Source organism: Photobacterium chitinilyticum (genome assembly GCF_004104355.1).
GTDB lineage: Bacteria > Pseudomonadota > Gammaproteobacteria > Enterobacterales > Vibrionaceae > Photobacterium > Photobacterium chitinilyticum.
Genome location: NZ_RJLM01000020.1, coordinates 1 through 52,735, shown reverse-complemented (window position 1 = coordinate 52,735; position 52,735 = coordinate 1). Strand labels below are relative to the sequence as shown.

At 48.2% G+C, this 52,735-nt stretch carries 49 protein-coding genes and 2 tRNA genes; 39 read left to right on the top strand and 12 right to left on the bottom strand.

Annotation, left to right across the window (positions count from 1 at the left end; genetic code table 11):
• Positions 1–21: 21 nt before the first annotated feature.
• Positions 22–97, top strand: a tRNA-Gly gene (locus EDI28_RS24080).
• A 70-nt stretch (positions 98–167) separates the two neighbouring features.
• Positions 168–244 (top strand) — tRNA-Met (locus tag EDI28_RS24075).
• Positions 245–1,164: 920 nt separating this feature from the next.
• Here EDI28_RS24075 and queG read toward each other — a convergent pair.
• Positions 1,165–2,298, bottom strand: coding sequence for a tRNA epoxyqueuosine(34) reductase QueG (gene queG, locus EDI28_RS24070; RefSeq protein ID WP_128786426.1), 1,134 nt, complete (start codon positions 2,296–2,298; stop codon positions 1,165–1,167).
• A 230-nt stretch (positions 2,299–2,528) separates the two neighbouring features.
• On the opposite strand from queG, the gene EDI28_RS24065 reads away from it, so the two are divergent.
• From EDI28_RS24065 to rplI, 19 genes are all read left to right on the top strand, one after another.
• Positions 2,529–4,016: an NAD(P)H-hydrate dehydratase gene (locus EDI28_RS24065; protein WP_128786424.1), complete on the top strand. Its 1,488-nt coding sequence runs from the start codon at positions 2,529–2,531 to the stop codon at positions 4,014–4,016.
• A gap of 8 nt (positions 4,017–4,024) precedes the next feature.
• Positions 4,025–4,489, top strand: coding sequence for a tRNA (adenosine(37)-N6)-threonylcarbamoyltransferase complex ATPase subunit type 1 TsaE (gene tsaE, locus EDI28_RS24060; protein ID WP_128786423.1), 465 nt, complete (start codon positions 4,025–4,027; stop codon positions 4,487–4,489).
• A gap of 50 nt (positions 4,490–4,539) precedes the next feature.
• Positions 4,540–6,210: an N-acetylmuramoyl-L-alanine amidase gene (locus EDI28_RS24055; RefSeq protein ID WP_128786422.1), complete on the top strand. Its 1,671-nt coding sequence runs from the start codon at positions 4,540–4,542 to the stop codon at positions 6,208–6,210.
• A 19-nt stretch (positions 6,211–6,229) separates the two neighbouring features.
• Positions 6,230–8,272: a DNA mismatch repair endonuclease MutL gene (gene mutL / locus EDI28_RS24050; RefSeq protein ID WP_128786421.1), complete on the top strand. Its 2,043-nt coding sequence runs from the start codon at positions 6,230–6,232 to the stop codon at positions 8,270–8,272.
• Complete coding sequence (gene miaA / locus EDI28_RS24045) at positions 8,269–9,204, top strand: tRNA (adenosine(37)-N6)-dimethylallyltransferase MiaA (protein ID WP_128786420.1); 936 nt, start codon at positions 8,269–8,271, stop codon at positions 9,202–9,204. Before mutL ends, miaA begins: the two co-directional genes overlap by 4 nt.
• Before the next feature lie 85 nt (positions 9,205–9,289).
• On the top strand, positions 9,290–9,550 hold the full coding sequence (hfq, locus tag EDI28_RS24040) for an RNA chaperone Hfq (RefSeq protein WP_128786419.1): 261 nt from the start codon (positions 9,290–9,292) through the stop codon (positions 9,548–9,550).
• Between the two features lie 28 nt (positions 9,551–9,578).
• Positions 9,579–10,868: a ribosome rescue GTPase HflX gene (hflX, locus tag EDI28_RS24035; RefSeq protein ID WP_128786418.1), complete on the top strand. Its 1,290-nt coding sequence runs from the start codon at positions 9,579–9,581 to the stop codon at positions 10,866–10,868.
• Between the two features lie 57 nt (positions 10,869–10,925).
• On the top strand, positions 10,926–12,086 hold the full coding sequence (hflK, locus tag EDI28_RS24030; RefSeq protein ID WP_128786417.1) for an FtsH protease activity modulator HflK: 1,161 nt from the start codon (positions 10,926–10,928) through the stop codon (positions 12,084–12,086).
• Positions 12,087–12,088: 2 nt separating this feature from the next.
• On the top strand, positions 12,089–13,075 hold the full coding sequence (hflC, locus tag EDI28_RS24025) for a protease modulator HflC (protein WP_128786416.1): 987 nt from the start codon (positions 12,089–12,091) through the stop codon (positions 13,073–13,075).
• Between the two features lie 87 nt (positions 13,076–13,162).
• Entirely contained in the window at positions 13,163–13,357 is a 195-nt protein-coding gene (locus EDI28_RS24020; protein ID WP_128786415.1) for a DUF2065 domain-containing protein, read from the top strand.
• A 122-nt stretch (positions 13,358–13,479) separates the two neighbouring features.
• A complete protein-coding gene (locus tag EDI28_RS24015; protein ID WP_128786414.1) occupies positions 13,480–14,796 on the top strand; it encodes an adenylosuccinate synthase in 1,317 nt (438 codons plus the stop codon).
• 260 nt (positions 14,797–15,056) lie between these two features.
• A complete protein-coding gene (gene motX / locus EDI28_RS24010) occupies positions 15,057–15,683 on the top strand; it encodes a flagellar protein MotX (protein WP_128786413.1) in 627 nt (208 codons plus the stop codon).
• A gap of 173 nt (positions 15,684–15,856) precedes the next feature.
• On the top strand, positions 15,857–16,288 hold the full coding sequence (gene nsrR, locus EDI28_RS24005; protein WP_128786412.1) for a nitric oxide-sensing transcriptional repressor NsrR: 432 nt from the start codon (positions 15,857–15,859) through the stop codon (positions 16,286–16,288).
• 124 nt (positions 16,289–16,412) lie between these two features.
• A complete protein-coding gene (rnr, locus tag EDI28_RS24000; protein ID WP_128786411.1) occupies positions 16,413–18,950 on the top strand; it encodes a ribonuclease R in 2,538 nt (845 codons plus the stop codon).
• 3 nt (positions 18,951–18,953) lie between these two features.
• Positions 18,954–19,694 (top strand): 23S rRNA (guanosine(2251)-2'-O)-methyltransferase RlmB, encoded by a 741-nt coding sequence (rlmB, locus tag EDI28_RS23995; protein ID WP_128786410.1) that lies wholly within the window; start codon positions 18,954–18,956, stop codon positions 19,692–19,694.
• Positions 19,695–19,987: 293 nt separating this feature from the next.
• A complete protein-coding gene (rpsF, locus tag EDI28_RS23990; RefSeq protein ID WP_128786409.1) occupies positions 19,988–20,389 on the top strand; it encodes a 30S ribosomal protein S6 in 402 nt (133 codons plus the stop codon).
• A gap of 7 nt (positions 20,390–20,396) precedes the next feature.
• Positions 20,397–20,699, top strand: a complete 303-nt coding sequence (gene priB, locus EDI28_RS23985) for a primosomal replication protein N (protein ID WP_128786408.1) — start codon at positions 20,397–20,399, stop codon at positions 20,697–20,699.
• A 16-nt stretch (positions 20,700–20,715) separates the two neighbouring features.
• Positions 20,716–20,943 carry a 30S ribosomal protein S18 gene (rpsR, locus tag EDI28_RS23980; RefSeq protein ID WP_002539422.1) on the top strand — a complete coding sequence of 76 codons (228 nt, stop codon included), beginning with the start codon at positions 20,716–20,718 and terminating at the stop codon, positions 20,941–20,943.
• A gap of 37 nt (positions 20,944–20,980) precedes the next feature.
• Positions 20,981–21,433, top strand: a complete 453-nt coding sequence (gene rplI, locus EDI28_RS23975) for a 50S ribosomal protein L9 (RefSeq protein ID WP_128786407.1) — start codon at positions 20,981–20,983, stop codon at positions 21,431–21,433.
• A gap of 110 nt (positions 21,434–21,543) precedes the next feature.
• On the opposite strand, the gene EDI28_RS23970 is transcribed toward rplI, so the two are convergent.
• Positions 21,544–22,293: a DUF481 domain-containing protein gene (locus EDI28_RS23970; protein ID WP_128786406.1), complete on the bottom strand. Its 750-nt coding sequence runs from the start codon at positions 22,291–22,293 to the stop codon at positions 21,544–21,546.
• 244 nt (positions 22,294–22,537) lie between these two features.
• Between EDI28_RS23970 and EDI28_RS23965 the strand changes: the two genes are divergently transcribed.
• From EDI28_RS23965 to EDI28_RS23955, 3 genes are all read left to right on the top strand, one after another.
• Positions 22,538–23,935 carry a replicative DNA helicase gene (locus EDI28_RS23965; RefSeq protein WP_128786405.1) on the top strand — a complete coding sequence of 466 codons (1,398 nt, stop codon included), beginning with the start codon at positions 22,538–22,540 and terminating at the stop codon, positions 23,933–23,935.
• A 72-nt stretch (positions 23,936–24,007) separates the two neighbouring features.
• Complete coding sequence (alr, locus tag EDI28_RS23960; RefSeq protein WP_128786404.1) at positions 24,008–25,087, top strand: alanine racemase; 1,080 nt, start codon at positions 24,008–24,010, stop codon at positions 25,085–25,087.
• Positions 25,088–25,111: 24 nt separating this feature from the next.
• The gene (locus tag EDI28_RS23955; protein WP_128786425.1) at positions 25,112–26,359 is read left to right on the top strand and encodes a BamA/TamA family outer membrane protein; all 1,248 of its coding nucleotides are present in this window, start codon (positions 25,112–25,114) and stop codon (positions 26,357–26,359) included.
• Positions 26,360–26,409: 50 nt separating this feature from the next.
• Here the strand turns inward: EDI28_RS23955 and EDI28_RS23950 are convergent, their stop codons facing one another.
• A complete protein-coding gene (locus EDI28_RS23950; protein ID WP_128786403.1) occupies positions 26,410–26,829 on the bottom strand; it encodes a secondary thiamine-phosphate synthase enzyme YjbQ in 420 nt (139 codons plus the stop codon).
• 282 nt (positions 26,830–27,111) lie between these two features.
• On the opposite strand from EDI28_RS23950, the gene pgi reads away from it, so the two are divergent.
• Positions 27,112–28,764, top strand: coding sequence for a glucose-6-phosphate isomerase (gene pgi, locus EDI28_RS23945; RefSeq protein ID WP_128786402.1), 1,653 nt, complete (start codon positions 27,112–27,114; stop codon positions 28,762–28,764).
• 78 nt (positions 28,765–28,842) lie between these two features.
• Here pgi and EDI28_RS23940 read toward each other — a convergent pair whose 3' ends face one another.
• From EDI28_RS23940 to zur, 3 genes are all read right to left on the bottom strand, one after another.
• Complete coding sequence (locus EDI28_RS23940; protein ID WP_128786401.1) at positions 28,843–29,052, bottom strand: cold-shock protein; 210 nt, start codon at positions 29,050–29,052, stop codon at positions 28,843–28,845.
• Between the two features lie 271 nt (positions 29,053–29,323).
• Entirely contained in the window at positions 29,324–29,788 is a 465-nt protein-coding gene (locus tag EDI28_RS23935; RefSeq protein ID WP_075767875.1) for a chemotaxis protein CheX, read from the bottom strand.
• 34 nt (positions 29,789–29,822) lie between these two features.
• Positions 29,823–30,272: a zinc uptake transcriptional repressor Zur gene (gene zur / locus EDI28_RS23930; RefSeq protein WP_128786400.1), complete on the bottom strand. Its 450-nt coding sequence runs from the start codon at positions 30,270–30,272 to the stop codon at positions 29,823–29,825.
• 958 nt (positions 30,273–31,230) lie between these two features.
• On the opposite strand from zur, the gene dusA reads away from it, so the two are divergent.
• The 7 genes from dusA (at position 31,231) to EDI28_RS23895 (ending at position 38,241) form a co-directional block, all read left to right on the top strand.
• Positions 31,231–32,271: a tRNA dihydrouridine(20/20a) synthase DusA gene (dusA, locus tag EDI28_RS23925; RefSeq protein WP_128786399.1), complete on the top strand. Its 1,041-nt coding sequence runs from the start codon at positions 31,231–31,233 to the stop codon at positions 32,269–32,271.
• A gap of 178 nt (positions 32,272–32,449) precedes the next feature.
• Positions 32,450–32,683: an envelope stress response protein PspG gene (gene pspG / locus EDI28_RS23920; RefSeq protein WP_128786398.1), complete on the top strand. Its 234-nt coding sequence runs from the start codon at positions 32,450–32,452 to the stop codon at positions 32,681–32,683.
• 154 nt (positions 32,684–32,837) lie between these two features.
• Positions 32,838–33,476, top strand: coding sequence for a TIGR04219 family outer membrane beta-barrel protein (locus EDI28_RS23915; protein ID WP_128786397.1), 639 nt, complete (start codon positions 32,838–32,840; stop codon positions 33,474–33,476).
• 113 nt (positions 33,477–33,589) lie between these two features.
• A complete protein-coding gene (locus EDI28_RS23910; protein WP_075767902.1) occupies positions 33,590–33,823 on the top strand; it encodes a thymidylate kinase in 234 nt (77 codons plus the stop codon).
• Positions 33,824–33,978: 155 nt separating this feature from the next.
• Positions 33,979–35,796, top strand: coding sequence for an assimilatory sulfite reductase (NADPH) flavoprotein subunit (locus EDI28_RS23905; RefSeq protein WP_128786396.1), 1,818 nt, complete (start codon positions 33,979–33,981; stop codon positions 35,794–35,796).
• Positions 35,796–37,487, top strand: a complete 1,692-nt coding sequence (gene cysI / locus EDI28_RS23900) for an assimilatory sulfite reductase (NADPH) hemoprotein subunit (protein ID WP_128786395.1) — start codon at positions 35,796–35,798, stop codon at positions 37,485–37,487. Before EDI28_RS23905 ends, cysI begins: the two co-directional genes overlap by 1 nt.
• Entirely contained in the window at positions 37,480–38,241 is a 762-nt protein-coding gene (locus tag EDI28_RS23895) for a phosphoadenylyl-sulfate reductase (RefSeq protein ID WP_128786394.1), read from the top strand. The genes cysI and EDI28_RS23895 overlap by 8 nt, the downstream gene beginning before the upstream one ends.
• 197 nt (positions 38,242–38,438) lie before the next feature.
• Here the strand turns inward: EDI28_RS23895 and EDI28_RS23890 are convergent, their stop codons facing one another.
• A complete protein-coding gene (locus tag EDI28_RS23890; protein ID WP_128786393.1) occupies positions 38,439–38,933 on the bottom strand; it encodes a DUF2780 domain-containing protein in 495 nt (164 codons plus the stop codon).
• A gap of 169 nt (positions 38,934–39,102) precedes the next feature.
• Positions 39,103–39,723: a BamJ family beta-barrel-assembly machinery protein gene (bamJ, locus tag EDI28_RS23885; RefSeq protein ID WP_128786392.1), complete on the bottom strand. Its 621-nt coding sequence runs from the start codon at positions 39,721–39,723 to the stop codon at positions 39,103–39,105.
• Between the two features lie 123 nt (positions 39,724–39,846).
• On the opposite strand from bamJ, the gene EDI28_RS23880 reads away from it, so the two are divergent.
• Positions 39,847–40,515 (top strand): LysM-like peptidoglycan-binding domain-containing protein, encoded by a 669-nt coding sequence (locus tag EDI28_RS23880; RefSeq protein WP_128786391.1) that lies wholly within the window; start codon positions 39,847–39,849, stop codon positions 40,513–40,515.
• Positions 40,516–40,569: 54 nt separating this feature from the next.
• On the opposite strand, the gene EDI28_RS23875 is transcribed toward EDI28_RS23880, so the two are convergent.
• From EDI28_RS23875 to EDI28_RS23860, 4 genes are all read right to left on the bottom strand, one after another.
• Positions 40,570–41,445: a DMT family transporter gene (locus EDI28_RS23875; protein WP_128786390.1), complete on the bottom strand. Its 876-nt coding sequence runs from the start codon at positions 41,443–41,445 to the stop codon at positions 40,570–40,572.
• On the bottom strand, positions 41,438–41,902 hold the full coding sequence (locus EDI28_RS23870; RefSeq protein ID WP_128786389.1) for a GNAT family N-acetyltransferase: 465 nt from the start codon (positions 41,900–41,902) through the stop codon (positions 41,438–41,440). The genes EDI28_RS23875 and EDI28_RS23870 overlap by 8 nt, the downstream gene beginning before the upstream one ends.
• Positions 41,903–41,978: 76 nt before the next feature.
• Positions 41,979–42,548, bottom strand: coding sequence for a Crp/Fnr family transcriptional regulator (locus EDI28_RS23865; RefSeq protein ID WP_128786388.1), 570 nt, complete (start codon positions 42,546–42,548; stop codon positions 41,979–41,981).
• 96 nt (positions 42,549–42,644) lie between these two features.
• Positions 42,645–44,606 carry a bifunctional 2',3'-cyclic-nucleotide 2'-phosphodiesterase/3'-nucleotidase gene (locus EDI28_RS23860; RefSeq protein WP_128786387.1) on the bottom strand — a complete coding sequence of 654 codons (1,962 nt, stop codon included), beginning with the start codon at positions 44,604–44,606 and terminating at the stop codon, positions 42,645–42,647.
• Positions 44,607–45,015: 409 nt separating this feature from the next.
• Here EDI28_RS23860 and cysG point away from each other — a divergent pair, with 409 nt between their 5' ends.
• Genes cysG through cysQ form a run of 6 tightly spaced genes read left to right on the top strand, consistent with a single transcriptional unit; the run spans position 45,016 to position 51,962 of the window.
• Positions 45,016–46,449 carry a siroheme synthase CysG gene (gene cysG / locus EDI28_RS23855; protein WP_128786386.1) on the top strand — a complete coding sequence of 478 codons (1,434 nt, stop codon included), beginning with the start codon at positions 45,016–45,018 and terminating at the stop codon, positions 46,447–46,449.
• Between the two features lie 13 nt (positions 46,450–46,462).
• Positions 46,463–47,371 carry a sulfate adenylyltransferase subunit CysD gene (cysD, locus tag EDI28_RS23850; RefSeq protein ID WP_128786385.1) on the top strand — a complete coding sequence of 303 codons (909 nt, stop codon included), beginning with the start codon at positions 46,463–46,465 and terminating at the stop codon, positions 47,369–47,371.
• Between the two features lie 10 nt (positions 47,372–47,381).
• On the top strand, positions 47,382–48,812 hold the full coding sequence (gene cysN / locus EDI28_RS23845) for a sulfate adenylyltransferase subunit CysN (protein ID WP_128786384.1): 1,431 nt from the start codon (positions 47,382–47,384) through the stop codon (positions 48,810–48,812).
• A 4-nt stretch (positions 48,813–48,816) separates the two neighbouring features.
• Entirely contained in the window at positions 48,817–50,544 is a 1,728-nt protein-coding gene (locus EDI28_RS23840) for an SLC13 family permease (protein WP_128786383.1), read from the top strand.
• 38 nt (positions 50,545–50,582) lie between these two features.
• Entirely contained in the window at positions 50,583–51,203 is a 621-nt protein-coding gene (gene cysC, locus EDI28_RS23835; protein ID WP_128786382.1) for an adenylyl-sulfate kinase, read from the top strand.
• 18 nt (positions 51,204–51,221) lie between these two features.
• On the top strand, positions 51,222–51,962 hold the full coding sequence (gene cysQ, locus EDI28_RS23830) for a 3'(2'),5'-bisphosphate nucleotidase CysQ (RefSeq protein WP_128786381.1): 741 nt from the start codon (positions 51,222–51,224) through the stop codon (positions 51,960–51,962).
• Positions 51,963–52,735: the final 773 nt, after the last annotated feature.

Here is a 52,735-nt window from a genome sequence, read left to right as displayed (position 1 = left end):
TACTTGTTGAGATACAAGAATGCGACACTAGCTCAGCTGGTAGAGCGCAACCTTGCCAAGGTTGAGGTCACGAGTTCGAACCTCGTGTGTCGCTCCAAATTGGTCTTATTGCTTCGGCAGTGAGACAATAGTTGYTACCGTACTTTAACGGTGGGATATAAATCGGACGCGGGATGGAGCAGCTTGGTAGCTCGTCGGGCTCATAACCCGAAGGTCGTTGGTTCAAATCCAGCTCCCGCAACCAATTTACTTGTTGAGATACAAGAATGCGTCACTAGCTCAGCTGGTAACGCACAACCTTTTTAAGGTTGAGGTCACGCCTAGCTCTTTGAATATCAAGAACCTCGCGTGTCACTTCAATTTTTGCTGTCACCCGTTAGATGGTGAAACGGCAAAACTACTACTGTGAAGTATTAGTCCTAATGCAGCATTCCTGGGTTATTCGACAACCGATAATCTTGTGTGTTGCCCCAAGTTTCATAACTTCGGTTATATGGAACCATAAGAAGCAATCAGCTTCGACTACATCATCAAAATATTTACGAGACAGTCTTAATTGGCTGATTATTCATCTCAAGTAAATTCGATGCTCTGTAAGCCAATGCCGTGAGGTATTGGTGTCAAATGACGACACATGCTCTTTGATTTAGCTGATACCAGCAGCTGCTTAGTGTGCTGCTGAGGAAGGATGTGTGAATCGTATCTGCTCTCTTTATCCAGATTATAAAACTGCCTGAATGCTGATGCCTTCTGGGCTGATGTCCTGATCTTTGGAACAACCTACTAGTTAGTGCACAGACTTATCCACACTAAGTAAACTGTGGGTAAGTCAGTTGATTACGTGTGCCGACTCCGTGTGAATAACTCTCCCGCCTCTAGTTTTACGATAAATAATTCAGTTATTGCAGCAATACTATCAACAGGGTAAGTGTATGATTTTTTGGTGATTTAATATCTTTATTCACTTTTTATATACAGCCTGATCAATATGTTTTAGCTCGGGATAACTGTTTTGATTCCCTGAATCGAGGCCTGTGTTTAATATTTTAATGGTGGGTATAAATCGGTAGGAATGAAATTGTTTTCCACATTCATGCAGAAGCCTGATTTCGCTCCCAGTTTGTACACCCGCTTGAATGATGGAGTGTTGTTCGCGGGGAGGAGCTAGGCATCACGAGGGAGCCCTTTTTCGACAATTCTGATCAGCCTTTTGGTTTTGCCCGGCATTACCTCAATAGCGCTTTCCTGGCGTTTCTCCTGCTGTTTGCCAATGGCCCACTGAATGTGGATGTCAAGCAACTCGTTGTCACCCAAGCGCTGTTCCAAGGCATCATAAATGTCAGGATGATATGGCGCATTGCCCATGGCAATGGTTAGATTGCGCAGCCATTGGATATGCCCGATACGTCGTATCGCTGAGCCTTCCGTATTCTTTAGAAATTGTTGTTCGCTCCATTGGTAAAGAACATGCAATGGTTGTTGATACAAGCTGTCACGACAATGATAGTCGACTTCTTCGGTAATATCTGAGAAACGGTTAAAAGGGCAGACTAATTGACAGTCGTCGCAGCCGTAAATCCGGTTGCCGATCGGTTCGCGTAGCTCTTCCGGGATAACTCCGTCAAACTCAATGGTGAGATAAGAGATACAGCGCCTGGCGTCAACAATCCCCTCTTCTACGATGGCGCCGGTTGGACAGCTGGTCATGCAGGCGACACACTTTCCACACTGGTTTTCTACAGGGATATCGACCGGGAGCGGGAGGTCGATGAGCAGCTCACCGAGGAAAAACCATGAACCAGCTTCGGGGCTAAGAATAAGTGAGTGCTTCCCTGTCCAGCCTAAGCCTGCTTTTTCTGCCAGCGGGCGCTCAAGGATTGGTGCAGAATCGACAAAAGGGCGATATCCGAATTCACCAACTTCTTTTTCAATCAATTGGCCAAGGCGCTTTAAGCGATTGCGAATAAGCTTATGGTAATCACGCCCTAGTGAATAGCGGCTGATGTATGCGGTGTCGGGCTTTTTGAGGCTTTGGGCAAATCCTGCTTCAGGAGGCAGGTAGTTCATTCGGACACTGATCACCCGTACTGTACCTGGGTGTAGTTCGGCCGGGCGGGCCCGCATCATACCGTGGCGAGCCATCCAGTCCATTTCACCGTGATAGCCGGCATCAATCCAGCGTTGGAGTTGGGCTTCATGCTGATGAAGATCAATATCACTGATCCCCACTTGCTGGAAGCCGAGTTCCTTACCCCATTGTTTGATTTTCTGGGTCAGTTCGCTGTAGTCGATGCTCATGGTCTGATTCATAGTGTGGCTGAATTCTTGGGGGCCGAAGTGTAACACAATCATAATTGCTTTTACTGTTATTAGAAAAGTCAGCAGGAATGGGAGCAGAAATACTTTTTTGACATTGTACCGAGCTGCAGTTTTGGGCACTATTTATTCATTATGTAGCTTGGTTGCCCTGTCTGCGTTCATATTGGCAACCGTGAAAGAATGCTAGAGGCTCAGAGGTAAACAATACCATGGTGACTTTACAACTACCGACACAGTTATACCGAGCAGAACAGGTGCGTCAGGGAGAATGTTTGGCTGCACAGATCATGCAGCTTGAGATGTACCAACTGATGGAAAGGGCGGGACAGGCAGTATTTGAAGTGTTTCGACAGCAGCACCCGAATGCAACATCGCTACTGATTTGCTGTGGCGGTGGTAATAATGGTGGAGATGGTTATATCGTTGCCAGGCTGGCCCGAGAGTCGGGACTGGCAGTGACACTGTGGCAGTTAGGGCTGGCCGGGCGATTATCCGGTGATGCCGCCCTTGCCCGAGATGCCTGGTTAGCCAGCGGCGGAAAAATCCTTCAGCCGCAGTCAGAGGTGCCGGCTTCAGTTGAGGTAATAGTTGATGCTTTGCTGGGAACAGGGTTAAAAGGGAAAGTCAGGGAAGATAACGCTGAGCTGATCAGTTTGATTAACCGGTCGAAGCGACCAGTTATTGCTGTGGATGTGCCGTCTGGGCTATGTGCCGATACGGGCGTTGCATTGGGCACGGTGATACAGGCACAATCGACAGTTACTTTTATCGGGATAAAGCAAGGGTTATGCACAGGCCAGGCAGCCAATTATTGCGGTGAGGTATACTTTGCCGGCCTGGGGGTCGATGAAGCTTTTCAACAGCAGATATTGCCTTCGGTCAATCGGATCAGCCAAGCCGAGGTATATCGGTGTTTACCCCGACGTGATCGTACCGCGCATAAAGGGGATCACGGCCGAGTATTGTGCGCCGGTGGCGATTTGGGGATGGCCGGTGCAATTCGGCTGGCAGCAGAAGCCTGTGCAAGAAGTGGGGCCGGGCTAACTGCGGTCATCACCCAACCTGACAATGTACTGTCAATCGTTACTGTCAGGCCTGAGATAATGGTGCAGGGATGGCAGGATAAGGCCCATGAAATCAGCCAAAGGCTGGAATGGGCTGATGTTATTGTTATTGGCCCTGGTTTGGGGCAGAGTGACTGGAGTAAGGCGCTGCTATTTCATTTTGATGCGACGGAAAAAAAAATGGTCGTCGATGCGGATGGATTGAACTTATTAGCCCTCTCACCAGACTATAAAAATAATCGTATAATGACGCCGCATCCGGGTGAGGCTGCCCGGTTGCTAGGTACTACGGTTGCATCGGTGGAAGCTGATCGTTTTGCTGCGGTACAGTTACTGCAGCAAAAATTTGGTGGTGTCGTCGTCCTGAAGGGGGCCGGCACACTGATTTATGACGGTCGGCAGTGCTGGGTGTGTACTGCTGGTAACCCTGGCATGGCTACGGGGGGAATGGGGGATGTGTTATCTGGTATTATCGGTGCGCTGGCAGGACAAGGTTTATCCTTAGCGGAAGCTGCCCGGGTTGGCGTCTGGATCCACAGCACCGCGGCTGATCTCTGCGCCCGGAAAGGGGAGCGCGGTGTGTTGGCCAGTGATCTGTTCCCTTATATTCGACAATTAGTAAATCCAAGATAAAGATAATAATGCAAATATTTGAAACACTTCTTGCCGATGAGCAGGCAACCGTAGATTTAGGCCTTAAGCTGGCACAGGCATGTAAGCGCCAGACAACCATTTATCTGCACGGCGATTTGGGTGCAGGAAAAACGACATTTAGCAGAGGGTTTATTCGGGCGCTTGGCCATCAGGGCAATGTAAAAAGCCCGACATATACGTTGGTCGAACCCTATGAGCTGCCGCCATGGCAGGTTTATCATTTTGATTTATATCGTCTTGCTGATCCGGAAGAGCTCGAGTTTATGGGGATCCGTGATTACTTCAGCAATGACGCAATTTGCCTGGTTGAATGGCCGGAAAAAGGTGAAGGCTTACTGCCTGCGCCAGATCTAGAACTTGATATGCGCTATTTCGGTGAGCAGAGAAAAGTCACTGTTACCGCAAATAATGAATATGGTCTAGAGTTGATCAAGCGTTTGGAGTTGTGTTGATCAGGATGTCTTTACGGGCTTTTTTATATACTTTGTTATTTGGGGTAGGGATGTTCAGCTCGGTGGTTATGGCCAACGAGCTGAAGAGCATTCGGGTTTGGCCTGCACCTGATGAAACTCGTGTAGTGTTGGATTTGCAGAATGAGGTGGCGTTTTCCTACTTTACTCTGACCAAGCCTGAGCGCTTGGTTGTCGACCTTAAAAAAACCACACTGAAAACGAAGTTGCCGGTGACGGTGAACAACAGTGCAGTACTGAAGAAAATTCGCAGTAGCAGTGCGCCGGAGAAAGGAACTTACCGTTTGGTTTTTGAAACCAAGGTGGGAACCAACCCGACAATTTTCAAACTGGCTCCGACCCCTGATGGCCACTACAGCCACCGATTGGTTCTGGATCTGCCGCACAAGAAAAAGGCGGTGAAGGCCAAGCCGGCGGTACCAAACAAGCCAGCGACGAAAAATCAAAAAGTTCTGCTGCCTTACGGCAATGATGACATCATCGTTGCGATTGATGCGGGCCATGGCGGGGAAGATCCTGGCTCTATCGGGCCGAGCCGTAAGTACGAGAAAAATGTCACTTTGGACATCTCGAAAAAGGTCGCGGCAAAAATTAACGCGACTCCGGGTATGAAAGCGGTATTGACTCGTCAGGCGGATTACTTTGTTAATCTTAACAAACGCTCGGACATTGCCCGTCGTAACAAGGCTCACTTGCTGGTTTCAATTCATGCTGACGGTTTCCACAAGCCACAGCCCCGCGGGGCATCGGTGTGGGTACTCAATACTCGTCGTGCAAATAGCGAGATTGGCCGCTGGTTAGAGCAGCACGAGAAGCAATCTGAGCTATTGGGTGGCGGTGATGTATTGTCCGGAGGCAAGGATGATCAGTATCTCAGCATGGCGGTATTGGATTTGCAGTTTAGTCACTCCCAGAAAGAGGGCTATGATGTTGCTACTCGCGTGCTGAAAGAGCTAAGCCGGGTTACGACCCTGCATAAAAGCAAACCGGAGCATGCCAGTCTTGCAGTTCTGAAGTCACCGGATATTCCTTCGCTTCTGGTGGAAACCGGATTTATTACTAATCCGAAGGAAGAGCGACTGCTTAACTCTCGATCGCACCAGAACAAGCTGGCGAATGCAGTCTATAAAGGGGTGCTTGCCTATTTCAATGCTAAACCTCCGGAAGGTACTCTATTCGCGGCAAGAAAAGGCGGAGTGAAACACAAGGTCACTTCAGGCCAGTCTTTGAGTGTTATTGCCAATAAGTACGGCACTTCGGTGGCAGGGCTAAAAAAGGTTAATAACCTTAAGAGTAATACCTTGAAAGTCGGCCAGGTGCTGATTATTCCGGGTAGTACTGTCGTTGCCGCGACCAGAAAGCCCACAGCAGTACCCTCCCAGCCGGTGAAGCGTATGGTTAAAACAACGACGCATACTGTGCAACGAGGTGAATTTCTTGGCAAAATTGCTGCACATTATGGCGTTACGGTTGCTAGTATCCGTAACGTGAATAAGCTACGCTCTGATGAACTTGCCGTCGGCCAAAAGCTGAAAATAGAGACGAGCAACCGCAAGGCGGTTAAGCATACGGTGAAGCGTGGTGAGTTTCTGGGCAAGATTGCCTCCCGTTATGGGATCAGTGTAAATAGTCTCCGCCAGGCAAATAAGCTAAGCTCAGATACATTGGCCGTCGGTCAAAAGCTAACAATCCCTAGTAGTTAACCATACCTAGAAGTGAATTATGCCAATTCAGATCTTGCCTGCCCGGCTGGCAAACCAAATTGCTGCTGGTGAAGTCGTTGAACGCCCTGCCTCGGTGGTCAAAGAACTGGTTGAAAACAGTTTGGATGCTGGCGCAACTCGAATTGATATTGATATTGATAAGGGGGGCAGCCGTACAATCCGTATCCGTGATAACGGGAAAGGGATCCCGAAAGATGAGCTAAGCCTGGCCCTAAGTCGCCATGCAACGTCGAAGATCACCTCGTTAGATGATCTTGAAGCCATCGTGAGTCTCGGCTTTCGCGGTGAAGCATTGGCGAGTATCAGTTCGGTTTCCCGCCTCACCTTGACCTCTAAAACGGCGGCACAGGAAGAAGCTTGGTCCGCCTATGCAGAAGGCCGGGATATGGATGTGCAGCTCAAGCCGGCCGCACACCCCGTAGGGACGACGCTTGAGGCCTTAGATCTGTTTTTCAATACGCCAGCCAGGCGTAAGTTTTTGCGTACCGAGAAGACGGAGTTCGGCCATATAGACGAGCTGCTCAAGCGGATCGCTCTGAGTCGGCTGGATGTCACTATCAATTTGCGTCATAACGGAAAAGTTATCCGTCAATACCGCGCAGCACAGACGCAGGTACAGAAAGAGCGTCGGCTGGCAGCAGTGTGCGGTTCCAGTTTTCTCAATCATGCGCTGGCTGTCGAGCTGGAACATGGCGATCTGAAACTATCGGGTTGGATCTGCAGTCCGCAAGGGGCCAGAGCCCAGAACGATATTCAGTACTGCTATGTTAACGGTCGCATGATGAAGGATAAGCTCATCAATCATGCTATCCGCCAGGCGTATGAAACCAGTCTTAGCACCAATCAGTATGCAGCCTATGTGCTGTTTATTGAGGTTGACCCGCACCAAGTTGATGTGAATGTTCATCCGGCTAAACATGAAGTGCGCTTCCACCAAGCCCGTTTGGTGCATGACTTTATTTGTCAGGGGCTTCAGAGTGCATTGCGGCAAAGCCTCGAGGAAAACGGCGAATCGCTTTATCAGCCACCTCAGCGGGCGAGTGCCGCCGTCAACCTGAGTGATGAGCCTGCGGTAAATGAAATTGCCGAGCCATCGGCGGTGATGTCTGCGGTGGCACGTACCCCCGATTACCCGAATAAGGCCGAACCGAGTGAGTGGTTACCCTCTTCTGAGGAAAGGGCCACCGCCTACCGAGAGCCGGTAGGGCAGCCTAGTCATTCCAGCGTTAGCCGTGGTGCATCATCAGGGGCTGCGTATTCTCCGAAAGCTCAAGGGCAGCCGCGTCAGTTTGGCAACGATGCGCCGTCAAAGCGAGAAGTTAGTGCTTACCAACAGTTGATGCAAACACCGAGGCAGGATGATTTTGAATCCTCTTTATCGTCCGAGCCTGTGCAAATGAACCATGCTCGGGAACAGAGCCTCTCTTCAGTGCCGTCGCCAGTACGGCAAACTGCGTTCGATGCGCAAAATGGCATCGGCCTAGGCAAGGCACTGTGTCTGGCGGAACAGCGCTACCTGTTGTTAAGCCGTAATAACGGGGTCTTTGTGCTGTCGCTCGACTACGCCCAGCGCTTGCGCTGCAAAGGCCAGTTGCAACTGGCACAGACTGAAGGACTGAAACCTCAGCCATTACTGATCCCGCATTCAGTACCGGTAGAGTCAGGCATGATAGAATGCGCTGAGCAGCATGCCCAGTTGCTCAAGCAACTAGGGATTCATCTAAAAGCCAAGGGCAAGAGCGGGCTGATCATTATGTCCGTCTGTATGCCGCTTAGGCAGCAAAACTTGCAGCAATTGATTCCTGCCCTATTGGGCTACCTGACTTCGGTGGCCGATGACCCTGAAGCACAAGGTTGGGATAAATTGCTGGACTGGTTAGCATCACAGCTAGTGATTCCGACCGATGGATTCAGTTTGTCACAGGCGATTCAGCTGGTGACGGAACTGGAGCAATTATGGGGGGATACACTTGAACATTATTACCCAAACTTGCTGCGCCCTGTTGATGTAGGCGCGGCAATAGAAGCATTTAATTTATGAGCAAGCCATACCCTCAGGCCATTTTTTTAATGGGGCCGACCGCATCGGGAAAAACAGATCTGGCGATTCGATTGCGTCAGCAGTTACCGGTGGAGTTGATAAGTGTTGATTCAGCCCTTATCTATAAAGAAATGGACATCGGAACAGCAAAGCCTGATGAGCGGGAACTTTCCCTTGCTCCTCACCGTCTGATAGATATTCGTGATCCAGCGCAAAGTTATTCAGCTGCAGACTTTCGTGCTGATGCACTGAAAGAAATGGCTGATATAGTTGCAGCAGGGCGAATTCCTCTGCTAGTTGGTGGTACTATGTTGTACTACAAGGCATTATTAGAAGGTTTGTCGCCATTACCAGCGGCGGATCCTGAGATTCGAGCTGAGATTGAACGAGAAGCCGAAGAGAAAGGCTGGCAGACATTGCACGAAGAGTTAGTGCGGATTGATCCGGTATCCGGAGCCAGGATCCACCCTAATGATCCGCAGCGACTCTCTCGGGCATTGGAAGTTTTCCGTATTTCGGGTAAAACTTTAACAGAGCTGACGAAAACCCAAGGTGAATCTTTACCGTATAAGGTTCACCAATTTGCAATAACACCCAAGGATAGGGCTGTCCTACATCAAAGGATCGAGCAACGTTTCGACAAAATGATCGAAGCTGGTTTTGAACAGGAAGTTCGTGCTTTGTATGAGCGAGGTGATCTGCATCCAGATCTTCCATCAATACGTTGCGTGGGTTACCGACAGATGTGGGAATACTTGGACGGGAAGTGTGATTTGGACGAAGCGGTATTCCGCGGAATCTGCGCGACCCGTCAATTGGCGAAACGTCAAATAACCTGGCTGAGAAGTTGGAAAGATTTGACGTGGTTGGATAGCAGTGATGTGGATAATGCGTTACAAACAGTCACAAACTCAGTTAGATGTGATGTTTGATTAGCGTGTATACTCTCACTGTTTTGCGTATTTTTAATTTTGTTCGTTGCTAAATACAACTACAAACAAATAAGGAAAAGAAATAATGGCTAAGGGGCAATCTTTGCAAGACCCGTTTTTGAATGCGCTGCGTCGGGAAAGAATACCGGTCTCTATTTACCTGGTTAACGGCATTAAACTTCAGGGCCAGATTGAATCATTTGATCAGTTCGTGATCCTACTTAAAAACACTGTAAACCAGATGGTGTACAAGCATGCGATCTCTACTGTGGTTCCTGCTCGTCCAGTGAACCACCATCACGCAGGTGACCGTCCGGTTCCTGCTCAAGAAAAAACAGAAGAATAAGGTATTCTTCAAATAAGGAGTTGATTGCTTGTTTGACCGTTATGAAGCCGGTGAGCAGGCTATTCTTGTTCATATCAACTTCACGCAAGAAGGGGAATGGGAAGACCTAAGCGAATGCGAAATGCTGGTCTCCTCGGCGGGAGTGAATACGCTACGTGTGGTAACAGGTAGTCGTAAAACTCCCCACCCTAAGTATTACGTGGGAGAAGGTAAAGCACAGGAAATTGCCGAAGCGGTTCGGGCTGAAGAAGCCGAGATCGTGATATTCAACCACTCCCTCTCTCCAGCGCAAGAGCGTAATCTGGAGCAACTTTGTAAATGTCGAGTGTTAGACCGTACTGGTTTAATACTGGATATTTTTGCCCAGCGTGCGCGTACCCATGAGGGTAAGTTGCAGGTCGAGCTTGCTCAGTTGCGACATATCTCCACTCGACTGATCCGCGGTTGGACCCACCTTGAACGACAGAAAGGTGGTATCGGCCTGCGTGGTCCGGGTGAAACTCAGCTGGAAACGGATCGCCGCCTATTACGAGACCGTATCAAAACTATTTTACGTAGATTAGAAAAGGTGTCGAAACAGCGCGATCAGGGGCGTAGAGCAAGAAATCGGGCTGAAATACCCACAATCTCATTGGTCGGTTATACCAATGCGGGGAAATCGACGTTATTTAACCAAGTCACAAATGCCGGCGTCTATGCGGCCGATCAGCTGTTTGCGACCTTGGATCCAACCTTGCGTAAAATTGACGTTGCCGATGTCGGTACATCAATTTTGGCCGATACGGTTGGGTTTATTCGTCACTTGCCCCATGATTTGGTGGCTGCATTCAAGGCAACACTGAAAGAAACCCAAGATGCAAGTTTGTTATTGCATGTGGTCGACGCCAGTGATGAGCGTTTTCGTGAAAACATTGATGCAGTTGATAACGTGCTCGAGGAAATCGATGCTGATGAGGTTCCTGTTCTGATTGTGATGAATAAGATCGACAATCTGGAAGGTGCCGAGCCTCGCATTGAGAGAGACAAAGACGGGATCCCCCAGCGTGTTTGGGTGTCGGCGATTGAAGGGCAGGGGATCGACCTGCTGTTTGAAGCGCTCACTGAACGTTTGTCTGGCACCATAGTGAAACATACCCTGTGCTTGCCGCCACATCTGATTGGCCGCTATCGCAGTAAGTTTTACCAACTTGGATGTATCTTGCACGAAAAATATGAGTCTGATGGAAGCCTGACGATTGATATTCGTTTACCGCTGACTGAGTGGTCTCGGTTACAAAAAAGAGAAAGTACTTCGTTAGATGACTTTATCGTTGCTTAATGGACTGCTAGAGTAATAAGAAAAACTGTCGTCATATCATATTGATGGAGTTCTATAATGGCGTGGAATGAGCCTGGTAACAACGGTGGCCGTGATAAAGACCCTTGGGGGAACAATAATCGCGGCGGTCGTGATCAAGGTCCTCCGGATCTCGATGAAGTTTTTTCAAAACTGAGTCGTAAGTTCGGTGGCATTTTGGGAAATAAAAAAGGACCTTCGGCTGGTGGTAGTGCTGCCGGTCTTGGGGCAATTGCGGTACTAGCTGTTGCGGTATGGGGTTTCTCTGGTTTCTATACCATTGGTGAAGCGGAGCGAGGCGTAGTGCTACGCTTTGGTAAGTTTTACGAGATGGTCGATCCCGGTTTGAACTGGAGGCCGAGGTTTATTGACGAAGTTAAGCCAGTTAACGTTCAGGCGATTCGTTCACTGCGTAGCTCCGGTCTGATGCTAACCAAAGATGAAAACGTACTGAAAGTTGAAATGGATGTTCAGTACCGTGTTTCTGATCCTAATAAGTATCTGTTTAGTGTGACTAATGCCGATGACAGTCTGCGTCAGGCCACTGACTCTGCACTGCGTGCGGTGATTGGTGACTCGACAATGGATCAGGCATTGACTACTGGTCGTCAGACAATTCGTGCCCATACCCAGGAAGCAATCGATAAGATTATCCAGACTTATGATATGGGTATCTTTGTTGTCGATGTGAACTTCCAATCAGCGCGTCCGCCGGAAGCGGTTAAAGATGCGTTTGATGATGCTATCGCAGCACGAGAAGATGAAGAACGTTTCGTGCGTGAAGCCGAGGCATACAGCAATGATATCTTGCCGAAAGCAACGGGTCGTGCAGAGCGTTTGAAGAAAGAAGCTGAAGGTTATTCTGAGAAAGCTGTCAACGGTGCTCTCGGTGAAGTTGCCCAGTTCGAAAAGCTATTGCCTGAATACCTAGCTGCTCAGGAAGTAACTCGTAACCGTCTGTATCTGGAAACGATGGAACGCGTTTACAGTAGTACCAGCAAGGTAATGGTTGATTCAAACTCCAGTGGTAACTTGCTGTATCTACCGCTAGATAAACTGATCAATCAGTCCGATCAAGGCAGCAAGCCGAAGAGCAGTACATCAAGCGGCTCCTATGGCATTGAGCTTGAAAAAGTAGAAACTACAGCTCCTGTATCCACGGCTCCACGTGGCGATAGCGGCCGTCAAGGGAGATATTAATTATGCGTAAGTTAATGATCCCAGTGATTGTCATCTTTATTGCTGCATTGCTGATGTCGATGTTTATCGTACAAGAAGGTGAGCGCGGTATTGTGGTTCGGTTCGGCCGGATCCTTAAAGACAACAATACTGAAATTGCACGTATCTACGAGCCGGGCTTGCACTTTAAGGTGCCAGTATTTGATCGAGTACGTATGCTTGATGCCCGTATCCAGACCATGGATGACCAGGCTGACCGTTTCGTAACGTCAGAGAAAAAAGACGTTATCATTGATACCTATGTTAAATGGCGTATCGAGGATTTTGGTCAGTACTACCTGACAACTGGCGGTGGTAATGCCTCAACGGCGGAAGCGCTGTTGAAGCGTAAAGTGGTTGATAGCCTGCGTTCAGAAATTGGTTCGCGTGAAATCAAGCAGATTGTTTCCGGTCCTGATCGTGGAACACCTGTTGTTGCTTCTGATGAAGACGATGCACCGGCGACAGAGATTGTTGCTGAGATCGCTCCTCGTAAAGAGGTCGAAGGTCAGCGTGATCAAATCATGGACAATGTCCTTGCTGATATCAAAATAAGTGCGATGAAAGACTTGGGTGTCGCTGTAGTTGATTTCCGTATGAAGAAAATCAACCTGCCTGACGAAATCAGTGAGTCTATCTACCGTCGTATGCGTGCCGAGCGTGAGTCTGTAGCTCGTAAGCACCGCTCGCAAGGTCGTGAGAAGGCTGAGGTTATACGAGCTCAGTCTGAGTTGGAAGTGGCAAAAATTCTTGCCGAAGCTGATCGTCAGGCACGTGTTGTGCGTGGTACGGCTGATGCAAGAACGGCTGAGATATACTCTACAGCGTTCAACAAGGATCCAGAGTTTTATAACTTCCTGCGATCTCTGAAAGCGTACGAGAACAGCTTCAACTCGAAGAATGATATCTTGGTGGTTGACCCGAACACTGACTTCTTCAAGTATATGAAAGAAGCCAACGGCGTAAACTAAGCCAACGTAAAACGAATAGAAAGACAAGGTTTCGGCCTTGTCTTTTTTTTTGTCGTTGGAACAGAATACAAAATTAAGGTAGTAATCATGAATAAAGCGATTTGGTTGGCTCTGGGCTTAGTGTTGGTATTTGAAGGGCTTGGGCCATTACTTGCGCCGAAGGGGTGGCGAGAGATGGTAAGCCAACTGAGCCAGCAAGATGACAACACCCTGCGCCGGATTGGTGGTTGCCTGGTGGTTACTGGCAGTGTGATTGCTTACATGATGTACACTAGTATGTAAATCGCCCAAGCATGCAACCGTGACAGTGTTCTTGCAGAAATATCCGCTACGGTTAAAAAATGACTGCAAGGCGTTCTTTAAGGTGCTAGAATCCTTTTTTAACTACTGATAGACGAAGAAAGATGGCAAATAATGTAGTCGTTCTTGGCACCCAATGGGGTGACGAAGGTAAGGGTAAGATCGTTGATCTTTTGACCGAAGATGCAAAGTATGTAGTACGCTACCAAGGTGGCCACAATGCAGGTCACACTCTTGTCATTGACGGTGAAAAAACTGTCCTTCACCTGATCCCATCAGGTATCCTGCGTGACAACGTTAAATGCATCATCGGTAACGGTGTTGTACTTTCTCCAGATGCTCTGATGAAAGAAATGGGCCCGCTAGAAGAGCGTGGTATCCCTGTTCGCGAACGTCTGTTCCTGTCAGAAGCTTGTCCGCTAATCCTTCCGTATCACATCGCACTAGACCAAGCTCGTGAAATCGCTCGCGGTAAAAAAGCTATTGGTACTACTGGTCGTGGTATCGGTCCAGCTTACGAAGATAAAGTTGCTCGTCGTGGCCTGCGTGTTGGCGATCTATTCGATAAAGCAGCATTTGCTGAGAAGCTTAAAGAAGTTATGGCTTACCACAACTTCCAGCTTGAGCATTACTATAATGCCGAGCCTGTAAGCTACGAAGAAGTACTAGAGACAATCATGTCTCAGGCTGATGTACTAACCGCTATGGTTATCGATGTTACTAAAGAGCTTGATGATGCGCGTCTACGTGGCGACAAGATCATGTTCGAAGGTGCTCAAGGTACGCTGCTAGATATCGACCACGGTACATACCCGTATGTTACCTCTTCAAACACAACCGCTGGTGGCGTTGCTGCTGGTTCTGGTTTCGGTCCTCGTCACCTTGGTTACATTCTGGGTATCGCAAAAGCATACTGCACACGTGTAGGTGCTGGTCCATTCCCGACTGAGCTATATGATGGTCAGGATAAGCAAGACCCTGTTGGTAAGCACCTAGGTGAAGTCGGTAACGAGTTTGGCGCAACGACTGGTCGTCTACGTCGTACAGGTTGGTTTGATGCGGTAGCTATGCGTCGTGCAATTCAGATCAACTCAATCTCAGGTTTCTGCCTAACCAAGCTAGACGTATTGGATGGCCTGAAAGAAATCAAGATCTGCACTGGTTACAAGACTAAAGATGGCGAGCTCCTGGAAGTGTCTCCAATGGCGGCTGATGCTTACGAAGATCTTGAGCTAATCTACGAAACAATGCCAGGTTGGTCTGAGAACACATTTGGTGCTAAGTCACTAGATGCACTTCCACAGACAGCACTAGATTATATTGCTCGTATCGAAGAGCTGACTGGCGTGCCGATTGATATCGTATCAACTGGCCCAGATCGCAACGAGACAATCATTAAGGTTCACCCATACGGTGAATAATCATCATTATTGATGATAAGTATGATTAGAAGAAACCAACCTCAAGGGGTTGGTTTTTTTATGTCTGTTGTTTGGTGGGATGCTGGCAGTATTATCCTAGTATGGGCCTTGCTCCCATAATTTGCAGATGTTTGTTGCGTCAATTTTCCTGCTGTGTAATGAATTCAAGCGGCAAAAAATTGCCGTTTTCCTGATAAAAGAGGTTAAAGTCTGACATACTCTTGCCGATAAGTTATCTACGGTTTAATAGAGACTTGTGAATGAAACTGCGCATACTACTTCTTTCCACATTGCTGACAGCGACACCCGTTTATGCATTAGAAGATGTAGGCGAAGCAGTTCCCGTATATACCGAGTCAGAGCTGATCCGACTGTTTGACTCTAACAGCCATCTTCAGCAGGTAAAAGCCGATGACTGCCAGTTGCTTCAGGATATCGAAGCGCATGCTATCCGGGTTGAATCGCCTGCCTATCAGTTTCTGTATGGCGATATGCTGGCGTGGGGCGTATGTGTCGATCGCGATGTTGAGCTGGGCGTGTACTACATGCAGTCTGCGGCCAATCAGGGCTCGCCGGCAGCGCTGGAGCAGTTGGGACGCTACTATGCTAGCGGTACCCTGGTTCAGCAGGATAGGGAGCGTGCTATTCCCTATTTGCGTGAAGCCGCATCAATGGGGAATGTTGATGCTCGGATCCAGTTAGCAGAATTACTGCTGAACAATTATGGCAGTCCGTTGGATTTTGAGGACGCCTACCGCTGGCTGTATAATACGGTGACGGCGAGTCGCAAGACCCATAGCAAGATTACACGCTTGCGCCATAGCCTAGAAAACCGGATGCCGGGTAATGTGATTGCCAGGGCAAAACGTCGTGATACGTTCTGGTAGAGAATATTGCTGTAGCAATAATGGATAAATGAAAGAGAGGCTTTGGGGGCCTCTCTTTTAGTATGGACTGCGAGGTGTTGGTAAAGTTACATCTATAATGCATCTTATAAGTTGTATCTGATCTGTATCTTTTAGTCAATAACCCGATTAAAATGACAGCAGGAGGAGTTATTGTGCAGTTAACAAGTTTTACCGATTATGGCCTGAGGGCCCTGATATACTTGGCAACGCTACCGGAAGGTGAGCTGGCTAGTATTTCGAAAGTGACCGACATCTATAGTGTGTCACGTAACCATATGGTTAAGATTATTAATAAGTTAGGCCAATTGGGCTATGTCGAAACCGTCCGTGGTAAGAATGGCGGAATTCGCCTGGGAATGCCTGCGGATAAGATAGTTCTCGGCGATGTGGTGCGGGCAATTGAGCCATTGCAGATAGTTAACTGCAGTGAAGACTTTTGCCATATTACACCGGCTTGCCGCCTGAAAGGGATTTTGGACTCGGCAAGGCTTGCGTTTTTAGCCGAGCTTGATCGGCATACGCTGGCAAGTTTGATCTCGGATAACCCGCCGCTGCGTGTACTGCTGGATCGCCCTGTCGCTTAATCGTATAGCCAATCAATAACTTCTTAAATTATTCAGTGGAGCAAAGAAATTGAACTTTGCTCCCGTCTGTTCACCTATGGCCCGGATATACTATGGTTATATCTTCGCCAATATGGATCTACTTATGTCCAAAGGTACTACCGATTTACCGGTCGACCCTTTTCGCGATCGCGAAGCATCAAATTATGAAAACCCAATTCCAAGCCGTGAGATGCTCCTTGAAGTGATCCGCGGCTTTACTGCACCTGTTAGCCGTGATCAGCTGTTTGCTGAGTTAAAGCTGGAAGGTGATGAGCAGTATGAAGGTTTGCGTCGCCGTCTGCGTGCGATGGAACGTGATGGCCAACTTATTTTTACTCGCCGCCAATGCTATGCCCTACCTGAGCGCCTTGACCTTATCAAAGGCCATGTGATTGGCCATCGTGATGGTTTTGGCTTCCTGCGTCCTGAAGGCACCAATGCCAAAGAAGAGGATTTGCTGCTGCCGCATCATCAAATGCGCGGGGTGATCCACGGTGACTATATTCTTGCCCAGGTTGCGGGTACGGATAAACGAGGCCGTCGTGAAGGTCGCGTGGTCCGTGTCCTGCAGGAATACGCCGGCCAGATTGTAGGCCGCTTCTTTATCGAAGACGGTATGGGTTACGTAGTACCGGATGACTCCCGTATCTCTCAGGATATTGTGATCCCGAACGAGTACCGTATGGGAGCACGGATGGGAAATGTGGTGGTTGTCGAGATCAACCAGCGTGCAACTCGCCAGTACAATGCCGTCGGTAAAGTGGTCGAAGTGCTGGGTGAGAATATGGCGCCGGGGATGGAAATCGAGATTGCCCTGCGTACCCACGATATTCCCAGTGAGTGGCCGAGCGAAGTTGAAAAACAGATCCAGGGACTAGCGGAAGAAGTTCCTGAGGAGGCGAAAAAAGGCCGTGTTGATCTGCGTGATTTACCATTAGTGACTATTGATGGTGAAGATGCCCGCGACTTCGATGATGCTGTTTATTGTGAACCGAAGAAGTCAGGTGGCTGGCGTCTGTGGGTTGCGATTGCCGATGTGAGCCACTATGTTCGTCAGGGCTCGGCGTTGGATAACGAAGCGGTGAAGCGAGGCAACTCGGTGTACTTCCCTTCTCAGGTTATTCCAATGTTGCCGGAAGTACTGTCGAACGGTTTATGTTCACTGAACCCGCAGGTAGATCGCCTGTGCATGGTATGTGAAATGACTATTTCGGAAAGTGGCAAGCTGTCTGGCTACAAGCACTACGAAGCCGTGATGAACTCTCATGCCCGCCTGACCTATACCAAGGTCAGCAACATGCTGGATGGCAATGAAGAGCTGCGTGAGCGCTATGCGCCACTGGTTCCGCACCTCGAAAACTTGTATGGCATGTATAAGGTATTGAAGACAGAGCGTGAATCACGTGGCGCTATTGAATTTGAAACGGTGGAAACCAAGTTCATCTTCAATGCAGATCGCAAGATTGACCGCATTGTGCCGGCAGAGCGCAATGACGCGCACAAGATCATCGAAGAATGTATGATCCTGGCCAATATTGCCTCGGCACGTTTTGTCGAGAAGGCCAAAGAGCCTGCGCTTTACCGTGTGCATGATTCGCCGGGCGAAGAGCGCCTGATAGGCTTCCGTGATTTTCTTGGGGAGCTGAGCTTGCACCTGTCTGGCGGGCTGGAACCATCTCCGCGTGACTATGCTGAACTGGCAACTCTGATCCAAAACCGTCCGGATAAAGAGCTGATTCAAAGTATGTTACTTCGCTCGATGAAGCAGGCGGTATATCAGGCTGATAATCTTGGTCACTTTGGTTTGGCACTGAAGCAGTACGCGCACTTTACTTCACCAATCCGCCGTTACCCGGATTTAACCTTGCACCGCGCACTTAAGTATCTGATAGCCAAGAAAGAAGGCACAAATACCGATCGGTGGACACCAACCGGTGGTTACCATTATTCATTCGATGATATGGATACGTTGGGTGAGCAGTGCTCGATGACCGAGCGTCGTGCTGACGATGCGACTCGCGATGTGGCGGACTGGCTGAAATGTGAGTACATGCAGGATCATGTCGGTGATGAATTTGACGGCGTGATTGCCAATGTGACGGGCTTTGGTTTCTTTGTTCGCCTGAATGAGCTGAACATTGACGGTTTGGTTCATATCTCGAATCTGGCCAATGATTACTACCAGTATGATGCAATTGGCCAGCGTCTGATTGGTGATAGCTCCGGTCAGGTTTATCGCCTCGGTGATACGGTAAAAGTGAAGGTTGCGTCGATTAATCTCAATGATCGCCAGATTGACTTTGATATCGTCGGTAGTACCCGCAAGCCTCGTGGAGCGGGCAAGACCGACAAAAACCGAGAGAAAAAACAACGGATGCGTAAGGCGGAAGGCCTGCAGCGCCAGAGCATGAAAGCCTATCGTGTCGAAGACGGCGAGGCCCAAGCGCAGCAAGAGCACCGCAGCAAGTCGAAGAAAGAGCGCAGCTCGGTACGCCAGAAACTAAAGGCCGGAGCAATCCCACGCCCAGAGGACGATAAAGCCCCTAAAGGCAAGGCTAACGAAAAGAAAGCCAAGAAGAAATCGACCAAGAAACGTAAGCAACGAGCTGGTAAGAAAGAACGAGAAGCGAAGAAGAATTAAGTAATGAGTAATCAAGTAATTTTCGGCATTCATGCCGTAAAAGCCATATTGGCTTCCGATCCGTCACGCTTTATCGAAGTGTTTGTGATGAAGGGGCGCCAGGACGATCGCCTTATGCCTGTGCTGAACGAGTTACAGATGCTAGGTATTACCATGCAGCAGGCTGGTCGCAAGGCGATGGACGATAAAGTCAAAGGAGCCTCTCATCAGGGCATCATTGCGCGTGTAAAACCGGGTAAGCAGTACAATGAGAACGATCTTGACGATCTGCTGGCTGGCGAAGAGAACCCGTTGCTGTTGGTACTGGACGGTGTGACAGACCCGCATAATTTAGGGGCCTGTCTGCGAAATGCTGATGCGGCTGGTGCCGTGGCGGTGATTGTGCCCAAAGATCGTTCCGCCCAGCTGAACGCGACGGCGAGCAAGGTTGCTTGTGGTGCGGCAGAAGTCATGCCACTGGTTCGTGTAACCAACCTGGCACGCTCTCTACGCGCACTGCAGGACAAAGGTGTCTGGGTTGTCGGTACGGCTGGTGAGGCGACTCACGATATCTATCACAGCAAACTGACCGGTCCGCTGGCCATCGTGATGGGTGCAGAGGGCGAGGGCATGCGCCGTCTGACCCGCGAAACCTGTGACGACCTGATCAAAATCCCGATGGCAGGCTCGGTATCAAGCCTGAACGTCTCGGTTGCAACGGGTATCTGCTTATTTGAAGCGGTACGCCAGCGTCAGGACAGTTAAGAGCGAGGACTAGGAAAAGCTGGCCCTCGGCCCTAGCAAGAGCAGAAGCGTAGAGATTGTGGCGCTTCTGCTTTTTTATTTTTGATGAATTTGCGGTTCTGAAAAATCCTGCTTTTCCACTATCCCGTATCTAGAACCTCCCAACTTTGCCTTTATCCATAAAATTAGCTTGCTAAAATTGCCCATTCTCTATACTATTCTGCCTCCAAATTCTCGGTTCTTTTTTTAGTTCCTTGCTTCTCCTGGATAACCGAGCCAAATAGAGAAGCTGATTAATCCGTAAGGAGCAACCAATGCGTCATTACGAAATCGTATTCATGGTGCACCCTGATCAAAGCGAGCAGGTTGCTGGCATGATCGAGCGTTACACTGCTGCTATCAAAGATTCTGGCGGTCAGATCCATCGTCTAGAAGATTGGGGTCGTCGTCAGATGGCTTACCCAATCAACAAACTGCACAAAGCACACTACGTTCTAATGAACGTTGAAGCTGAGCAGTCTGTAGTTGACGAACTGGAATCAACTTTCCGTTTCAACGATGCAGTGATCCGTAACATGATCATGCGTACTAAAGGCGCTATCACTGAGCCATCTCCAATGATGAAGGCTAAAGAAGAGCGTGCCCCACGTCGTGAAGAACGTGCAGAGCAGCCAGCTGCTCCAGCACAGTCTGAAGGCGAAGCAGCAGCTGAGTAATTTGTAAATGACCAATCGTCTGGAGTTATCTGGCGTTATTGCCAAAGACCCCAAACGAAGCAAATCTCTGGCGGGAATACCTCATTGTCACTTTGTGCTTGAGCATCGTTCCTACCAGCAGGAAGCTGATTTACCCCGCCAAGTGTATTGTTACATTAACGTGGTGGTTAGCGGGCAAGGTCAACAGATACTCACTCAAGATTTAGTTGTTGGCAGTCACATTAAGGTAGGAGGCTTTGTCTCTTATCAAACCGGCCGAAATGGCATTGGTAAATTAGTGTTACATGCCGATCACATTGAAAAAATTTAGTTCAGGAGATAAGCCCATGGCACGTTTCTTCCGTCGTCGTAAATTCTGCCGTTTCACTGCAGAAGGCGTACAAGAGATTGACTACAAAGACGTAGCAACTCTAAAAAACTACATCACTGAAGCTGGTAAAATTGTACCTAGCCGTATCACAGGTACTCGCGCTAAATACCAGCGTCAGCTAGCTCGCGCTATCAAGCGTTCTCGTTACCTAGCACTTCTACCATACACTGACAAGCATCAGTAATCGGTAGCGGTTTAATTAAGTTTAAGAGGACAAGATAATGCAAGTTATTCTACTTGATAAAATCGGTAACCTAGGTAGCCTTGGTGATCAAGTTAACGTTAAATCTGGTTTTGCACGTAACTTCCTGATCCCTCAGGGTAAAGCGGTTATGGCAACTAAAGCTAACGTTGAAATGTTTGAAGCTCGTCGTGCTGAGCTAGAAGCGAAAGTTGCTGAGCAACTATCTGCTGCGCAAGCACGTGCTGACAAACTAAGCGCTCTAGAAGCAGTTGTTATTGCTTCTAAAGCGGGTGACGAAGGTAAACTATTCGGCTCTATCGGTACTCGTGACATCGCTGACGCTGTAACTGCAGCTGGCGTTGAAGTAGTGAAGAGCGAAGTTCGTCTACCTGAAGGCGCGCTACGTACTACTGGCGAATTCGAGATCAGCATCCAGCTGCACTCTGACGTATTCGCAACTATCAACCTAACTGTTGTTGCTGCAGAGTAATAGCTTTTAGTGTTGTTAGTCGAAAAGCCAGCCTTCGGGCTGGCTTTTTTGTATCTGGCGTTTGGAAGGTGCGGTATTGAGAGATGCGGTATAGGGAATACGTAATACTGTTAGATCTTGAACAGCAAGTTGATAGTCATCGTCGAATCACGTTTTTCCAGCCCGTTTGGTACCCAGCTGTTGAGTTTCTGGGTATTGCTGAACTTGATCGCGATATGCTCGGTGATTGAGCTGGTAAGATCGATTTCTGTTTCCAGCGTACTGTTGCTGTTACCGGCAATACCGGTAAAACGGGCATTGAGCTCGACGGTTTTCGACGGCTTCCAGGTGAACTTGGCACTTCCACGGAGGATCAGTTCATCCACCGTTTCCGGGACGATGATGTCATCATCATCAATTTCATCAGCATTCGGTTCCTGATGGCGATAGCCCGGACCGGCTTCCACTTCCATCTGAAAGGTTTCCAGTCGCAATAGCTGATAACCGAGACCGGTGGCCAGGGTCAAGTCGATAAAATAAGGGCCATACCTATCATCAACATAGTTGGTGTTGCCCAGTACATAGGTACGCTCGTTGATTTTCATATCCGTCTGCAGCTCAACTTGGCCCTTGCGCTTATCTTCCTCACCATCTTTTTCGGCCAGTAGGTATTTCGCCTCGGCAGTCTGGCGGTATTGGTTTTTGACGTAAGTTAGCCCCACACGCGTATTGAGTGACTCCGAGTCAGAGTTGCCTCCTAATGACTGGTATCCCAGCTCAAGCTCGCTCGACCAGGGGGAAGGGATCTGGGTCGGAGTGTCGTCGTCGGCATAGGCTGTGATATTGGCAAGCAGCAATAAGGTCAGTAAATATCTTGCCAAGTGTCCTCCTTCGGGACGAGAGTAAAATGAGATAACGGGAGTTGACTACAAAGTTTACCTGAACAATGTCAGCATTTGGTCAAAATCATGATGATTCTCGATACCGAGTTGAAATGCACGGCATAATACTCCAGGGATCGATACGCTTTTCAGTTATTGTACTTTTCCCCGCTATATTGATACATAGACCCAGCATGAATAATGTATAATGCCCGGCTTAGTTTCCGGTAAGCACGCAATTCCTATGGCAGAGAAAAGTAAACCGAATAAACCCAAAGATTCCCAGATGGACGCTATCAAAATGCCTCCTCACTCTCTGGAGGCCGAACAGTCCGTCCTTGGCGGCTTGATGCTGGATAATGAGAAGTGGGATGCAGTGGCTGAGAAAGTGGTCGCCAATGACTTCTACAGTCGCCCTCACCGCATTATTTTCGAAGGCGTATCGGTTTTACTTGAAGGTGGCCAGCCTCTCGATCTGATTACCTTGTCTGAGCATCTCGAGCGAGCCGATCACCTGGAAGATGTCGGGGGCTTTGCCTACCTGGCAGAACTAGCCAAAAATACACCGTCAGCGGCAAATATTTCTGCCTATGCAGACATTGTCCGCGAGCGGGCACTGATCCGAGATATGATCGGCGTGGCAAATGAGATTGCCGATGCCGGTTATGATCCGCAAGGGCGAACCAGTGAAGATTTGCTCGATATGGCGGAAAGCAAAGTTTTTGCTATTGCCGAGCAGCGCACCAACGAAAATGAAGGACCGCAGAATGTCGATACTATTCTGGAGAAAACGTTAGAGCGTATCGAACTGTTGTATCAGACACCGCAGGATGGAGTTACCGGCGTATCAACGGGTTTTAGTGATCTGAACAAGAAAACTGCGGGTTTGCAAGGTTCTGATTTGATTATCGTGGCGGCACGTCCATCGATGGGTAAAACAACCTTTGCGATGAACCTGTGCGAAAATGCGGCCATGGAGCAAGAAAAACCGGTGCTGATTTTCTCGCTGGAGATGCCTGCCGAGCAGATCATGATGCGTATGCTCGCCTCTCTCTCTCGGGTCGATCAGACTAAGATCCGTACCGGCCAGCTTGATGATGAAGACTGGGCACGCATTTCATCGACGATGGGTATTCTGATGGAAAAGAAGAATATGTTTATCGATGACAGCTCGGGCCTGACACCGACAGAAGTGCGTTCCCGTGCCCGCCGTATTGCCCGCGACAACGGTGGGATCAGTATGATCATGATCGATTACCTTCAGCTGATGCGGGTTCCCGGCTATCAGGACAACCGTACCTTGGAAATCGCAGAGATTTCGCGCTCTCTTAAGGCTCTGGCGAAAGAATTAAACGTTCCTGTGGTCGCACTTTCTCAGCTGAACCGATCGTTGGAGCAACGTGCCGACAAACGCCCGGTTAACTCGGATTTGCGTGAATCGGGAGCCATCGAGCAGGATGCCGACTTGATCATGTTTATTTACCGTGATGAGGTCTACCACGAAGACAGCGCCCTGAAAGGGATTGCCGAAATCATTCTCGGTAAACAGCGTAACGGCCCGATTGGTTCTATACGGCTGACCTTCCAGGGGCAGTTCTCTCGATTTGATAACTATGCCGGCCCGGCTTTCGACGAAGAGTAACCGGACGGACTTTCTTTATGACTTGGCGTCGGATCACCGGCCCAGGCCGGATTCATTAATGTAGGATTTTTGATGAAAGCGGCGACAGCTTATATCAACACAAAAGCGCTGACCCATAATATCAGCCAGCTCCGATTACAGGCTCCGAACAGTAAAATACTGGCGGTGGTGAAGGCCAATGGTTACGGTCATGGTCTGGCCCGCGTGGCACAAAGCCTGCCGGATGTGGATGGTTTTGGTGTCGCACGGATTGAAGAGGCGCTGACCCTGCGTGCAGGCGGCATCGTGAAGCCCGTACTTCTGCTTGAAGGCTTCTATGCCGCTACCGATCTGCCGGTACTGGTCACCAACAACATCCATACTGTCGTTCACTCTGTCGAGCAGCTAGAGGCGCTGGAACAGGCCCAGCTGGATAGCCAGGTCGTGGTGTGGTTGAAAATTGATACCGGTATGCACCGCCTTGGTGTACGCCCGGAACAGCTCGATGAGTTTGTTGAACGCCTGCATGCGTGTCCGAATGTGGCAAAACCGTTACGGTATATGAGTCATTTTGGCTGTGCCGACGAGCTGAACAGCGCGGTGACTCATCAGCAAGTTAATACTTTTCTTAGCCTGACTGAAGGTTGTCGTGGAGAACGCTCATTGGCGGCTTCTGCAGGTATCTTGGCTTGGCCTGACAGTCACCTAGAGTGGATCCGTCCTGGGATTATCATGTACGGGGTGTCACCGTTTATGGAGACCGAACGGTCGTCGGCGGCATTCGATATGAAACCCGTGATGACGCTGACTTCCAGCCTGATTGCTGTCAGGGATGTGAAGAAAGGTGAGCAAGTCGGCTACGGCGGGATTTGGACCAGCGAACGCGATACTAAAGTCGGAGTGATTGCGATTGGTTATGGTGATGGGTATCCGCGCTCGGCACCGAACGGAACACCTGTATTGGTCAATGGCCGTACAGTGCCGATGGCTGGACGGGTATCGATGGATATGCTGACGGTAGATCTTGGTCCGGATGCTGCAGATAAAGTGGGTGACGAAGCGATTCTATGGGGAGAGGGCTTGCCAGCCGAGGTGGTTGCCGAGCATATCGGTACAATTGCCTATGAACTGGTAACTAAGTTGACTTCCCGGGTGGCGATGGCCTATTTGTAACTATCTTAAATTTGGACAGTTTTGATTAAGTCTTATAGTTTCAAAGCCGTAGCAGTTGCTGCGGCTTTATCATATTCACTGGCTTCGTATGCTGATGGTTGGCCTACCTGGGAACCTGAAACGGCGGTAGTACCGTTTGTCTTTTCGAGTGACTCGATGGGACTGTCGGTTGGTATGGCCGGGGTACTGAAAGGTGCCGGACAGCCACAGGCGGCATTGCTAGGGGCTGGGCTGATAACCGACAAAGAGACTTGGTTAGCCTACCTGGGTGCGAGTAACTATACCTTGGCGACGGATAGCCGATGGCTTTTTGGTGCAGAGTTATATTCAGCCGAGTTCAAGCAGTTTGATTACTACCTTGGCAAAGCGACGAGCAACGACTCGGTCGCGGATGACGCTACGGTGGCAGATGCGACGGAGAGCCAATACCGTATCTCTGCCCGCTATATTTTGCCACTCGGTGCTGCAGAGCCCCAGGGAATAAAGGCGGCACTAAGACCCAACCGGCCCCTTACTGGCAGTACGCCATGGACGAGCGGGGTGACATCGATAGAGTTAAGGCCGTTCTATCAAAGTCGGGAATTTTCCGATCTCGTGACCAATGTCGATCCGGCTTTTAGCGAAGCCGAAAGCGTCTGGGGTCTGGAGACTCGCCTAGACTGGGATAATCGCAACAACAGCCGTAACCCAACCGCGGGAAGTCGCAGCCAGTTCGGAGTCACTTATGATCCGGGTAGCTCCGATCACGCCAGCTGGTGGAAGTGGGAGTTGAGCCAGAGTTGGTTTTGGGATATCGGGGCATTGGGGGAGGTATTCGACCAGCAGGTGCTGGCACTGAATTTCTATACTGGCGATACCCCGAGTTGGAACAGTACAGAAAATATCGACGGTGTCGAGATGCTTCGTCGGCCACCGGCCTATGCCGGAACCCGGCTCGGTGGGCTATATCGGTTACGAAGCTTTCAGAGCGGCCGGTTTGTCGATCGTGCCGCCCTGAGCTACAGCATGGAGTACCGAGTATTGCCAGACTGGCAGCCACTCAGTGATTGGCCGGTCTTTAACTGGTATGACGTACCTTGGTGGCAGTGGGTTGCCTTTGTCGATATCGGGCGAGTGGCCGATGAATATGATCTGGCAGAGTTGCACCAAGACATGAAATGGAGTGCTGGCGGGGCTATCCGTTTTCAAGTCGAAGGTATTGTTGTTCGTACGGAAATGGCCTGGGGCAGTGAAGACAGTTTGTTCCGCGTTATGATTAATCAACCGTTCTAAGCCGGCATCGAGTATCTAGATTCTAGCTACTCGTCCTCATTAACCACACATTATTCCCCTTGGATCGTCACGACGATCCGACGGCTGCCACCATGATCTCTATGTTCACCGAGGTAAATCCCCTGCCAGGTACCAAGCGCCAGGCGCCCCTGTGAAATAGGTATGGTAATGCTGTTACCTAGCGTCGAGGCCTTTATGTGGGCAGGCATATCATCATCGCCCTCATAGGTGTGCTGGTAGTAGGGGGCGCGCTCCGGGACTGAGTGGTTAAAGTGAGCCTCCATATCGCTGCGGACGGTAGGGTCGGCATTCTCGTTGATGGTCAGGCTGGCAGAGGTATGCTGGACAAAGCAATGGACCAGGCCGATGTTATAGTGGCGGAGTTCTGGGATTTGTTGTTCAATTTCATCGGTTATAAGATGAAAGCCTCGGCGTCTTGGTTTGATCTGAATTGTCTTCTGGAACCACATAACGTATACCTTATTGTTATCGCATTGCCGTCATATTAGATGATTACAGTACTCATCTGATATTTTTACGTCTATTATTTACTCTTTATTTTCGTGACCTGACTCAATGAAGGTAAAGGCGGCTTCGCGTCATAATCTGTCATAAGTCGTAAAATTACAAAAATATAGCCTACCGAGCTGGTTGCGCTAAAATTGACAACATTTATAAATATCGGGGATCCATGGTCTGGATGATACTGACTGGATCAATGGATTAAGAATTACAATATCAGGAACTTCACCATGTTGAAAAACATCAATCCAACGCAGACACAGGCGTGGAAAGCGCTGACCGCCCATTTTGAAGATGCACAGGATCTTCAGCTGAGCGATCTGTTTACACAGGACAGCGAGCGTTTTGCTAAATTCTCGGCAAATTTCGGTTCAGATATTCTGCTTGATTACTCTAAGAACCTAATTACAGAAGAGACCATGAGCAAGCTATTTGCTCTGGCGGAGCAGACTGAACTAAAAGCAGCGATTGCTGCCCTGTTCAGCGGCGATAAAATCAACCAGACCGAAGGCCGTGCTGTACTGCACTCGGCACTTCGTAACCGTAGCAATACGCCGGTAATCGTCGACGGTGAAGACGTAATGCCAAAAGTGAATGCGGTACTGGAGAAGATGAAAGGCTTCACCGCACGCATCGTTGATGGTGATTGGAAAGGTTATACCGGTAAAGAAATTACTGATGTGGTAAATATCGGTATCGGCGGTTCAGATCTTGGTCCCTACATGGTGACAGAGGCCTTGGCATCCTATAAAACACGCCTGAACATGCACTTTGTATCCAATGTCGACGGTACCCACATTGCCGAGACGCTAAAAGCGCTTAACCCGGAAACAACCTTGTTCCTAATCGCGTCTAAGACGTTTACTACTCAGGAAACCATGACCAATGCACACTCTGCGCGTGATTGGTTCCTGGCGACCGCACAGGATCAGGCACACGTAGCCAAGCACTTTGCTGCGCTTTCTACCAATGCTGGCTCAGTGTCAGAGTTCGGTATCGATACTGACAATATGTTTGAGTTCTGGGACTGGGTTGGTGGTCGTTACTCTCTGTGCTCTGCCATTGGCCTATCAATCAGTTTGGCTATCGGTTTCGATAACTTCATCGAGCTGCTTGATGGCGCACATGCGATGGACAAGCACTTCGCCGAAGCACCACTAGAAGAAAACTTACCGGTTATTCTGGCGCTAATCGGTATTTGGTACAATAACTTCCACGGTGCCGAATCTGAAGCTATCTTGCCATATGATCAGTATCTGCATCGCTTTGCTGCTTACTTCCAGCAGGGCAACATGGAGTCCAACGGTAAGTGCGTCGATCGCGGCGGTAACCCGATTGATTACCAAACAGGCCCAATTATCTGGGGTGAACCAGGTACCAATGGCCAGCATGCGTTCTACCAGCTGATCCACCAGGGTACCAAGCTGATCCCGTGTGATTTTATTGCTCCTGCAATTAGCCACAATCCACTGAGCGATCACCACCCTAAGCTGATGGCAAACTTCTTTGCCCAGACGGAAGCGCTGGCATTTGGTAAAACCAAAGAGCAAGTGGAAGCAGAGTTCATTGCAGCTGGCAAAACGCTGGATGAAGTGAAAGAACTAGTACCTTTCAAGGTCTTTGAAGGCAACCGCCCAACCAACTCCATTTTGGTTAAGCAGGTAACACCGGCGGTACTGGGCTCGCTGATTGCATTGTATGAGCAGAAGATCTTCGCTCAGGGTGTTATCTGGAATATCTTCAGTTTTGACCAGTGGGGTGTAGAGCTAGGTAAGCAGCTTGCAAATAATATCTTGCCTGAGCTAAACAATGCTGAAGCCATTGCCAGCCATGATAGTTCTACCAATGGCCTGATCAATGCGTTTAAACAGTGGCGTAGCTAAGTTACGTTTTTAATCGTAATAAAAAACGCCGCTTAGCGGCGTTTTTTTCATTCTGAGTATTAAAAATACTCAGCAGAATCAAGAAAGCGCGATGACTTCGCTTGCTTGTGGACCTTTCTGACCATCTGTTACGATAAATTCAACACTTTGGCCTTCTTGAAGAGTGCGACGGCCTTGGGCCTGAATAGCACTAAAGTGAACGAATACATCCTTGCCATCAGCACCAGAAATAAAGCCAAAGCCTTTTTCATCGTTAAACCATTTTACGGTTCCAGTCAGTTTGCTCATGTTACGATCTTTCCTTTGAATGAGGGTAGTTCCTTGCTCGACCGATTGAGATCAGCAAAATTACGAGCTGAAAAAGCAGAAACAATAAGTGTGTTGATGCTTATCCAGCATACTCAGTCTAGACCGAATAAGTGGCAGGTGGTAGTTTTTTATCTGGGATTTGTGGCAACTTCACAGAAATTTTAAAGTGATAGTTATCATTATTTCAGGTCAGAGGAATCGCCAGTCAGAAGGCTCTGACTGGGGCGATTAACAGGTATAGTCGCGGTGACTAGCCGTCAAAGCAGATCTCAATAAATGCCTTACCATACTCAGAGTCAAACGGCATGATAATAATAGCGCCGTCACACTTATGGGTGATGGTATGGCCGCGACCAGAGACCACTGCGGGGGTTGCCATTTCAAAATCATAGCCTCGGTCTGCCAATATACGTTTAGCACCACCTGTGACCATGTTGGTGATTTCACCGACCATATCGGTGACTTCTTCATTGATACCGTTCGGTCGTTCACCCAACATACGTTGCATGATTTCAAGTGCCAGAGGCTCATCAAAGGTGATCGACATCGAGCCTTTGGTTTTGGGTCCAATCATGCCAATAAGGCCTGATACATCACCACGAGCAACTTCATCTTTCTTTACTCGAGGTTTTTGCGGTGCTAGCTCCATCGACGCCATGGTCTTCAAAACATTCAGAAGTGAAGCTAGAAAAGGGTTTACGAATTCTGCGCGCATAATCTGATAATGACTGTATTAGTAAATGTAAGAGTTACTGCTTGCTGTTTTGACATTTATGACAAATGCCGTGACTTTCCACAATATGGTTTGAAATCTGAAAGCCGTGCTTTTCTGCTTTCTGGCGCAGTAGTTTAGCCAGTTCATCATCATGGCATTCCTCGACAGTACCACACTCATCACAAATAAGCAGCTGAGAGCAGTGATCAGCATGTCCGAGTACACAGCAGGCTATATAGCTGTTGGTTGACTCGACTTTATGTACAAAGCCTTGAGCTAATAAAAAATCAAGAGCTCGGTATACTGTCGGTGGCTTCGCTTGTGGTTCGGTTTCCCTGAGAAGATCCAGCAGTTCATAGGCGCTAATCGAACTATGGTGCTCAATGATGATCTCGAGTACTTTCAGCCTTTGAGGTGTCAGCCTTACTCCCCGTTGCTCGCAAATCTGTTGTGCTTTCGCCAGCAGTTGCGTTTGATTTGCCATAAAACCTCAAAAAACAGCGATAAGTGCAGTAGTTTACCATAGCATTTGTAAAACGTACCTTAGTTCCATTCATTCCAGCAAAATAGGGCGGAAAATTCGTGTGCCCGATCACGCCAACTCGTTCCTAAATAGTGATGAAGAGTAAATAGTGACTGCTTGCAATCAGCAATAAGTCACGAAGGTTTTCCTTGTGTCACTTTTTGATGAATGCGCACCAAAAAGCTGATCATCAAGATCAACTCAAAATAAGCTTGGCTTTAAGTTATTGAATTCTATGTAGTGTACTGTTCGTACAGTTTTTTGACTATTATATTCCTAAAGCTCTATAAGCTGTACCTAGTAGATAAGATGTTGTAAATTTCATTAATTTTCAGTTTGTTAGAGTGAGAGGCAAAAGGGTGGTGGTATTCTTTTTAGTTTGTCTGCTTACTGAACTATAACGATGTAAATACATAGTGACTGGTAAAATTGTGCTCTTATAGGCGGGACCGATAGAGTCAGTGACAAATGTAAGCTTGATGAGTGTGGTGAGGTTTTACCGACCTGTTTTGTATCGAGATGTACAGCTTTCCTAGCATTTTAAGCTAAAAGCTGTCGAGGGCTGCTTGGTTGTTAGTCCATATTCATAACTTATTGATAGTTAGGGGGTAAACGAACATGTACACCTTTTTGAGTTGTTGGTGTCCAAAAGCTATGTTTGCTGTACGCGATGTATTTGCTGGTATTTTTTGTTTTTAATAACAATGCTATATGGTGTGCTCTTTTTGTTCTGTCATGTTCTTTTAAGTTGTCATTGTTATCTCAGGCTGGACTCTATACTAATGATGAAATATGCCAATTATCCCCATATTCCTTTCTCTAGCCATGTTGGGCAAACGAGTGAGATGAGGTAGAATCCGCTCTCTTTAAGTAAACTGCCGTTCAGAGACGGGTACCCGGGTCAAAATGAGGCTTTTCGATGTTAGATAGTGCTGTTGCCAACCGCGACGATTTACAAACAGAATCCACACTGAGTGCAGATTTTCCATCAGGCCGTTTTTCTGTTGCCCCGATGCTCGATTGGACTGATCGTCATTGCCGTTATTTTCATCGCCTGTTGAGCGAGCATGCGCTGTTGTACACCGAAATGGTGACAACCGGTGCAATTATTCACGGTAAGGCTGATTACCTGGCATATAACGAAGAAGAGCATCCGTTGGCACTTCAACTGGGTGGTTCGAATCCGGCGGATCTAGCGCATTGTGCCAAATTGGCTCAAGACCGTGGTTATGATGAAGTTAATCTGAACGTAGGGTGTCCGTCTGACCGTGTACAGAACGGTCGTTTTGGCGCTTGCCTGATGGGCGAAGCTGAATTGGTGGCGCAATGTGTGTCAGCAATGCGCGAAGTCGTTGATATCCCAGTAACGGTAAAAACCCGTATTGGTATTGATGAACAGGATTCCTATCAGTTTCTGACTGACTTTGTTGGTACAGTTAGTGAAAAGGGTGGCTGTGATGATTTTACCATTCACGCACGCAAGGCTTGGCTAAGTGGTCTCAGCCCAAAAGAAAACCGTGAGATCCCGCCGCTGGACTACCCGCGTGTTTATCAGTTGAAGCGAGATTTCCCGCATTTAACCATGGCGGTCAATGGTGGCGTTAAAACACTGGCCGAGATTGAAGCTCACCTGGAACACCTGGACGGAGCTATGGTGGGTCGTGAAGCCTATCAGAATCCGTATATGATGGCAGATCTCGATCAGCGATTATTTGGTAGCAACAAGCCGGTCAAAAAACGCCGTGAAGTGGTCGAGGCGATGTACCCGTATATTGAGCGTCAGATGGCTAATGGCTCTTACCTCAATCACATCTCGCGCCATATGTTGGGGCTGTTCCAAAATATGCCGGGTGCACGACAGTGGCGCCGACATATTAGTGAGAATGCACATAAGCCAGGAGCTGGTATTGAGGTGCTGCAGCAGGCGATGGAAAAAATTCCAGCGCATCTAGATGTATAGGTTAAAGATGGTTTTTTTCACCATTTAGCATGGTGATAATGACTAAATCAGAGAGGGTGCTGACAGGGAACTGTTAGCGCCTTTTTTATTGTGTTGAAAAATAAGGTTTTTTGTTTTGCTTTCTTTTGGCCTGATTTGTGCAATTGTTAATACAAGACTAAACGAAAGAGGTCATAAGATGATTGAATTATTGTTTTTACTGTCATTTGCTGTGGTGTTGATATTTACCGGTGTGAGCTTGGTGGGAATGGCTTTCGCCGTATTAGCCGGTTTTGTCGTGATGGCGTTGGCGGGCATGATTGGGGTTATGTTTAAGCTTCTACCCTGGCTTATTCTCATCGGTGTTGCGGTTTGGCTGTATCGTGGGAAGAAAGCAGGGTGTCATCATCGGGACCGTTATCACCGCCGTTAATTACTGAGGGAGGAACTAATTATTATGCCTTGTGAAAGGATGTCTAGCATTTGAACTGAAAGTGATGGATATGCGAAGGAAATGCGGTTTTCTTGTACGGCATCTGGTATAGTTTGGCCGTTTTTGAAATTCTAATAAAGAGCGGAGACTCGGCATGAATAAATTAGCTATTTCTGCAGTGGCAGCGGCGGTTGCGATGGCAGCAGCAGTGCCTGCGCAGGCAGCGATGCTTCTTGGAGTAAAAGCAGGTGCAGACGCATGGTTTGCAGATGCAAAAATTAACGATTCTAGTACTAACGGCGATGATACTCATATCTCGTATCACCTTGCCTTTGAGCACTTTATTCCATTAGTGCCTAATTTCCGTTTACGCTATGCTGATATTGATGCTGGTGCAGTATCATTTGGTCAGACGGATTACACTGCTTACTATGAGATTTTGGACAACGATGCCATCGCTTTTGATGTTGGTGTTACCCTGTCTAAGTTCAATGCAGGTAAATTCTTGGGCGAGAGCTTCAGCGAGTGGCAGCCGAACCTATATGGTAATGTTGAGGCTGGTATTCCGATGACACCGGTTTCTTTCTTTGGCGATCTGAACTTCGGTAACTATGACGGTACGAATACGGTTGATGGCCAGGCTGGTGTTAAGTGGTCACTGCCTCTTATTGCTGCTGATCTTAACCTGCGTGCGGGCTACCGCGTGATGGACTACGACTTTGACTTTATCAAGCAAACAGATGGTAAGGTGAAATTAGACGGTTGGTTTGCTGGTGTAGAACTCGACTTCTAATTTTTTTAGCGGTACAAGATATCGAAGCCACGATTTATCGTGGCTTTTTTGTTGCCTGTTTTCGCTTTTCTGTACCATTTTTAAAAGTGATGCAACTGTCAGGAAGTGGGCAAATGACATTAACTGAACTTCAGCAACTATATGCCAACAGCGATATTGTGGAAGCGGTCATCGAGCCTTCGATTCAGGCCAATGGCTGGATTGTAGAGTTTCGCCATCGCCGAGGTGGTTTTGTACCATTGACCGATGGTGCCGGCAGTGAAAAGTGCTACCGGGATATTGATACCGCGACGGAACGGGCCTTTGAAGTGGGATTTCACCAGGTTCGTATTGCCGATACCTTTTGAGTTGATACATAACTACCTGGCTTAATATCAGGTTAAGCCGTTTTACGTTGTCTTTTAACCTTACTAAAAGTTATAAAACATTCTTATCTATTCTTTCTTGTTATTTCCTTGAGTAGCTAATCTAACACTACGCAATGTATAGGGATCGTCGTGTCATGTTACTTAAGGAACTCTCGGCCATAGCCAGCCCACTCAATGATCAACAAATAGGTCAACTGCAACAGGCCGCTGCAGAATTATCGCCACAACAAATGGCGTGGATCAGTGGGTACTTTTGGGGGCTAAGCCAAACTCAGCCCGCGGACCAACCGCAACCAACCCAACAGCTTTCAGCTGCGGCTGTTGCCCAGCCAGCAGGCAAACTTACAATTATCCATGCCTCCCAGACAGGAAATGCCAAAGGTGTCGCTGAAGCACTGAAAGGTGAGGCAGAGGCTGCCGGTATCGCTGTTGAGCTATTTGCTGCCGGTGATTACAAAGGCAAAAATTTAGCGAAAGAAACTCATGTGATCATTGTCGCTTCTACTCATGGTGAAGGTGAAGCGCCGGATGATGCGATTGAGTTGCATGAATTCTTACAATCGAAGAAAGCCCCGAAACTACCAAACCTAAAATATGCAGTTATTGGCCTGGGTGATTCGAGCTATGAATTTTTCTGCCAGACGGCAAAAGACTTTGATAGCTACATCAGCCGCTTAGGTGGTGATTCGATGCTGGAGCGCCTTGATTGCGATGTTGATTATGATGCGCCAGCAGCTGAGTGGTCTTCGAAGGCTCTGAAGAAGGTAAAAGAAACGTTATCTACCGGGGAAGCGGAAGTGGTTCAGCTTCCGGTCGCAAATGCCCAGCTAGCGGCTTCACAATACTCAAAGCAAAAACCTTATGAGGCGGCACTGCTGACCAGCCAGAAGATCACTGGGCGCAGCTCAGGAAAAGATGTTCGTCATATAGAAATTGATCTTGAAGGCTCTGGATTAACTTACCAACCGGGAGATGCGCTGGGAGTCTGGTATGAAAATGCTCCGGCTCTGGCGGAAGCCTTGGCTGTACGGGTTGGACTGAATGGTACTGAAAACGTTGAGATCGACGGTGAAGCCCTGACGCTGAAACAGGCTCTGATCAGTAAATACGAGATCACAGCAGCAAATCCGCAGCTCGTCACTAAGTTTGCTGAGCTCTCCGGCAGCAAAAAGCTGGAAAAGTTGGTAGCAGACAAAGACAAGCTACGCCGCTATGCCGGTCAAACTCAGGTTATTGACGTTCTGGCGGAAAAGAAAACCAAGCTGACTGCTGAGCAGTTGACAGGATTGCTCCGTCGTTTGACGCCGCGTCTTTACTCGATTGCTTCCAGTCAGGAAGAGGTCGGTGAGGAAGTTCATTTAACGGTCGGTGTTGTTGAGTTCGAAAGTGGTGATGAAACCCGGCAGGGTGGAGCATCCAGCCATTTGTCATATCGCTTGGAAGAAGGCGAGAGCGTTAAGGTATTTGTCGAGAGTAACAACAACTTTAAGTTGCCAGCTGATGACAATACTCCGGTGATCATGATTGGCCCGGGAACCGGTATCGCTCCATTCCGAGCATTTGTTCAGGAGCGAGATAACCGAGAAGCGGAAGGAAAAAACTGGTTGTTCTTTGGCGATCGTACTTTCACTGAAGATTTTCTGTACCAGGTAGAATGGCAGAAATACCTGAAATCAGGTGCCATAAGTCAGCTTGATGTGGCGTTTAGCCGTGATCAGGTGGAAAAGGTGTATGTCCAGCATCGACTTCTAGAGCATGCCACCCAGGTTTGGCAGTGGCTGCAGGAAGGGGCGCATGTTTATGTCTGTGGCGATGCTAACCATATGGCCAAAGACGTGCACGATGCCCTGGTCACCATCGCTGAACAACAAGGTCAGCAAAGCCGCGAACAGGCGGAGCAGTATCTTAACGAACTGCGTAAGAACAAGCGTTATCAAAGGGATGTGTACTAATGAGTGATCAGAAACTATCAGATAACGAACGCCTGAAGCGTGAAAGTAACTTCTTGCGCGGCACCATCGAGGGCGACTTGCAAGATCGTATCACGGGGGGATTTAACGGAGATAATTTCCAGCTGATCCGTTTTCACGGTATGTATCAGCAGGATGATCGCGATATTCGTACTGAACGTGCCAAGCAGAAACTCGAGCCGTTGCAGAATGTGATGCTGCGTGCCCGGATGCCGGGCGGGGTGATCTCGCCGAAGCAGTGGCTGGCCATCGACAAGTTTGCTGAAGAGCATAGCCTGTACGGCAGCATCCGCCTGACCACGCGCCAAACATTTCAGTTCCATGGAGTATTGAAGCCGAATATTAAATTGATGCACCAGACGCTCAATAAAATTGGTATAGACTCCATCGCAACTGCGGGTGATGTGAACCGTAACGTACTGTGCACCACTAATCCGGTTGAGTCAGAGCTCCATCAGGAAGCTTATGAGTGGGCCAAGAAAATCAGTGAGCACCTGCTGCCAAAAACACGTGCTTATGCTGAAATTTGGTTAGATGGCGAGAAAGTCGAAACCACGGATGAAGAGCCGATCCTCGGGAGCACCTATCTGCCGCGTAAGTTCAAGACGACTGTCGTGATCCCGCCACAAAATGATGTTGATATTCATGCTAATGATCTGAACTTTATTGCGATTGCCGAAGAAGGCAAGCTGGTTGGTTTCAATGTGCTAGTTGGCGGTGGCTTGGCGATGACCCATGGTGACAAGTCAACCTATCCGCGTCGTGCTGATGATTTTGGTTTTATTCCATTGGAAAAGACACTGGAGGTTGCCGCAGCCGTAGTAACAACCCAACGAGACTGGGGCAACCGCTCTAACCGTAAAAATGCCAAGACCAAGTACACATTGGATCGTGTGGGCAGTGATGTTTTCAGGGCCGAGGTCGAGAAACGAGCCGGTATTGCCTTTGCAGACAGCCGTCCGTATGAGTTTACCGATCGTGGTGACCGTATTGGCTGGGTCGAAGGTATTGATGGCAAGCATCACTTGGCCCTGTTTATCGAAAATGGCCGCTTGCTGGATTTCCCGGGCAAGCCGCTGAAAACCGGTATGGCCGAGATTGCCAAGGTCCATAAAGGTGATTTTCGCATGACGGCCAATCAAAACCTGATTGTAGCTGGAGTTGCGGCGAAGGATAAAGGCAAGATCGAAAAGATCGCGCGCGATCATGGCCTGATCGATGATGGTGTCAGCGAGCAGCGCAAGAACTCCATGGCTTGTGTTTCATTGCCGACATGTCCGCTGGCAATGGCAGAGGCCGAGCGCTTTTTGCCTGATTTTGTTACTGATGTTGAAGCTGTTTTGGCCAAACATGGCCTGGCGGATGATGACAATATCATTCTGCGGGTGACGGGGTGTCCGAATGGTTGTGGACGGGCGATGCTGGCGGAAATTGGCTTGGTTGGTAAGGCGCCTGGACGTTATAACCTCCACCTTGGCGGCAACCGTAACGGTACCCGGGTACCAAAAATGTACCGGGAAAACATTACAGTGGCTCAGATCATGGAAGAGATTGACTCACTGGTGGCACGCTGGTCACAAGAGCGCGAGGATGGTGAAGGGTTTGGTGACTTTACAATCCGTGCCGGGATTATTGAACCGGTGTTAGTGTCAAAGAGGGATTTTTATGCCTAAGTTAGCGTTGGCAGAACTGCTTCAGAAAAATAAAGTGGAGCAGATCCTGCAGCTAGCGGAAATTAATGCAGAGCTGGAAACTCTGACGGCCCAAGAGCGAGTTCGCTGGGCGTTAGAGAATCTGGACGGTGAATTTGCGCTGGCCTCAAGTTTTGGGATCCAATCAGCGGTCATGTTGCATCTGGTGACTCAGGTCAAACCTGATATGTCCGTGATTTTGACTGACACAGGCTATTTATTTCCTGAAACCTATCAGTTTGTTGATCAGTTGACCGAGCTCCTGTCACTGAACCTGTATGTGTACCGTTCATTGATGAGCGCCTCTTGGCAGGAAGCCCGATTTGGCCAGTTATGGGAGCAGGGGGTTGATGGGATCAAGCAATATAACCGGCTGAACAAGGTCGAACCTATGCGCAGGGCACTGGATGAGCTAAACACCAGTTGCTGGTTCTCTGGCTTGCGCCGAGAGCAGTCCGATACCCGAGCGACTTTGCCGGTACTGGCTATCCAAAACGGTGTGTTTAAGTTTCTGCCATTGATCGACTGGACAAACAGGGATATCCATCAATATTTGACCCTGCATCAATTACCTTATCATCCGTTATGGGAACAAGGATACTTGTCGGTTGGTGATACTCATACAACCCGAAAGTGGGAGCCAGGTATGAAAGAAGAGGAAACCCGATTTTTTGGTCTCAAGCGCGAGTGTGGCTTGCATGAGGATGATGCAGAGTCCGACGGTTCGGGGATATGATGAGATAGTTACCCGTTAATTGGCGGAAAAATGATATAAGCCTTATCTGACATTGCGCGTAGGCAAGCAGATAAGGTTTTTTTATGGGGTATTTATAGGGCTGTCAGATTGTTGCTTTTTATAAATATTTTACCTGTATCTGACAGGGGGGACGTTTATTGCCGTATCCTCGTTGTCGCGTTTGTTTGGCGATTTGGTTAGCCGGTGGGGCTCCAAACTTTTCCCAGCGCATCCATTAAGCCAGCGCTGGCCCCTTGGCTGCCAAGAAATTGCATGACAACAGGAATAAATTGACTGACCATGCTGGCATCCATACCAAGTGCAGAAAATACCTGGTTAATTGTGTCGATATTGGTCAGCATACCGCTCAGGCCTGGTGGAATTGCTGCGCTGAGAGCATCGCTTCCGGGGATCATCTTGCTTAGTTCGCTCGCCTGGTCACCGCTGAGCTGGCTTGATGCGAGTGACAACAGTGCCCCCGCACCGCCCGCGGCTTGTTCTTGGGTAACCCCGAGTTGACTGCTGAGTATATCTGTTAAGGGGTTGGCTGTGCTGGCTGCGACTTGTTCGTCATCGCTTCCGCCAAATAGATCAGACAGACTGAAAGCGAGGCTGGTAGTTGAGAAAACTAAGCTGCTAAACAGTGTTGTGAGTACAAGTAAACGACTGACAATTGATGGTTTGTATCCCATGGCATCCTCCTGTGATTAACGTTATAAGCGTAGTGGGGAATGCGGCGTAAATACCAAATTAAATTGAAAAAATGTGTTTTACTAAAGCTGAAAATGGATGGGGCTTTGATAGGATAAAAAAACGGTGCCAAGGGCACCGTCTCGTATGTTCTGTGTGGTCTAGATAACCTTACAGGATGTCTAGTAGTTCAACTTCGAATACTAGCGCCGCGTATGGAGGGATAGCAGCACCTGCGCCACGCTCGCCGTAAGCTAGGTCTTGAGGGATGTATAGCTTCCACTTAGAGCCAACAGGCATCATTTGAAGAGCTTCAACCCAACCAGCGATAACGCCAGTTACAGGGAACTCTGCAGGCTGACCGCGAGATACAGAGCTGTCGAATACAGTTCCATCTGTTAGTTCGCCGTGGTAGTGAACACGAACTTGCTTGTCTGAAGTAGGGATTTCGCCGTTACCTTCAACAAGAACTTCGTACTGAAGACCTGATTCAGTCACTGTTACTTCAGAGCGTAGTGCGTTATCTTTTAGGAAAGCTTCACCGTCAGCTGCTGCAGCTTTAGCTTGCACTTCACGAGCCGCTTCTGCACGAGTGTGGATTTCACGTAGTGCATTGTTGATTTCGTCAACTTCGATTTCTGGCATTTCGCCAGTTAGGGAAGTTGCGATACCTTTAGCGATAGCAGCAACGTTCAGGCCTTCAAGACCGCTTTGTGCTAGCTGTTGGCCCATTTGTAGACCGATACCGTAGCTTGCTTTGGTTTCAACTGTATCTAGTTTAACGTCAGACATGGTGTCTTCTCTTAATGTAGAGTGAATTAAAGCAGGCAGGATAACAGTTTCGACCCCAAGGGGTAAACTTTTGTGACAAGATGTCGTTTGATAGCGTGAGTTGAGAACGCCGGAGTGTTGAATATGGGACAGGCCAAACGCCGTTCAAAGAAAAAAAGTGAGTTTAAACTTCCCCGTATGTCCTTTAGCAAGGAAAGTTTTAGTGTCAGCAGCGATCAGTTGAAAGCTACGCTGGCGCCACTAAAAGCCAAGTGGCAGGCCTTGCCGTCTTTACATCGAAGGGCGCTTATGGTGTTGCTGCCAGTGGTTGGGATACTGGTGCTGTTACCGGCAAGCGAGCAGGCACCGACTGCGACTTCCGGAGAGTCCGAGCGGCGTGAGCTTGTGCTTGATCTTGATAAAGACCAGCAAACACCACCTCCGGTCGGTCAGCGCTCCGAGCCCCAATCTCCGGTACGTAGTGCGTCTACAGTAGCTAAACCTGCTTCTCCTGCCAGTAAACCACAGGCTGACAAGTCGCCGGCAGAAGCCCAGTGGCATAAATATCAGGTACAGCAGGGTGAGACACTGGCCAATATCTTCCGCGACAAGTCGTTACCGTTAACCGATCTCTATGCGGTTGCAGCCATTGAAGGCAAAGACAAGCCGCTGAGCAGGATCAAAGCCGGCCAGTGGTTGCGCTACAAGCAAACGGCAAAAGGCGGGTTGGATGTATTGCAGATAGAGCGCCGCAAGGGAGAGTCTGTGATGTTTTTCCGTCGTTCTGATGGCAGTTTTGTTCGAAGCCAGTAATGATTTCCGTTGATGAAAAAGGCCGTTAAGGGGCCTTTTTCTATCTGGGTACCGTCATTGAGCGGTATCTTCGATCGGCCTCTTCGTGCGACGCTGCTTAGGAAGCGGTAGCATCGGCAGTACTATCAGGATGATCCCCATGGTCGTCAACAGATCTGGTTTCTCATCAAACCCGACGATCCCCAGAAGAGTCACAAAAATCAGCCCTGAGTATTCAATCAGCCCGAGCTGGCAGGTCTTGGCTCGTCGGTAGGCGGCAACGCCACAGCCATGATAACCAAGGGTAAACAACGCGCTTGCAGCAATGAGCAGCAATTCCATCGAGGTTATTGGCTGCCAGAACAGGACGGCGAGGATGCCTGCCAAAGGTAGCGATAAGACCCCGGTCCAGAATAGTGTACTGACGACAGGCTGTTGTTCAGGCAGTTTTTTTACTAAGACGTTATAAAGCGCCAGCGTGAAAGCGCACCCCAGTGCAGCAACGGCGGCCCAATGAAACTGATCTGGCCTCAATACCACCAATACACCACAAAAGCCCACGAGAGTTGCCTGTACTTTTTGCCGTTCTGGTTTTTCTTTAAGCAGCCAGGCCGAAAGGGGCAACATCAGAAGAGGGGCTGCATAAAAAAGTGCATTGGCAGTCGCTAGCGGTAGCCAGGTTAGGGCTACCATAACAAAGCCGCTGCCAGCGAGTACCAGATGAGAACGGATCAGGGTAACACCACGGTTGCCGATAGCTTGTTGCTCGGGTGTCAGTCTCAGCCATAGTGGAAATAGGAGCAAGACACTAAGCAGTTGGCGGATGAACATATATTGAAATGCACTGACGCCACCTTCAAGTAGTTTCACCGCTACATCAGAAAATGACGAGGACAGGTTACCGAGTAGCAACAGTAATGCCCCAACCGCAAAGGGAGAAAGCCTACTCACACACGATGCCCTTGCCCAGTCTCATATCCACATGCGGAATACCATCTTCCAGATATTCATCGGAAGTAACGTCAAAGCCATAGCGGCTATAATAGTGCTGCAGGTGAGATTGGGCGCCGATGTCGATAGTGTGATTTGGCCAAAGCTGTTCTGCGTATTTCAGACCTTGTTGGAGTAATTCATGGCCAGCTCCGGTTCCTCTTTCGCTGGCTGCTGTTAGCACCCGTCCAATACTGGTATTGGCATAGGTAGCCCCCGGTGGCAGTAGCCTAAGATAGGCAACGAGTACATCATTTTTGTACCCCAGCAAATGGTGGGTACCGGCTTGTCGGTCACTGTTATCCAAATCAGGGTAGGGGCAGTTTTGTTCGACGACAAAGACATCGACTCTGAGCTTAAGCAAATCATAAAGCTGGTGGGTTGTTAGCTGTTCAAAAGGCAGGCATTGCCATTGCATCGTATTCTCCTTGGCAGATACAGGGTCTAGCGGCAGATTAGTGTTAATCCTTTCGTTTGGCATTAACGAATGTTAATTATTCCACATCTTCAAGTCGCTTTTTGATTCTGCTGAGGCTGATGGGGGTGATCCCCAGATAAGAGGCGATTTGATAATCGGCTATGCGGCTTAGTAGTTCGGGGAAGCTGGACGTAAACAGCTGGTAGCGTTCTTCCGGGCTGTGCATTAGCATGAAGCGTTCTTTTTGTTCTTTGTAGCTCAGCTGACGCTCGAGCAGACGAATATAGAGCGGGTTTTTCTGCTCTCGCCATCGTTGAAGCAGACTGACTGGCAGTGCCAGCAGTTTGCTGGCGGATAGGGTCTCCAGCAAGAAAGGGGACGGCATATCATTGATGAGGCTTTCAAAGCCAATCAGGACATCTTGATCCCAATAGAACTCTTTACTGAATTGCTTACCTTCCGCGGTGAGATAGCAGGCATGGCAAAGTCCGTCGAGCAGAAAGTAACAATAGGCCGGCTGTTCTCCTTGGTTGAGTAGAACATGCCGGGTAGGGAGTTCCATTGGCTCGGCAGCAGTGACGGCATCTTGGATTGTCTCTGGCGAGGCGCCAAGCTGGCAGAGAAAGGCTTGCAGGACTTCATTCATAATGGATGTCATTTGTTTTTGGTCTATGCAGCCATCATAGCAAAAAAATACCGCGGACTAAGCCGCGGTATGTTAGGTGTGACGGAGTGTCAGGAACTATTTTTGCAGGTCAATACGGTAAACGGCAAAGCCAACTTTGTCCGTACCCACTTTTTCCATTGGGTACTGACCTTTGTCTTTAATAAACTGTGTTGCTTTGTCGCTTGGCGAGGTTTCGAACGTTACATTGAGCTTTTTGTCGCTTTTCAGTGGAGCAAAGGACCAGTTGTTGTCGGCGCTTGGTGTTACCAGGCCTTTTTCCTTGCTGATCCGACTAATGTAGTCGGCAATAACGGTACGGTTCTCATCCGGTGAAGCAAAGGCAACGAATTTTTCACCGGTTCCTGCAAATTTACCGCTGTATGCTCGGTAGTTGTTGGTCGCAATGATGAATGCCTGAGTCGGCTCAACAGGCTTGCCGTTGAACGTCAGCTTCTGAATTCGTGATGCTTTGTCATTGACCAGCTTACAATTGCCGTCATAACGAGCCGGCTGTGAGATATCAATGGTGTAGTTAACACCATCAATGACATCGAAGTTATAGGTGCGGAAACCATCCCAGTTGATCAGTCCTTGTTGCTCGATGCTGTCTAGATTGATTTGGTTGAACTGGCCTGCAGAACACTCCAGCCATTCTTTAACTTCTTTACCGGTTACTTTCATCGCAACCAAAGTGTTCGGGTACAGGTAAAGATCGGCTGCATTACGGAAAGTCAGTTGACCGGATTCCACCTCGGTGAAGTTGGCTGGATCGTTACCGCGGCCACCTGCTTTGAATGGTGCGGCGGCAGATAGAACAGGAATGCCGTCCAGATCCGGATCACCCTGAATGAAGCGCTCGACATAGTCTTTCTGGGCCAGGCTAACGATCTGAACGGTCGGATCATCCTGAACCAGCGCCAGGAAGCTGTACATCACATCACTAGCTTTGCCGATGGGCTGGTTGACAAATTCTCGGGTCGCCTTGTGATCGTCGCTGACAGCCGCAACGATTTTCTCGTCAGCTTCAACAAGAGCTTCTTTCTTGTATTTGTCATAGATAGGGCGAGCTTCGGTTTGTGCCCCAGTAACCGCCCACTGCTCTCCATCCTTTTCTAAAACAAGATCCATCACACCAAGGTGATCGCCCCAACGGCCTGGCATTACTGCGGCAACACCATTGATTGTGCCTTTTTCAAGATCTGTATTGGGAATATTGGCGAAATCTTTTCCTGGGAAAACGGCATGAGAATGGCCAAAGGCAATGGCGTCGATACCGTCTACTTCTGTGAGGTAGTAAACAGAGTTTTCAGCCATGACTTTATATGGATCTGCTGATACGCCTGAGTGAGGGATGGCGACAATAACGTCTGCCCCCTCTGCCTTCATTTGCGGAACAAATTTCTCAGCTGCTTGCTTGATATCTAGCGCTTCGACTTTGCCTTCCAGGTTCTTTTTATCCCAGATCAGAATTTGTGGTGGTACAAAACCGATATAACCCACTTTTATTTCGTGTTCTACACCATCGGTATCTTTGAAGGTATGCGGCTTGATAATGTAAGGCGTGAACATGTTTTTGCCTGTCTTCAGGTCAATCACGTTCGAGTTGATGTAAGGAAAAGTTGCGCCTTTAAGCGAGGTTTTCAGGAAGTCCAACCCATAGTTGAATTCATGGTTACCCAAGTTGCCAACATCATAATCTAGTTGGTTCATTGCTTTATAAACGGGGTGAATTTCGCCAGCTTTGATCCCTTTGGCTGCCATGTAGTCACCCATAGGGCTACCCTGCAACAAATCACCGTTATCGACCAAGACACTGTTAGTCACTTCAGCTCGTGCTTTTTTGACAAGCGTGGCAGTGCGGACAAGGCCTGTTTTCTTTGTCGGCTTATCTTTGTAGTAGTCGTAATCCATTACATTGGTATGGATATCAGTAGTTTCCAAAATACGTAACTTGATTGTTTCAGCCGTGGCAGGACCCGCCATAGTCAGCAGGCCACCAAGTACTGCAATAGACAGTGGCTTGGCAGATAGTTTCATGATTTTCTCCAGGGTATTGAACAGGAAAGCGTGCTTAAGGTATCAAAAATTATGTCGGTATTACGTGAACTGGTTACCTTATTGTGTTCTGAATCTCGTTTTTTTGCTCAGAAAGACGAAGCAAATCTCATTATGCTTATGATTTCATCTTCTCTGAATTTTTCAGTAATACAAAAAAAGCATAACTTAAACCCTGTGCGCCTAGAGCAATTATGAACCTAAGCTATATTTGCCTGTAATTACTGTTTTTTTAAGACTGATTAATTAGCAGAAGCGATAATTGCTCTTCTATACACCTCAGATATACGCCATCCAAACTTTTTGGAATAAAAAATGAAATTTTAGAATTTCAGGTAATATTCAAGCCCGACTATAGTGCAATTAGTTATAGGAACCGAGGGCGCTGTAAATGGATTACTTGCCAATTTTTGCAGACATAAGACGTCGACCTTGTTTGGTCGTCGGGGGCAGTGATGTCGCATGGCGTAAAACCCGTATGCTATTAAAGGCAGGGGCTGATGTGCGAGTGATTGCCCGTGAGCTCAATGATGATTTCCAGCAAGCCCTGCAGGCGGGACGTATCAAGTATCTGGCCGAAGAGTTTGTACCGTCAGATTTAGACGGCATCTTCTTGGCCATTGCCGCGACAGACCGTAAGGCGGTGAATGCTTTGGTGTATCAGTCAGCCAATCAACGACAGGTGATGGTGAATGTGGTTGATGATACTCAGCGTTGCAGTTTTATTGTGCCCTCTATTGTTGATCGTTCGCCTATCATCGTTGCCATTTCTTCTTCGGGTAAGGCGCCTGTCCTTGCTCGATTAATTCGCGAAAAATTAGAAGCGCTATTACCCCAGCATCTTGGTCGGATGGCCAATATTGCAGGGCGGTTCCGCGAGCGACTAGCCCAAACGGTGTCATCTGTTACGGCGCGTCGATACTTTTGGGAGCAAGCCTTTGACGGGCAATTCTCCAAGCTTGTTGCTTCAGGCCAGGAAAAAGAAGCCGAGCAGGAACTGGTTTCCTTATCACTGCAGGCACAGCAGCGAGTGCAACAGCAGACTTTGCCTCAAGGGCAAGTGGCTTTGATTGGCGCAGGGCCTGGCGATGCAGGGCTGCTTACATTACGAGCCTTGCAACTCATGCAACAGGCCGATGTTGTGCTCTACGATTACTTGGTTTCTGATGAAGTGATGGAGTTAGTTCGCCGTGATGCTGAACTGGTCTGTGTCGGAAAAAAAGCCGGTTTTCATAGTGTACCGCAGGAAGCAACGAATCAGCTTATTGTTCGTTATGCTGAACAAGGCAACCGGGTAGTGCGGCTTAAAGGTGGTGATCCATTTGTCTTTGGCCGTGGTGGTGAAGAGCTGGAAGTCTTGTTTGATGCCGGTATTCCGTTTCAGGTCGTGCCGGGTATTACGGCAGCAGCTGGCGCAACCGCCTACGCGGGTATTCCGCTAACACACCGTGATTACGCCCAAACTGCAATGTTTATTACCGGCCATCTTAAACCTGATGGTGATCAATTGGATTGGTCAACTTTGGCTCGCGGTAAGCAAACCTTGGTGATTTATATGGGGCTGATGAAATCCAGTCATATCCAAGAACAATTACTCGGCCACGGTCGGGCGGCTGATACGCCTGTTGCCATTATTGAACGTGGTACCCAGAAGTCTCAGAAAGTCTTGAAAGGTCAGCTCGGTGAGCTGACTACATTAGCTCAACATGCTGCTTCACCCTCATTGATTGTGATCGGGGAAGTGGTGAATTTATCAGAAAAACTACATTGGTTCGGAAAGCAGGAACAGCAACCGCAGCAGCCTGCTGTTGTGAAGCTGGCATAGTATGGAGAGAGTGATGGACCCTAAACGTTTAACCCACCTCAAGCAGCTAGAAGCGGAGAGTATTCATATTATCCGCGAAGTCGCTGCTGAGTTCGATAACCCTGTGATGATGTATTCCATCGGGAAAGATTCATCGGTTATGCTGCACCTTGCCCGCAAAGCGTTCTATCCGGGCAAGATCCCATTCCCTCTTCTGCATGTGGATACCGACTGGAAATTCCGTGAGATGATCGAGTTTCGCGATCGCACCGCGGAAAAATACGGCTTTGATTTGCTGGTACATAAAAACCCGGAAGGCATGGCGATGGGGATCAGTCCCTTCAAACATGGCTCTTCCAAGCACACTGATATCATGAAAACTCAGGGTCTGAAGCAGGCTCTGAATAAGTATGGTTTTGATGCCGCCTTCGGTGGGGCGCGACGTGACGAAGAAAAGTCGCGAGCCAAAGAACGGGTTTATTCATTCCGCGACAAAAACCATACCTGGGATCCGAAAAACCAGCGTCCAGAGCTTTGGAAAACCTACAACGGCCAAATAAACAAAGGCGAAAGTATCCGTGTCTTCCCGTTATCAAACTGGACTGAGCTGGATATCTGGCAGTACATCTATTTAGAAGGTATTGAGATTGTGCCGCTGTACCTTTCTGAGGTGCGTCCGGTTGTTGACCGTGATGGCATGTTGATCATGGTGGACGATGATCGTATGGAACTGCAAGCGGGTGAGAAAATTGAGCACAAGAGTGTGCGTTTCCGTACATTGGGATGCTATCCGCTGACAGGTGCCATTGAATCTGAGGCCACTACTCTGCCGGGCATTATTGAAGAGATGCTGGTGGCAACATCGAGTGAGCGTCAGGGACGGGCGATTGATCACGATCAGTCAGGCTCGATGGAATTGAAAAAGCGTCAAGGTTACTTCTAAGGAAAGATACATGAACAGTCTTATTGAACAACAAGTGGCTGAGCTAGGCATAGAAGCTTACCTTGACCAGCACCATAATAAATCGCTGCTTCGTTTTTTGACCTGCGGTTCTGTTGATGATGGCAAGAGTACATTGATTGGTCGCTTGCTTCATGATTCTCACCAGATTTATGAAGATCAGTTGGCGGCAATTCATACCGATAGCCAGAAAGTAGGCACTACGGGTGACAAACCTGATCTCGCACTGCTCGTTGATGGCCTCCAGGCCGAACGTGAGCAGGGCATCACTATTGATGTTGCTTACCGTTATTTTTCGACCAAGAAACGTAAATTCATTATTGCTGATACCCCCGGGCACGAACAGTACACTCGAAATATGGCTACAGGCGCATCGACCTGCGATGTTGCGGTTATCCTAATTGATGCTCGTAAAGGGGTATTAGACCAAACGCGTCGCCATTCTTATATCGCCAGCTTATTGGGTATTCGCCATTTTGTGGTAGCCATTAACAAAATGGACTTGGTGGATTACCAGCAAGAACGTTTTGAGTCCATTCGTGATGAATATTTATCGTTTGCCGAGAAGCTTAATGCTGAACTTGATATTAAGTTGGTGCCGCTTTCTGCTCTTGAGGGCGATAACGTTGTTGGATTGAGTGATAAAACGCCTTGGTATGATGGTGATTCATTGCTGACGCTACTCGAAGACGTCGACTTTGGCCAGGAGCGAGAGTCAGGTGATTTCCGCTTCCCTGTACAGTATGTCAATCGTCCTAATTTAGATTTCCGAGGCTTTGCCGGCACGATTGCCTCTGGGATCGTAAAGGCCGGCGATAAGATCAAAGCGCTACCTTCGGGTAAAACTTCTACTATTGATCGCATTGTAACTTTTGATGGTGATTTACCTGAAGCTCATCCAGGTCAGGCGGTAACATTAACCTTGGCTGATGAAATCGACATCAGCCGTGGTGATACGATTGTTTCCGCCGGTGATAATGTTCCACTGAGCAACCACTTGCTGGCGGATATTGTATGGATGGCTGAAGCACCACTGGAAACTGGCCGTCAGTACGATATTAAAGTAGCCGGCAAAAAAACGGTTGGTTCAGTTGAAGCTATTCGCCATCAGGTCGATATCAACAATCTGGATACTTTCGCAGTAGACACGCTACCGCTTAATGGTATTGGTCTGTGTGAGGTGACGTTTAATGAAGCGATTGCCGTTGATGCTTACCAAAACAGTGTTGATACCGGAGGTTTCATTATTATTGATCGCTTATCCAACGTAACTGTTGGGGCCGGTATGGTACGCGAGGCTTTAGCTGAGGTAGGCAAACAACAAGAAAGCCAATTCAGTGCATTCGAAATTGAATTCAATGCATTGGTCCGTAAGCATTTCCCACATTGGGGTGCTAAAGATATCAGTAACCTACTGGGATAATAGCATGGGTTGGGAACAAGGAATGGTTCTTGCCATGTTAATGGTGATAGTAACCTGTTTGCTGACAACACGGATCAAGCCGGCTTATTTATTTGCCGGGGCGGCCTTTGTCGGTTTTCAGGTTGGAATGATTGACTTGCCAACCTTGGCAGGCAACTTTACTAACTCATCACTATTGACCTTGGTGTTGCTTATCCTTGTTTCCGTTGCCTTGGAGAAAACCCGCTTGATCAGTTGGGTCGGGCGTCAGATTTCGCAAGGCGGTCAGTCTAGCGTGGTGGCTAAGCTAGGCTTATCGACGGCGTTTTTGTCATCATTTACCAATAACACTGCTGTGGTTGTGTCTTTGATTGGTGCAATCAAACGTAACCAGCGCCATGCACCGTCAAGGTTGTTGATCCCTCTTTCTTATACTGCGATTTTGGGTGGAACCCTCACCCTGATTGGTACATCTACAAATCTAATCATTAATAGTTTCGTTGAAGATGCCGGTCTACCAAGTCTAGGCTTTTTTGCTCCAACATCTATTGGATTGGCAGTACTGGCGGTTGGGTTGATTATTTTAATCCCTCTCAGTTATTTGTTACCTGTCTATGATGATCACAGCCAGGATGATTTGCCTTATTTTCTTGAGGCCCGAATCGAAGGTGGTTCGCCGCTTGCCGGTAAAACAGTCGCCGAAAATGGTTTGCGGGCGTTACGTCGCTTGTTTTTGGCTGAGGTGATCCGTAACGGTAAAAAAATTGCACCGGTATGTCCCGAGACCCGATTAATGGCTGGTGATAGTTTGTTGTTTTGCGGGGATATTGAAAGCGTTACCACCTTGCAAGAAATAAATGGCTTGCACCTATTCGGTCAGCATCATCTTAATGGCCAGTCGATGCTGGAAGTGATCGTCAGTCATTCCGCTGGTATCCGTGGAAAAACGCTTAAAAGTGTACGTTTCAGAGAGCGCTTTGATGCCGTGGTTGTCGCTATTCGTCGAGGCCATGAACGCTTGGGGGGAGGGCTTGGTAATATAGAGCTGCATGCCGGTGATACATTGGTCGTTGTACCAGGTAAAACGTTTAATGATAAAAAACAGCAGCTCAATCGAGAGTTTGTCCTGGTTAACGGGCTGGATTCCAGCGCTCGCCTAGATAGTAGCAAGAGTTTAAGTGTTTTAGTTGGGTTTATGGGTGTGATAGCAGCAGCATTGCTTGAAGTCTTCCCCATTATTAATGGGCTTGCCGCTTATCTTCTTATATTGGTAGTCACCGGTATTATCTCTTTCGCAGAAATCCGACGGCGCTTTCCTGTCGATATTGTTGTGATTGTAGGTTCTGCGTTGTCATTGGCTCAGTTGATGATTTCCAGCGGCTTGTCTGAGCGAATGGGTAATATGCTGATGACTTCATTCGACGACTGGGGGATCTACGGGGCGTTAGTCGCTGTGTATCTGTTGACTCTTATCCTTACTGAATTGGTTACCAATAATGCCGCAGCTGCTCTGTCGTTTCCCATCGCATACAGCTTGGCGGTGAGTTATGGCGCTGATCCGATGCCTTTTATTATGGCTATCTTGTTTGGAGCTAGTGCCAGTTTTATATCTCCTTATGGCTATCAGACCAATTTGTTGGTCTATAGCGTAGGGAACTACAAGTTAATTGATTACCTGCGAGTAGGATTACCTATATCCATTGTGTACTCAGTGGTTGTACTTGCGTTGATCCCTCGACTATTTCCTTTTTAATGCGATTTTAAATAGTACGTCATGAAACGGAGTTTATTATGACAGCCACAGTTCAATCTCATGGTGATGAGAATGTTGTATGGCATCGCCATCAGACAGATAAGGCCTTCCGTGCTCAACAGAAGAAGCAGAAACCTTGTGTTATGTGGTTTACCGGCTTGAGTGGTGCGGGAAAATCAACAGTAGCTGGTGCTCTGGAATCCCGACTTGCTGAGTTGGGACATCATACCTATTTGCTGGATGGTGATAATGTCAGGCATGGGTTATGCCGTGACCTTGGGTTTTCGACTGAAGATCGACGTGAGAATATTCGACGAATAGGTGAAGTGGCCAAATTAATGGCTGACGCGGGTCTGATTGTCTTGAGTGCATTTATTTCTCCTCATCGTCAGGAGCGTCAGTTGGTTCGTGACTTATTGCCGGAAGGCGAATTTCTAGAAGTCTTTGTCGATACGCCGCTAGCAGAATGTGAGAAGCGTGATCCAAAGGGCTTGTATAAGAAAGCACGGGCAGGTGAAATTAAGCAGTTTACAGGGATTGATTCTGAATATCAGGCTCCGGATTCTCCAGAAATCCATCTGCCGGCTGGAGAGGTATCGATAACAGAGTTAGTTGAGCTGTGTTTGGAGTCGTTGAAACAACGTCATATCATCCGCTAATCAAAGGAGTCGCCACGAGTGAGTACTCTACTCGAATCAATTTATGGCATAGCGCTTGAAGCCGGAGTGGCTATCATGGAGCGCTATCATGGTAACGTTCAAGTTGCCGAGAAGGCTGATAGCAGTCCAGTAACAGAAGCTGACCTCGTTGCCAATGCGATTATTGTTGAGCAGCTAAAAGCGCTGACGCCAGATATCCCTATTCTCTCAGAAGAGTCTGCTCATACTCCTTGGCCTGAAAGAGAGCATTGGACATCATTTTGGCTGGTGGATCCTTTAGATGGAACTAAAGAGTTTTTGCGTCAGAATGGTGAGTTTACCGTTAACATTGCTTTGATAGAGAATGGTAAGCCAACCTTAGCGGTTGTTCATGCGCCAGCATTGGATAAGACATGGCTAGGTGATAGTGAAAAGGCTTGGCTTCAGACTAAAGCCGGTCGAGATCAGATTAAGACTCGGCCTGCAACTGTTCCAACTATTGTCGGGAGTCGTTCTCACCCTAGCCCAGATATGGCAAGTTACCTAGAGCAACTTGGGGAGCATAAGATGACCGAGGTTGGTTCATCGCTAAAGTTTTGTTTGGTTGCTGAAGGGCGTGCGCAATATTACCCCCGTTTAGGCCCTACAATGATGTGGGATACTGCCGCTGGACAATGTATTGCTGAAAGTGCGGGAGCGACAGTAAAACAGTTTTCGGGAGAAATCCTCAGTTATCATCGTGAAGAGTTACTGAACCCTTACTTTATTGTCTCCATTTAATAGTGATTGTTATTGCAATAATATTAAGGCAGCTATTGGCTGCCTTTTTTCACGAATTCTCTAAAATAAGATCAAGGCTTCCTATTATTGACTACGCTTAATCTACTGTAATGAGTTTTGATACTTCGTTTTGAGTGTTTGGGTGGGTGTATTTATTGTCATTTTTATGGCTTATGGGTTGAATTGTGAGCATTCGGTGAAAAAGAGCAACAATTCAATTGTTATATCTCCCTTTCTCCCTATAATGCTGCCTCACCAACAAGGAACAACGATACTTAGCAAGCTATTTGCAAGCTGTGTATAACTTGTAGGTAACTGGTGATTCCAAAAAACACTTTAAGAAAGGTGCTTGACACTCTTTTTAAATTGCATAGAATGGCCAGCCTCTTCAGTGAATAGGTCGAAAGCGTTAAAATTTAACCTTTTGCTTTGTTGAAGCCAGTCAGGAAGCGGTTTTGAGAAATTCAAAAAAAACTCCTTGACTTAAAATTAGAGGCGCGTAACATACGCAGCCTAGCCAACACCAAGTGTTAGCTAAACGTTCTTTAACAATTTGACCATGCAATCTGTGTGGGCACTCGTGAAAGAGTTAAGTCGAAAGATTTATCAATGAACTGAGTGACCAATACAAAATAGCGCAAGTTATTTTGGCACAGTCAATTCATTATCGTTCTCTTCTCATTATGAAAAGAACAACGATAATAGCTTTAAAATTACTTCTTGCTTCGGCAAGAGCAGTTTTGAAGTCAGTATTCATTGAGCCGTTCCTTATG

Excerpts from the sequence above, each read along its gene's own strand:
- EDI28_RS23915 (WP_128786397.1), top strand. The coding sequence starts at position 32,838 with ATGAATAAATTAGCTATTTCTGCAGTGGCAGCGGCGGTTGCGATGGCA.
- pspG (WP_128786398.1), top strand. The coding sequence starts at position 32,450 with ATGATTGAATTATTGTTTTTACTGTCATTTGCTGTGGTGTTGATATTT.
- rlmB (WP_128786410.1), top strand. The coding sequence starts at position 18,954 with ATGAGTAATCAAGTAATTTTCGGCATTCATGCCGTAAAAGCCATATTG.
- hflK (WP_128786417.1), top strand. The coding sequence starts at position 10,926 with ATGGCGTGGAATGAGCCTGGTAACAACGGTGGCCGTGATAAAGACCCT.
- EDI28_RS24020 (WP_128786415.1), top strand. The coding sequence starts at position 13,163 with ATGAATAAAGCGATTTGGTTGGCTCTGGGCTTAGTGTTGGTATTTGAA.
- EDI28_RS24015 (WP_128786414.1), top strand. The coding sequence starts at position 13,480 with ATGGCAAATAATGTAGTCGTTCTTGGCACCCAATGGGGTGACGAAGGT.
- priB (WP_128786408.1), top strand. The coding sequence starts at position 20,397 with ATGACCAATCGTCTGGAGTTATCTGGCGTTATTGCCAAAGACCCCAAA.
- cysI (WP_128786395.1), top strand. The coding sequence starts at position 35,796 with ATGAGTGATCAGAAACTATCAGATAACGAACGCCTGAAGCGTGAAAGT.
- mutL (WP_128786421.1), top strand. The coding sequence starts at position 6,230 with ATGCCAATTCAGATCTTGCCTGCCCGGCTGGCAAACCAAATTGCTGCT.
- rpsF (WP_128786409.1), top strand. The coding sequence starts at position 19,988 with ATGCGTCATTACGAAATCGTATTCATGGTGCACCCTGATCAAAGCGAG.
- hfq (WP_128786419.1), top strand. The coding sequence starts at position 9,290 with ATGGCTAAGGGGCAATCTTTGCAAGACCCGTTTTTGAATGCGCTGCGT.
- zur (WP_128786400.1), bottom strand. The coding sequence starts at position 30,272 with ATGGCAAATCAAACGCAACTGCTGGCGAAAGCACAACAGATTTGCGAG.
- cysG (WP_128786386.1), top strand. The coding sequence starts at position 45,016 with ATGGATTACTTGCCAATTTTTGCAGACATAAGACGTCGACCTTGTTTG.
- EDI28_RS23895 (WP_128786394.1), top strand. The coding sequence starts at position 37,480 with ATGCCTAAGTTAGCGTTGGCAGAACTGCTTCAGAAAAATAAAGTGGAG.
- EDI28_RS23910 (WP_075767902.1), top strand. The coding sequence starts at position 33,590 with ATGACATTAACTGAACTTCAGCAACTATATGCCAACAGCGATATTGTG.
- EDI28_RS23935 (WP_075767875.1), bottom strand. The coding sequence starts at position 29,788 with ATGCGCGCAGAATTCGTAAACCCTTTTCTAGCTTCACTTCTGAATGTT.
- EDI28_RS24055 (WP_128786422.1), top strand. The coding sequence starts at position 4,540 with ATGTTCAGCTCGGTGGTTATGGCCAACGAGCTGAAGAGCATTCGGGTT.
- cysC (WP_128786382.1), top strand. The coding sequence starts at position 50,583 with ATGACAGCCACAGTTCAATCTCATGGTGATGAGAATGTTGTATGGCAT.
- cysD (WP_128786385.1), top strand. The coding sequence starts at position 46,463 with ATGGACCCTAAACGTTTAACCCACCTCAAGCAGCTAGAAGCGGAGAGT.
- EDI28_RS23880 (WP_128786391.1), top strand. The coding sequence starts at position 39,847 with ATGGGACAGGCCAAACGCCGTTCAAAGAAAAAAAGTGAGTTTAAACTT.
- EDI28_RS23890 (WP_128786393.1), bottom strand. The coding sequence starts at position 38,933 with ATGGGATACAAACCATCAATTGTCAGTCGTTTACTTGTACTCACAACA.
- hflC (WP_128786416.1), top strand. The coding sequence starts at position 12,089 with ATGCGTAAGTTAATGATCCCAGTGATTGTCATCTTTATTGCTGCATTG.
- EDI28_RS23865 (WP_128786388.1), bottom strand. The coding sequence starts at position 42,548 with ATGAATGAAGTCCTGCAAGCCTTTCTCTGCCAGCTTGGCGCCTCGCCA.
- EDI28_RS23965 (WP_128786405.1), top strand. The coding sequence starts at position 22,538 with ATGGCAGAGAAAAGTAAACCGAATAAACCCAAAGATTCCCAGATGGAC.
- rnr (WP_128786411.1), top strand. The coding sequence starts at position 16,413 with ATGTCCAAAGGTACTACCGATTTACCGGTCGACCCTTTTCGCGATCGC.
- EDI28_RS23905 (WP_128786396.1), top strand. The coding sequence starts at position 33,979 with ATGTTACTTAAGGAACTCTCGGCCATAGCCAGCCCACTCAATGATCAA.
- EDI28_RS24065 (WP_128786424.1), top strand. The coding sequence starts at position 2,529 with ATGGTGACTTTACAACTACCGACACAGTTATACCGAGCAGAACAGGTG.
- EDI28_RS23940 (WP_128786401.1), bottom strand. The coding sequence starts at position 29,052 with ATGAGCAAACTGACTGGAACCGTAAAATGGTTTAACGATGAAAAAGGC.
- EDI28_RS23950 (WP_128786403.1), bottom strand. The coding sequence starts at position 26,829 with ATGTGGTTCCAGAAGACAATTCAGATCAAACCAAGACGCCGAGGCTTT.
- queG (WP_128786426.1), bottom strand. The coding sequence starts at position 2,298 with ATGAGCATCGACTACAGCGAACTGACCCAGAAAATCAAACAATGGGGT.
- tsaE (WP_128786423.1), top strand. The coding sequence starts at position 4,025 with ATGCAAATATTTGAAACACTTCTTGCCGATGAGCAGGCAACCGTAGAT.
- rplI (WP_128786407.1), top strand. The coding sequence starts at position 20,981 with ATGCAAGTTATTCTACTTGATAAAATCGGTAACCTAGGTAGCCTTGGT.
- rpsR (WP_002539422.1), top strand. The coding sequence starts at position 20,716 with ATGGCACGTTTCTTCCGTCGTCGTAAATTCTGCCGTTTCACTGCAGAA.
- cysN (WP_128786384.1), top strand. The coding sequence starts at position 47,382 with ATGAACAGTCTTATTGAACAACAAGTGGCTGAGCTAGGCATAGAAGCT.
- motX (WP_128786413.1), top strand. The coding sequence starts at position 15,057 with ATGAAACTGCGCATACTACTTCTTTCCACATTGCTGACAGCGACACCC.
- EDI28_RS23840 (WP_128786383.1), top strand. The coding sequence starts at position 48,817 with ATGGGTTGGGAACAAGGAATGGTTCTTGCCATGTTAATGGTGATAGTA.
- EDI28_RS23870 (WP_128786389.1), bottom strand. The coding sequence starts at position 41,902 with ATGCAATGGCAATGCCTGCCTTTTGAACAGCTAACAACCCACCAGCTT.
- EDI28_RS23860 (WP_128786387.1), bottom strand. The coding sequence starts at position 44,606 with ATGAAACTATCTGCCAAGCCACTGTCTATTGCAGTACTTGGTGGCCTG.
- miaA (WP_128786420.1), top strand. The coding sequence starts at position 8,269 with ATGAGCAAGCCATACCCTCAGGCCATTTTTTTAATGGGGCCGACCGCA.
- dusA (WP_128786399.1), top strand. The coding sequence starts at position 31,231 with ATGTTAGATAGTGCTGTTGCCAACCGCGACGATTTACAAACAGAATCC.
- pgi (WP_128786402.1), top strand. The coding sequence starts at position 27,112 with ATGTTGAAAAACATCAATCCAACGCAGACACAGGCGTGGAAAGCGCTG.
- bamJ (WP_128786392.1), bottom strand. The coding sequence starts at position 39,723 with ATGTCTGACGTTAAACTAGATACAGTTGAAACCAAAGCAAGCTACGGT.
- alr (WP_128786404.1), top strand. The coding sequence starts at position 24,008 with ATGAAAGCGGCGACAGCTTATATCAACACAAAAGCGCTGACCCATAAT.